The following is a 56,748-nucleotide window of genomic DNA, read 5'->3' as shown; positions in this document are numbered from 1 at the left end:
ACTCCGGGAATTCTACGGCAGATGTCATCAACCCACAACCTGAAACATTCTTCAAACCAATCGATATCCAATATGGAGAAGAAACGGCTCAAGGTATCATGAGAAGGAATAGAAACCAAGCCCGGAAGACGAGCCTTGAAATATGATTCATGTGTTTTTCCGAATGTTTCTATTTCGTTCCACGTATCAGCACCGCAGATAACAGCGACTAGGGCGATGAACACTATTTCGTTAGACTGATATATTTTATTCTTATCATCTCTTACATCAGGAATTATAGCTGAAAATGCTTGAATGGTCATATTGAGATATGGATTTAATATAGTAAAAAGCAAATGTAATGAATTATATTACACACAGACAAAAGGAGCAGGAAATATTGAAAAATACAGGGAAGGGACTACATATTTAGGAAATAATACAACCCTAATAAGATGTTATACTTATTGAGCGTCCGCCCTGGGAGATGAAAGATACAAAAAGAAAAAAGGAAAGAGACCGGGAAAGAGTGAAACGGGACGAAAAGAAAAGATAAAAGACTAATGTTAAAAGCACATTTTGCCATAATTTCTCTCCCCCCCAAAAAAACAAGGCATGTTCTACCAAAGCATATGAAAGCAGTTATAGTAACAGACAAAAACTTTCTTTCATCGTTTTCCAGGGCAAAATCAGCTAATTATGATTCTTTCGCAATTCAAGCGCAAAGGTCTTTCAAAATAAACAAGATGTACCGTCATAAGGTAGCTCTAAGACTTCTGTCATAAAGAATAAAAGAACAAATACACCAGCAAAATCAACAGAAGGGACAACAAAACCGAACTTTAAAAATATCCCCAAAGGAGCATCTGTCCATGTAAATCTTGCCTTTCATTCATTAAAAGTATCGGTTAACAGCCAAAAAAGACTCATAACCGGAAGAGATAGCAATCTTTTAGGGTTCCACAACGATTTCATTTCATCTTTTTTTCGTATTTTTGTCCCAATATGCACCTTATTATAAGGAGAGCAACGACGAATAAAGAAACAATGAGAGTAATTGACTTAATACATAGCAACGAAAAAACAGCCTTCTCTTTTGAAATACTTCCTCCTCTGAAAGGTACAGGTATTGAGAAGCTGTATCAAACCATAGATACATTACGAGAATTTGACCCCAAGTATATCAATATCACTACGCACCGCAGTGAATATGTATACAGAGATCTGGGGAATGGGCTTTATCAGCGCAATCGGCTACGAAGACGTCCGGGAACCGTAGCTGTAGCAGCTGCTATCCAGAACAAGTATAATATGACGGTAGTACCTCACATTCTGTGCAGTGGTTTTACTCAGGAAGAAACTGAATACGTACTGCTCGACCTACAATTCCTGGGAATTACCGATCTGTTGGTTCTCCGTGGAGATAAAGCAAAGCGCGAATCGGTTTTTACCCCCGAAGGAGACGGACATCATCATGCTTTAGAGTTACAGGAACAGATCAATAATTTCAATAAAGGTATCTTTGTAGACGGTTCGGAGATGAAAGTAACAAATACTCCTTTCTCTTATGGAGTGGCCTGTTATCCGGAAAAACATGAAGAAGCACCTAACATCGACATGGATATCTATTGGCTGAAAAAGAAAGTGGAGGCCGGAGCCGAATATGCTGTGACACAATTGTTCTATGACAACAAGAAATACTTTGATTTCGTAGAAAGAGTACACCAGGCAGGAATACACATCCCGATTATTCCGGGCATCAAACCTTTCAAGAAGTTATCCCAACTAAGCATGGTTCCGAAAACATTTAAGGTAGACCTTCCGGAAGAACTAACCCAGGAAGCACTGAAGTGCAAAACAGACGAGGAAGCCCGCAAAGTGGGTATCGAATGGTGTATCAACCAATGTAAAGAGCTGATGGCCGCCGGTGTACCCAGTATCCACTTTTACTCCATCGGAGCAGTGGACAGTATTAAAGAAGTAGCCAAAGCGATTTATTAAACTATGTTTTTCAGAGACGTCATCGGACAAGAGGCAGCCAAGCAGCGACTGATACAAGAAGTCAGCGAAGGACGCATACCACACGCCCAACTTTTCTGCGGGCCTGAAGGTGTGGGCAAGTTTCCATTGGCATTAGCCTATGCACGCTACCTGAGTTGCACGAACCGCAGTGAGACAGACGCTTGTGGAGTCTGTCCGTCGTGTGTGAAGTTCAATAAGCTGGTTCACCCCGATGTTCACTTCGTTTTTCCGGTAGTAAAAAACGGAAGAAGTGATGATTACATTGTGGAATGGAGAAAACTGGTACTGAATAATCCCTATTTTACGATTAACCACTGGCTAAATGAAATTAACGCAGAAAATGCACAGGCGGTGATTTACACCAAAGAAAGTGATGAGATCATGAAAAAGCTCAGCCTTAAATCCAGCGAAGGAGGATTTAAGATTACCATTCTTTGGCTTCCCGAAAAGATGCAGCAAGCTTGTGCCAACAAGTTATTAAAGCTGCTGGAAGAACCACCCCAGAAAACGATTTTCTTACTGGTATCAGAGAATCCGGAATTAATTCTCCAAACGATACTGAGCCGCACACAACGTTTCAATCTACGCAAAATAGACGAACAATGCATTGCCGACGCTTTACAAAACAAATATGGAGTGCAGCAGGCGACCAGTATTTCGATTGCCCACCTGGCTAACGGAAACTTTATCAAAGCGCTTGAAACCATTCATCTGAATGAAGAGAATCAACTGTTTTTTGAGTTATTTGTCAGCCTGATGCGCCTTTCTTACCAAAGAAAAATCCGGGAAATGAAATTGTGGAGCGAACAAGTGTCAGGCATGGGACGTGAACGTCAGAAGAACTTCCTGGAGTACTGCCAACGGATGATCCGGGAGAATTTCATCTACAACCTGCATCGGAAAGAATTGACTTATATGACATTAGATGAACAGAACTTCGCTACACGGTTTGCCCCTTTTGTAAACGAACGAAACGTGATGGGCATCATGGACGAACTGAGTGAAGCTCAAAAACATATTGAACAGAATGTAAACGCTAAAATGGTATTTTTCGACTTCTCACTGAAGATGATCGTACTGTTGAAGCAATAACTTTAAAATAAAGTATATGGAATTTAAACTGCATAATGGGAGCGGAGGCCTTTGCTGTAAGAGCTGTTCCCGACAAGATAAAAAACTAAATACCTACGATTGGCTGGCCGACATACCGGGCAATGCGGAGGAGAGTGACATGGTAGAGGTTCAGTTCAAGAACACCCGCAAGGGATACTACCGAAACAGCAACAAGATCAAATTAGAGAAGGGAGACATCGTAGCCGTAGAAGCTACACCGGGACATGACATCGGCACCGTTACCCTGACGGGACGATTAGTGCCGCTCCAGATGAAAAAGGCAAACTTTAAACAAGATGCTGAAATCAAACGTATCTACCGCAAAGCCAAAGCTGTGGATATGGAGAAATATGAAGAAGCCAAAGCCAAAGAACACGCCACAATGATTCGTGCGCGTCAGATAGCGGCCAGCCTGAATTTGGACATGAAAATTGGCGACGTAGAATATCAGGGAGACGGCAACAAAGCTATCTTCTACTACATCGCTGACGAACGCGTCGACTTTCGGCAGTTAATTAAAGTGTTGGCTGAAGCTTTCAGAGTACGTATCGAAATGAAACAGATCGGTGCGCGCCAGGAGGCAGGGCGCATCGGAGGTATCGGTCCTTGCGGACGTGAATTGTGTTGCGCCACCTGGATGACAAGTTTTGTGTCTGTATCGACCAGCGCAGCAAGGTATCAGGACATTTCACTCAATCCTCAAAAACTGGCAGGACAGTGTGCTAAGTTAAAATGTTGCCTGAACTACGAAGTAGATTGCTATGTAGAAGCGCAGAAGCGCCTGCCTTCAAGAGAGATCGAACTGGAAACTAAAGACGGAACCTATTATTTCTTCAAAGCAGATATTCTCAGCAACCAGATTTCGTATTCAACAGACAAGAATTTCGCCGCAAACTTAGTCACTATCAGCGGGAAACGGGCATTCGAAGTGATAGGACTGAACAAAAGGGGCATCAAACCGGATAGTCTATTGGAAGCTGAACGCAAACCGGAACCTAAAAAACCGATTGACCTGTTGGAACAAGAAAGTCTGACACGTTTTGACCGTGACCGTCGCCGTAACGGAAAAGATGGAAATGGAAAAGAAGAAGGTGGAAACGGAAACCGCAAAAAGAAGAAAAAGAACAATAACAACCGTCCGCAACAAGCCGCCAATGCTGAAACACAAAACCCATCGCCGACGGCTATAGAAAACAAAGAGAACAGTGGAGCTCAACCGGTACAAGGGCAACAACGCACACGAGGAGAACGCCCCAAAAACAATAACCGCAGCAACAATCAGCCGCGCAAAAATAATGAGGCTCGTGAACCGCGCAATAATGAAAATCGGGAAACACGTAAGAATGAACCCCGTGAGCAGCGCCCTCCACGCGAACCCCGCGGACCACGTAACAACGAACAACCTAAACGCACCGAGAAACCCCAGGGAAATGAAAAACCTGCTCAAGAATAGCATCTGCATGCTTCTCATGACATGGATACTGACTGCATGTGACGATAACACTGTGTATCACTCATATCAATCCACCCCTCAAGGTGGATGGAAAAAGAGTGATACACTCTTTTTCAATGTCCCTTTGAATGACTCCCTGATCAATCTGCGATTGTCTGCCGGTGTACGCAACAGCAGTAATTATCCTTATCAGAATCTGGACATCCTTATCAGTTACAATCTGGAAGATTCAACTGTATGGAAAACAGACACTCTGAAGTTTACTCTGACTGACCAGGAAGGTAAATGGAAAGGAACCGGCTGGGGAAGTCTTTACCAATCGGCTCTTCCCTTAAAAGACTGCTCCATCAAGCATCCCGGTAACTATACTTTTAAAGTTGTACACGGAATGAAAGATGAACAAATAACCGGAATCATTGATGTGGGACTGAAAATCGAGCACTTATAACCTCCTGCTACGTCCTGCATCAATACGCAGAAAAATAAAAAGCAGAATAGTAAATCCCCATAAAGACGACCCCCCATAACTAAAGAAAGGTAACGGAATACCAATCACAGGAGTCAGACCAAGCACCATTCCGACATTAATAAATAAATGGAAAAGGAAGATACTCACGACCGAATAGCCATAAACCCGTCCAAAAGTTGAGGTCTGCCGCTCCGATACCGCTATAAGACGCAGTATCAATGCCAGGAAAAGTAAGAGGACAGCAGCTGAACCAACAAATCCCTGTTCTTCGCCTACAGTACAGAAAATAAAGTCTGTATCTTGCTCAGGCACATATTTCAACTTCGTTTGCGTACCGTTCAGAAAGCCTTTGCCGGTCAATCCTCCAGAACCAATCGCTATCTTAGACTGGTTAACATTATAACCGGCACCAGCCAGATCCTCTTCCATTCCCAACACTACCTTTATACGAATCTGCTGATGAGGTTCAAGGATATTGTCGAAAACATAATCGCTTGAGTAGAGAAAACCAATAGATCCCAAAGCAAACAATGCTATCAGGAGATAAGCACGTTGTCGCTCGCTCAGAGACAAGTAAAGCAGATAGCAGATAACCACCACACAAAGTCCCCACTCTACCCAAACCAGATTAAAAGGAACAAGATACTCAGAAACAAGATAGGCAATCGACAATGCAAGCAAACTACCACCTATAATATTCCGCACAGGCTCCCATTTCTTTCTATACACCCAAACCATAGAACCTGCAAACAAAAGTATCATCATCAAAACAGCAAATTCTCCGATCGGTGTAGGTGTGTCGGCAATAAACACCTGATCAAAACGAATACCTACCACAAAATATACTACTGCACATACCCCTGAAAACAAAACAACCCCGGGCATACCTTCGCGATACAGCATCAAGAAAAAAGCAAGATAGACCAATGCCGAACCGGTTTCTTTCTGCAACACGATCAGCAACATCGGCAACAGAATAAAAGCAACCAAAGGCAAAAAGCATTTCCACTTCTTTATATTAAAAGAATAGGCATTCATAAACTTCGCCAATGCCAAAGCCGTTGCAAACTTTGCGAATTCCGCCGGCTGGAGACTGACCGGACCTAATATTAACCAGGAACGGGAGCCTTTTGTATCAGGTGCGATAAAGATAGTCACTATCAACAGAAGAATCAGACCTATATATACAAGGTATGCAAACATATCGTACATCCGTTCTTCAAGCATCAGAAGAATGAAGCCAAGCCCAAATGAACAGATAATCCACATAAATTGCTTACCGGCGCGGGTAGAAAAATCCAGAAAGTCACGATCACCATAATCATAACTGGCTCCACACACACTGAACCATCCGCCGATAATAAGGAGCAGGTAAATACCGATCGTTACCCAATCCAATGTTTTCCATAAACTAACGCTCCTCGTTTCCATACATAATCACTCTATTACTATATTCTTCTGCACGTATCTCGTTCTCGGGGGACAGCTTTCCTTTTAAATATTGTTCCATCATCAGTGCCCCGATAGGTACTCCGTAAACCGCACCAAAGCCACCGTTCTCAACATATACAGCAATGGCTATCTTGGGATTATTCATCGGAGCAAATCCCATAAAGACAGAATGGTCATGACCACGATTCTGCGCCGTACCGGTCTTACCACACACTTCAACATCCGGCAAAATGGCCCCAGCCACCCGGCAAGTTCCTCCCGTAACCGCAGCCCGCATACCGGTCACCACATCTTCATAATGTTTTCGGTCGATAGAGGTCTTTCTGGGCACCCGATAGATACTGTCAAGCTGTTCGTCCTGTATTTCTTTCACAATATGCGGAGTGATAAAATGTCCCCGATTGGCAATAGTAGCACCCAGATTGGCTATCTGCAACGGAGTTGCCAGAATCTCTCCCTGACCGATGGCAATACTGATTACCGTCAATCCATTCCAGCGTCCACGATAAGCTTTATCATAAAACTGAGCATTAGGGATCAATCCGCGCTTCTCCCCCGGCAAGTCTACTCCAAGTTTATAACCAAAACCTTGAGAAACCATGTGATCTTTCCAAACAGTAATGGCATTTTGCGAGGAGCCATACTTCCGGTCACCAAACATCCGGAACAATCCCCAACAAAAATAAGAGTTACATGAAGTAGCAATGGCCGGTATCAATGGCAGCGGTGAACCATGAGCATGGCAACCTACATGCAGGCTTCCGTAATTGAATCCATGAGCACAAGGAAAGGCCGGCGTATTGGTCTGAATAATTCCTTCCTGTAAGAAAGTCAGTGCTTGTGCTGTCTTAAACGTTGATCCCGGAGGATATACCCCCATAATCGAACGGTTTAGCAAAGGTTTCATCGGATCTCTCTGAAGCATGAGGTGATTCTTTCCACGCTGACGCCCAATCATCAGTCTCGGATCAAAATCAGGCGAGGAAACCATACAAAGTATTTCCCCCGTTTCCGGCTCAATAGCTACAATACTACCGATTTTGTTTTTCAATAAACGCTCTCCCAGCATCTGGAGATCAATGTCAATTCCGAGTTTCAGATTCTTCCCGGGTATCGGACGTTTATCATACTTCCCATCCATATAATGCCCCTGTATGCGCCCATGGGCATCACGCAGCAATACTTCCACTCCCTTTTCACCGCGCAAAAAAGATTCATACGATTTTTCAATGCCTTGCTTACCGATATAGTCGCCACGGATGTAGTAATCATCATTTTCTATGTCTTTCATTGATACCTCACCGATATCACCAAGCACATGGGCAGCAGAGTTATAACTATATTGTCGAATGGTGCGACGCTGTATATAGAATCCCCGGAATTTAAATAGTTTCTCCTGAAACACCCCACACTCTTCTGCCGAAAGCTGAGACATAAATACCTGATTAGTATAACGTGAATATCCCGGATTTCTACGGCGGTCTTTCATATCACTCATAATTCTCAGGAACTGCGCACGGGTGATATTCAGCGTCTGACACAAATCAAGTGTGTCAAGGTTCTCAACTTCCTTTGGAACCATTGTAATATCATAAGCAGGCTGATTAAACACCAACAATTTATCATTCCGATCGTACATCGCCCCACGTGACGGATACTGAATTTTATTTAAGAAAGCATTACTGTCGGCATTCTTCTTATAGTCATCCGTAGCTATCTGGAGTGAAAATAAACGCACTAAGTAGATCAGGACAATAGCCAGCGCTACTCCACCGATCACATATTTTCGTTTCTCCAGCACATAATCTTTTGCCATATCTATCTCCTCACTCCTTCAACAGCCATAATACAAGTTATAGTCAAAATGGTGCTCGACACCACCCTTAACAGCAATAACGGTATGCTGGTAAATGAGAAGAACTCAAGAGTAAGCAACATAAGATGATGTACAAAGACACTCACCACCAGATATTTGAGAAAAGAAGCAATCCCCATACTTTTCAACGAAGGTACAATGCTGTCCAAAGTATCGCGGGGAGTAAACAAACGGAGAAACAACGGACGTAGAAAAGCCAGTAACACTGTCGCCGCCGCATTCATACCCGGTGTGTTAGAAAAGATATCAATGGCAAGACCTATGCAAAAGCCCCATAACATCAATTCGTTTCGGGAAGTACCGGAATTAAACTTTAAAATAAAGTAGACATATAAAAAAGGAGTAGCCACACCGGCAATATGCACATTATTCAGGATCAGTACCTGAAGCAAGATCAGACCGACAAACCATCCTATTCTATGTATATAGTTGATAATCATTGCGCCAAACTCTTTTGTTCCAATTCTTTTTGTTCATGCTGGCCGGTCCTTGCAATCACACGCACTTCACTCACTTTACCAAAATCCGTTGCCAGCTTTACTTTCAACAAATAAGAGAGCCCGTCATTCGAATCGGCCATATCATCTACAGTACCAATCATGATCCCTTCAGGAAAAACGGTAGAATAACCACTGGTTACCACTGTATCCCCTAAGTTGAACTCTGCATGACGGGGTAAATCTTTCAAATAAGCATATCGGGAATCTCCATACTCCCATTTCAGATAACCAAAATATTCACTACCCACAATTTTACAACTAATACTGGACTTGCTGTTCAGCACCGAAATGACCCGGGAATAATGAGAAGAAGTATCGTATACGATACCAACGACTCCGTTTCCGTCGACAACTCCCATTTCCGGGCGGATCCCATCTTTCGATCCACGATTTAAAGTGATGTAATTATCTACCAGATTGAGACTGTTATTGATGACCCGCGCCTTAAAAACCTGATAATCCGTATTAGGTAAATTGCGGATACTATTTAATTCGGTAGAGTCTGATAAATGCCTTCCCAGAGCATCCTCCAGATTGTGATTCTGTTGTTCCAGTTCCATAATGCGATCCAGCAAATCTTCATTGACCGATTTTAAATGGAAATAAGAAGTAATCCCTCCGGATACTTCATACACTTTGCCGGCAACCGCATTAGCCGAACTGAAATAAACACTGTGTTGATAGTGATTAAAGCGAAATAACAAAACAAAACTGATCACCTCCAATAAAATGAAGAGGAACCAGTGATTATATTTCAAGAGAAAGTTCAGTAAATTCCGCATAAAGACATATAAGTTACAAGCTACGAACTACGAGCTACAAGTATATGCAGCTACATTTATGCACTGCCAGTAACTTATAGCTCGTAATTCGTAGTTAATTATTTATCTCATCAAGAATGAGAAACGGTCTACATTCTTCAATGCAACACCTGTACCTTTAGCCACTGCATGCAACGGATCTTCCGCAATGTGGAAAGGAATATTAATCTTATCAGTCAGACGTTTGTCCAAGCCACGAAGCAGCGCTCCACCACCGGCCAGATAGATTCCATTGTGTACAATATCAGCATACAGTTCAGGAGGCGTATTCTCCAACGCGCTCAAAATAGCCGTTTCAATTTTTGAAATTGATTTCTCAAGGCAGTGTGCTACTTCCTGATAACATACCGGCACTTCCATCGGAAGCGCAGTAATACGGTTCGGTCCGTGAACAATATAATCTTCCGGAGCATCCTCACCCAGTTCAGTCAAAGCAGCACCTACATTGATTTTAATACGCTCGGCCATACGTTCACTGACTTTAACGTTATGTTGGCGGCTCATATATTCCTGAATATCTGCTGTCAGATCGTCACCTGCAATGCGAATGGAGTTATTCGAAACAATACCTCCCAATGAAATTACGGCAATCTCGGTAGAACCACCACCTATATCGACAATCATATTTCCTTCCGGTGCCTCTACATCGATACCAATGCCAATAGCTGCGGCCATAGGTTCAAATACCAGATAAACATCACGTCCACCGGCATGTTCGGCAGAGTCACGAACAGCACGAAGTTCAACTTCCGTACTACCCGAAGGCACTCCGATCACCATACGAAGCGACGGAGAAAAAAGACGGTTGCGAGTATTTACCTGTTTGATTAATCCGCGCATCATCTGCTCGCAAGCATAGAAGTCGGCAATCACTCCGTCACGTAGCGGACGGATGGTACGAATATTCTCGTGGGTCTTTTCGTGCATCAGTTTTGCCTTTTCCCCCACAGCAATCATCTTGTCTGTCCGACGGTCAAGGGCCACCACCGAAGGCTCATCTACTACAATCTTACCACCGGTAATTATGATAGTATTGGCCGTACCGAGGTCCATTGCTATTTCTTGTGTAAAAGAGAATAATCCCATAATGAATAAATTTCTAATGCGTCGATATGCCAGTGTGCCCTAACGGGTTGTCCGGCATACAACAAGTTTTTAATTAGTGCTTAAAGTGGCGGATACCCGTTGTCACCATTGCCATGCCATGTTCGTTGCAATAGTCAAATGTCAACTGGTCTTTCACCGAACCTCCCGGCTGAATAACAGCTGTCACACCTTCTTTATCCGCAATTTCCACACAGTCGGGGAAAGGGAAGAAAGCATCCGACGCCATCACTGCACCCTGCAGGTCAAATCCAAATGACTTAGCCTTCTCGATAGCCTGCTTCAATGCATCCACACGCGAAGTCTGTCCTACACCGCTTGCCAGCAATTGTTTACCTTTTGCCAGTACGATGGCATTCGATTTACTGTTTTTCACTATCTTATTAGCAAACAACAGATCTTCGACCTCTTCGGGAGTAGGAATTTTATCAGTTACCGTTTTAAGGTCTGCCGTTGATTCAATATTCAAGTCTCTATCCTGAACCAGTACACCATTGAGCAAAGAGCGGAATTGCTTTCTCGGCAATTTGGCTTCTTTACGAACCAAAATAATACGGTTCTTTTTCTGCCCAAGAATTTCAAGTGCATCTACATCATAATCAGGAGCAATCACTACTTCAAAGAAGATTTTATTAATCTCTTCCGCAGTCTCTTTATCAATAACGGCATTCGTGATCAATACGCCGCCAAACGCAGAAACCGGATCACCGGCCAAAGCATCTTTCCATGCCTCAAGCACAGTCGGGCGGGAAGCCAGTCCGCAAGCATTGTTATGCTTCAGAATAGCAAATGTAACGTCATCAAATTCATCAATCAAGTCTACAGCAGCATTAATGTCGAGCAGATTGTTGTAAGAAATTTCTTTTCCATGAATCTGGTCGAACATTTCGTCCAGGTTTCCATAGAAATATCCTTTCTGATGCGGATTTTCACCATAACGCAGCGCCTTCTGGCTGTTTGCAGAACAACGGAAAGCAGATCCCTCCTCGGCATCAAAGTAATTGAAAATAGCCGAATCATAATGTGATGAAACTGCAAATGCCTCTTTTGCCATCCAGCGGCGTTCTTCAAGGGAAGAAGTAGCTCCATGCTCCATCAACATATCGAGCAATGGTTTATACTGGGCCTGAGAAGGAACAATAATCACATCGTTGTAATTTTTAGCAGCGGCACGAATCAAAGAGATTCCGCCTATATCAATTTTCTCGATAATAGCAGCTTCATCGGCACCTGAAGCAACCGTAGCCTCAAATGGATAAAGATCTACAATGACAAGATCTATTTCAGGAATTTCATATTTTTCAATCTGCTGGATGTCTTGTTCCAGTCCGCGACGGCAAAGAATACCTCCGAAAATCTTCGGATGCAGCGTCTTCACTCTGCCACCCAAAATCGAAGGGTACGAAGTCAAATCTTCGACAGCCTTACAGGGATAGCCCAGTGATTCGATAAACTGACGAGTTCCTCCCGTTGATAAGAACTCCACTCCTTCTTCGTGCAGTTTGGTAATGATTTCATCCAAACCTTCTTTGTGATAAACCGATACCAGTGCGGTTTTTATTCTTTTAGACTCAGACATTGATTTGCTTATTAAGTATTTGGTGCGCAAAGTTACAAAATATTGTTTATCACACGTTATAAATAAGGTGTGAATTAATAATAAAAAAGCGCTGACTCACAATTAAATGAGTCAGCGCCTTTCTTATTATCAGTTTATTTGCAACAATCTATTACCAAATAGATACCCGTTTATCCATTGGTAAGTACATCGGATCTTTTTCAGTAATATTGAAAGCCTCGTACCATGCACCAATCTGAGGTAGTGCGCCATCTACACGCCATTTGCCTAATGAGTGCGGATCAATCTTCGTAAGTTTCAGGATTTCTTCCGGACGGATATTGCCAGCCCACACATTTGCGTAAGACAGGAAGAAACGTTGTTCGGGTGTAAATCCATTTTCATTTTTCAAAGGTGCAGCCGCCGTTGCTTTTTTGAATGCCTGGTAAGACACTTGAAGTCCACCGTGATCGGCAATATTTTCACCCAAAGTAAACTCTCCGTTGGCATGAACCCCGGGAGCTACTTCAATGCTGTCGAAGAAGTTAACCATCACTGCTGCACGTGCTTCAAAGTTCTTGGCATCCTCTGCCGTCCACCAGTCTTTCAAGTTACCATCCTTATCATACTGACGGCCCTGATCATCAAATCCATGAGTCATCTCATGTCCGATAACTACACCAATCGCTCCATAATTGAAAGCATCGTCTGCATTCATATCAAAGAAAGGATATTGAAGTATTCCGGCCGGGAAACAGATTTCATTCGTCGTCGGATTGTAATATGCATTTACTGTCTGCGGAGTCATGTGCCACTCCTCTTTATCTACCGGCTTACCATATTTGGCAATCATTTCATTGTAGCCCCACTGACTGGCGCGCTCAATATTAGCCCAATACGAATCATCCTTTATCTCAAGTGAAGAGTAGTCTTTCCATTTATCCGGATATCCGATCTTTACATGGAAAGTTGCCAGTTTTTCCATGGCCTTTTCTTTAGTCTCTTCTCCCATCCAGCTCAGTTCCCTGATACGTTCGCCCAGAGATTCTTGCAGATTCTTGACCAGAGCCACCATTCTTTCTTTGGCCGCAGCAGGGAAGTACTTCTCCACATACATCTGTCCGACAGCTTCGCCCAATGAATTGTCAACTGTGCTGACAGCACGCTTCCAACGAGGTTGCATTTCTTTCTTACCCGACATGGTACGACCATAGAAGTCAAAATTCTGAGCCACGAAGTCATCACTCAGGTAATTGGCGGCCGAATTGATCAGATTCCACTGCAAGTACAGAATCTGGTCCTCAAGCGGTACTGTATCGATAATGGCATTCACTTCTTTCATTGCATCAGGCTGCCCGATATTAATCTCTTTCAAGTTATTCAGTCCGGCAGTCGAGAAAAATACATCCCATGCGAAAGAGGGATATTCTTTTTGCAATGTTTCCAAAGTCTTCTTGTTATAGTTGGCATGCGGATCGCGTAATTCTACTTGTGAACGTGCCGACCGGGCCAGGCGGGTTTCAATGTTCATTACAGCTTTCACTGCTTTTCCGGCAGTAGCCTCATCATATCCTGCCAATCGGAACATCTTACCTACATGCTGCTGATATTTATCACGGATCTCTTTTGTCTGTGCATCATTCTCCAGATAATAATCCCGTTCGCCCATACCCAGGCCTCCCTGCATGGTGTGTACCATGTTTTCATTGCTATTCATGTCATCAGCGCTGACATAAAAAATAAAATAGGGATACATACCATTCTTTTGCATTTCCACGATCAACGGATAAATCTCAGTTTTACTTTTGATAGCACCTATTTTATCCAGTTCGGGTTTAATGGGAGCAACGCCTTCCTTATTCAGCTTTACGCTGTCCATAGCAATATTATAAAGTTCACCTACTTTCTGTGCAATGCTGCCCGCTTCGTGTTTGCCCGCTGCCAAACCTTCAATCAGCCCGCGCAATTGCCGGCGATTGTTCTCGGCAAGCATATCAAACGAACCGAAACGCGAATATTCGTCTGTCAGAGGATGGTTTTTCATCCATCCGCCACAAGCGTACTGATAGAAACTGGTGCCCGGCAGGGCAGTTGTGTCAAGGTTGGCAAGGTCAATGCCGGACGTAAGTACGGCCTCTTTCTTACTGTTGCATCCTGTTGCCATACAACAGATTGCAAGGATTGGTAAATACTTAATTACTTTCATACACTTAAAAAACTATTATTTTTCATTCATCTCCTCCAGCTCCATTGAAACACGTTCCCACTCTTCCACCGTGTGGTCAAGTTGTTGTTTCAACTTCTGGTGTTGTTCGTAAAGTGACATATCCGAAGCACCATCGGGTGTAGCCATCTTCTCTTCAAGGATAGCTATAGCCGATTCTGTTTGTTCGATGGCAGCTTCACAGTCTGCCACCTGGCGCTCCAGTTTCTTTATCTTCTTATTAAATTCTTTCTGTGCTTCGTAGGACAGTTTATTTTCGGATAGCCCCTCTTCAGCTCCTTCCTCTTTCTTACCGCCTGTAGGTGAGGCAGACAAAGGATTGTTTTTCTGAAGTTCGTTCAGGTTCTCTATTTTTTTCTTTTGAAGGAAATCATAGATACCTCCCAAGTGCTCTTTCACTACACCACCACCGAACTCATATACTTTAGTCGCAAGTCCGTCCAAGAAATCACGGTCATGACTGACAATAATTACTGTACCGTCAAATTCACGTATGGCCTCTTTCAATACATCCTTCGAACGCATATCCAAATGGTTGGTAGGCTCGTCGAGTATCAGGAAGTTCACAGGTTCCAACAATAATTTTATCATTGCCAGCCGGGTGCGCTCCCCCCCCGAAAGCACTTTTACCTTCTTATCCGAGGCTTCACCACCAAACATGAAGGCTCCCAGTATATCGCGTATTTTGAGACGGATATCTCCCACTGCCACCCGGTCGATCGTATCGAAAACAGTCAGGTTCTCGTCAAGCATCTGTGCCTGATTCTGCGCAAAATAACCTATCTGTACATTATGTCCCAAGGTAAGCTTGCCTTCATAATCAATCTCGCTCATGATACATTTCACAAGGGTAGACTTACCTTCACCGTTCTTTCCCACAAAAGCAACCTTCTCGCCACGATTGATGGTCAGATTGACATCATGGAAGACAACATGCGATCCGTAAGTTTTTTTCACATCTTCGCAGATCACAGGATAGTTGCCACTACGGCTGGAGCAGACAAACTTAAGCCTCAACGCTGAGTTATCCACTTCGTCCACTTCGATCCGCTCTATCTTTTCCAGCTGCTTCATACGACTCTGAACCTGTACGGCCTTAGTTGCTTTATATCGGAAACGCTCAATGAAAGCCTCTGTATCTTCAATCTGCTTCTGCTGATTCTCGTAAGCGCGCAGCTGCTGTTCACGACGCTCCTGACGCAGAACAATAAACTCATCGTACTTCACCTTGTAATCATATATCTGTCCGCAGGTTATTTCGATGGTACGGGTAGTTACATTATTCAGGAAAGCCCGGTCGTGGCTGACCAGTACTACTGCATTGGCACGGGTAGATAAAAAATTCTCCAGCCATTGGATACTCTCAATATCCAAATGATTGGTAGGTTCATCGAGCAGCAGTACATCCGGTTTGCGGAGCAAAAGTTTTGCCAACTCGATCCGCATACGCCATCCACCGGAAAATTCACTGGTAGGACGATTAAAGTCATCCCGACTGAAGCCCAATCCTAAGAGGGTACGTTCTATCTCTGCATGAAAGTTAGTCCCTCCCATCATTAGAAAACGGTCGTTCTCGTGCGTAAAACGGTCAATAAGTTTATGATACTCTTCCGAATCATAGTCAGTGCGGTCGGCTAACTCCTGATTCATCCTCTCCAAATCGGCTTGAAGTTCGAAAATATGTTCAAATGCCAATTCCGCCTCTTCCATCACGGTATGGTTATCGGCGAGAATCATCACCTGCGGCAGATAGCCGATCGTTACATCACGCGGAATAGCTATAACACCCCGTGTCGGACTTTGCAGTCCGGCCAAGATCTTCAACATAGTTGATTTCCCGGCACCGTTTTTACCCACCAGGGCTATTCGATCTTTTTTATTAATGACATAACTAACGTCCTCAAACAATGGTGTGGCGTTAAATTCTACTGTTAATCCTTCTACTGAAATCACTTCTTTCTATAAATAAGGGAATTGAGGCAGCAAAGATACTCATTTATACAGACTGCGAAAAAAGAAACGGAATAAATATACACCCACGGAAATGGCAAATAACATAAAGCCGTATGATAAATAAAGTCGATTACATTAATAAGTTCCATTCATAGTCCAATTTCAATTGTATCTGAATAACAACCTTACCCTTTAATAAGAAAATAGCAGTTCTTTGACGGAACAGCCCACAATTTACAAACCAATTTTCCCAATCCTTCCAATTACCACTATTCTATTTCCATGATAGTATATATTCTTCCAGTTCTTGGCGAGACATATTACAGACTCTAACAAATTCATTTCTATTTTTAACCCCCTGTTCTTCACTGATATACCAAGAATTATAACTTCGTGGATGATATAAATGAAATAATGGTCCCCCACTCACCCAAGAAACTGAATATCCTAAAATCTCGACACGATGCACTCTTTCCGCATCTTCCGGTCCCCAGCCATAAAAGTTCTTATTTTCACCACCACAACTCAAATAGATAATACGATTCATTAGGACAGCCCCTCCTGTCGACGGCCTTCCCATTAAGCGTATAGCTTCTTTGGGATGCCGTGTCCAAAGAACTGTTCTACCACATCTCGCATATTCTTGTGAGGCTTTTGAAGATAATGCTTTTACAACTCCATTATAAGGTAAACACAACACACTATCTCCCTCAACCACTCTTCTCACAGCTTCCTCTATCTGCCAATACTCAACTATTATATCAGCATCCCATATTCCTACTACTGGATATTTACTTTTTTTAAACAATGAATCCCAATACAAAGTACGATGAAATACAGGATCACAATCAAAAACAAAATGATAAAAGATACGTTCCGAAGAAAGCTTTAATTGATATTTCTGCTCCGCATCAATTTCCCAAACTTCTATACGTATCCCTGTCCCATAAAGATGACTTAAAGTTAAATCTAGATTACGTGCCCTTTCAGGGCTATCAATCCTTACCAATATAAATATAACTACTTCAGAAGCGTATTTTATCATAATATTCAGCTTGCACTAAAATCGATTTTGTTTTGCTCTTATAAATACCGGCCTTATAAAACTCCTGTATCAACACTAAAGCCTCTACATAAATCCCTTTAATCTCTCTAAGAAGAATATCAAGCCAATCAATATAATAAATAAGATACTCACGTAGTTCAGAAATGATAGGAATATTTTCATCTTTATCTATTATACGTGCCAATATATAATATCCCAATCCGGTCACCCCATGTTCGACACTAATATCTGTCATTTTGGATATATGTATTTCTCCAATTACACGCCTATCAATATCTGCCAATATCTCATTTGCATTTCCTTCTGCATAACCATGCCTGATTAAATATTCAACTCCCCAACCAATCCCTAATAAGCCATTCGAAAACTCCAAAGGATATTCTATAGACAATAATTCTTCCATCAATCCATTTAATAAATAATCTGCATATTTTTCATAACAATTCTTATTAGTATAACGAGAAAAGCGATATAAAAATAGTATATTACCCATTTGTCCTTCTAAAAAGCAATAAGGAGACTCAGAAAACAATGATTTATAAAAAATCCGCATCTCTTTCAAAATACATGACATATAATAATTCGCAGAAAAAGAATAGTGATTGAAAGCCATAGCAAAAGGTATAAATTGCCTCACCTTATCAAACTTATCATTAGTCTCTTTCGATGGTAATAAACAGACTGTATAAAATAAAAACATGGCTTTTAACAACAACAATTCTCTCACTTCATACAAGTAATTACCACCAGACAAATCCAAAGCAAATCTCCACAAATTATCAACAACTATTAATAATGAATCTCTTCTACAAGAAGAATCACACAGACTTGTCAAGGAATCATCTCTGAGTCTATAATAATAAAAATCAGCAGGTGAAACAGCAACAGTTTTAGCAGTTACCAATACTAATGGAGTCCACAATTCATCTTCATGAATGATTGATAAAAAACGGAAATTATGCTTATCAAGAAAAGATTTCCGGTACAAATAACTATACACCATAACTGTATAGCTATGTTCTCGTTCTACTGTCAAGTAATACCTTCTTCCGGATATTGGTACATTTATCGGAAAAATATCGGAATTGCGTTTAAATGACCAACAAGTTACATTATCACCTTTTTGAGAGACAGTAAGAACATTACCAACGATAATATCCACATCACAAGAGTCCGCTGTCTTTAACAACAGTTCAAAAGCATCGGGTGAAAGCCAGTCATCACTATCCAAGAATGCTATATAATCTCCAGCAGCTTTTTCCAACCCAACATTACGCGCCATAGATAGCCCTGAATTATTTTGTGTAATTAATGTGAAACGACTATCCAAACGACAATAGTCACAAAGTATACTCGCAGAATTATCAGTAGATCCATCATTGATCAATATCGCCTCAAAAAAAGGCATTGTTTGTCTCAATAATGAATCTAAACACTGATGCAAATACCTCTCTGCATTATAAACGGGCACAATGGCAGTTATTCTTACTAATTTACAGTCATCTATCATACCATATTCTGCTTTTCAAAAAACATAATTGTATTTTTGAACCACCAATACGTTGCATGACTCCTAAGATATTGGCTTACTATTCTATTCTCATAAAAACCATGTTTTTCCATTCGAGATATTATATAATAATTAGACCTACAATTTACATGCCCATTTCCACATTGTCCTTCAACCGCCCAACTCAAAGCAATATATTTCCGGGCATTACGAATTAAATTCAAAAAGAAAACATCTTCTCTATCTGCCGGAATATGTTCACCTACTTCCAAACTCAATACCGCATCAAACGGTTCTTCAGTCTTCACCTCCTCTGAAAGGTCCACACATTGACAATAAGAACCGTCTTCAAAAAAAAGTGCAGACATTTCCTCAACATAAGGATTACCATCATAACCATCAGCAGCATATCCATTACGATACAATAAAGCGGTATACCATCCCGGACCACAACCAAAATCTCCGATCGAATCAATATTAAGTAATCGAAAAATATCAAGCAAAGCATTTCCTAAGCCAGCATCATAATGATGCCCATAAAATCCTGAGGTTTGCCAACATCCCGAAGGAGATATGGGCAAAGAAGGTTTAACTAAAAGATAATATTGAATTTGTTGCCATAATGTATCTGTATTCACATCATTGACCCCACATAAAAAGAAAGCTGAAGAAGTGGCTATCTTCCACCAGTCTTTTCCATCATTTTCCTCAAACAATAAAGTAATATTTCCTACTTTTGAACTATATGAAGACCTCATTATGAATGTAGGTAAGAAAATTGTCTCCGGATAAGGGAAATGAGTTATTTGGCTATATAAAGAATAGCCCAAGCTACAACTATTAATAAGAAAATCAGCATATTTCCCAGTAATTGACATCTGATATTTTCCCTCATAATACAAAGGATAATTTAGTTTAGACAGTGGTCTAACCTCCATAAATTCACGTTCTGAACATGTACAACAGAACTGATTCAACTCCTCCAAACCTTTCAAAGGAAAATCTTTCGCATCAAGTATATGTATATAATCATAAGAATTATGAGTAGAAGCCATATTCAACAAATAAAGTATAGCATCGAGTCTTCCCGTTTTTCTAGAATGAACATTAAACATACTATATACACCCAACACTTGTTCCGAATGTAAGATCTTATTTTTCTGTCTTTTTAAAGAAATATCCAAATGAATATATATAAAGAAATTATGACCAGTCACAAAAGTGATCCAGCGATTTAAGTCTTCTATTTTTAAATCGCATAAAAGCAAAAGCGCATGTTTCATATCCTTATTATCAAAAGGTAACTATCTTAATAACAATTCTGCAAGTTTGGAATTAGCCAAATAAACCAAATCTTCTATTTGATATCTTTTGGGCAATTTATATCCATTTACTAATATTGTAGGTGTCGCTGATAAGTGATTACCAATTTTCCATCTTTGATGATGCTCCAATTCACTTAAAACGTCAGCACTATTTATATCCAGATTGAATTTCTTTATATAATCTTTTGCCGTATATTTTCCTCTAGTAAACCACTCTTCATAAATCCTCCTGCCCTTTTCCTCACCATATTGCAAATATACTGCAATTAAGAACTGATTACTAATCAAGAGTTCATCATTAAAAGCAGAGAATATGTACTGTACACACATTCTATCACCAACATCCATCAATAAATTCTCTATTTTACGATGCATCTTACCGCATGGCTCGCAATGTGGATTGGTTAATACCGTAACGCATAATGATGCATCTGAATTTCCCAATATCATTTTAGAAACTGTTCTGTCAATATAGTAATGAGGTTCTTTTTTGAGCAAAGAAACAAAAACCTCTTCCACCACTTTAATACTAGCCAATTCATAGGCGGCCATACGATATTGCCTCAACTTAGTTAATACTTGTACTATTTGATTCATTAATAGAATTGAAAATAAATACATACACATAACAAGCAATAAACTTCTCCAGTTCCAAACCGGTATCGCTATCATATGGAATCCCAAATCAACAAAAAACAAACACCATAACAAACATTGCACGATCAAACACAGCACACACCATTGGCGTGCTATGTTGGATTGATACCAAACACTCCAAATAGTATAAGGTAAAGCTAAAATATTGACCCAAACCATATAAAAAATTAATTCTGGGGAAAAAAGAATACCAATTATATTAGACATGAAATAGCCAAACCCAATCTCACTCCAACTAAAAAGCCCCATAAAATTAGCGGCATCGGACTCCAAAACAGTATTACAATCTTTTTGATGAAATAGAGTACATATCTTATCTCCATACAGACTTTGGGCATGCAGTTGTTTCTGCAATAACAAATAAGAAACTCCCATACCCATAAAATTTATAATCAAATACATCCAAGAGTACGTAGTCCCTACCCAAAGAGAAGGCATACACAAAAACAACAATATGAACAAAAGCACACTTATCGCTCCCTTCTTTATTTTAGAAACCAACTCCTGCCATTTATGCTGTTTGTAATCAGGCTCTATTGATTTAGATGATGTTTCTGTCAATAATACAATTCCATCCCATATTTCACAAAACGCTTCTAGCGAAGATTGTATCCATCTTCTTTGCCAATAATATTCTATTTTCTCCCTTGTTAAATTCTTTACTACAACGATATCGTGTCCCGCATAAGCTATAAACGGAGCATCTAATAATTCTATATCATCTTTTGATATTTGAACTCCCTTATTCTCGACATGATACATAGTGAGAATTTGGGAGAAGCCATATAAATTATATTTATAAGGATGTCCCTCAATTAATTCACTCAAATATTTTTTTGTGTATTTAACATGAAGTTCATCAAATAAAATACTTAATATGTTTCTATTCATTGCATTTACTATTATCCAACAAAGACTTATAATTCATACACATTTTTTCAAAAGAATATTCTTCTTCATATTTTTTCCGATAAGCAACGCCTATTCTTTTTCGGACTTTTTCATCGCCCAACAAAAAAGTCAATCGATTAGACAACTGGTTTACCAATGGCTCTTTGTCCTTGATATAAAGCTTACATTCATCCAAAATCATTTCATTTAAGCCTGTTGAATCAGTCCCAATAATAGGTAAACCAAACATCATCATCTCAATAGCAACATAACTACATTGCTCATGAAAAGAAGGTATAACCCCTATATCCGCAACCTGATAATAGCTATACAAGCGCTCTTTACTGATTTTACCAACATAAGTTATTTTAGCGGATATATCAGAACCCTGATTGATATAATACTCAAAATTTCCATCCCCAACTACAAGAAGACGTATATCAGACTCTAATGGTAAAACACCCTCAATAGCCTTAATAAGAATATCTAATCCTTTAACAAAATCCAAACGTCCTACAAAAAGAATTATCTTTTCTCCATGGTTTAAAAAGAGTTTCTTTTTAGAACATCTTTCCTTTTCAAAAGCGTCAACCAAACCATTATGTATTAAGACTATTTTCTTTACAGTAATATGATACAAGTTTTGAAGTAACCTTTGAGTATAATAGCATAAGCAGATAACCTTATCTGATAAATTTAAAATTCGTTTTTCTTCCTGATAACAACGTGCCAAAGAATGTTCTATTCCTGTTCTTCTTTCGCTTTTTTTATCAAAATTTGCTGAAATTTTTCTTCGTCTCCTTGAAGGGCAAAACACCACTTGAAATAATGTATAACTAAATATATCGATGCAGACGGATACAACTCTTTCAATAAGGAAAAGACATTACTATTAAGCCAAAAATTAAGCAGAAACATGTTTTTTTCATTTTCATCAATATAAGAGGCTAAAATATAAATAATCGCTTCATCATAGCGTTCTAACTGTTCCAACGTAGCAGACGGTTGGATTGGAATTCGTATATATCTGATTTTGTCTATTTCTAGTATACGAATAGACTTTTCTGTTGACATGGAATTAACACAAGTTATACGTATTTGATCAAGGTCATCCAGACTCTTTATCAACTGCTCCAAGTAGCTTCCTACCCCATATTGCAATCCACGAGAAAGATTATTAAAAATATAAAGATGTTTCATTCTAATAACATTTTAAGACCAGTGCTCCAACTTATACTCTCATTCTCCAGATTTTTTTTTATCATACTTAAAATCTTCAAAAGACACTCTTTATATGGCATATTCAATTCACAATTAATATACGAACATACAATTTCCGTCCTATTCTCAACAGGAATCATTAAACAGGCTGAACGTAACCTCTCCAAGTATTCTGGTCCAAAAGGTATATAGTCCTTATTAGTCCTTTTAGAACACAATCGAGACATTACATAATAAACAACTCCTTCCAAACCATTTTCTAATGAATAATCTGTAATATAAACCGGATCATACTGCATGGTTAAGTGGTCAATATCGGATAAAACTATATCCGAATTACCTTCTACATAATGCTGTGTTATCAAATATTCAATAACCCATCCTATACCACAAAGCCCATTCGAAAAATGAAATTTCAGATCTGTTGTTATGTTTTCACAAATCTCATTAAGTAACTTTTCTGCATATCTTTCATAAAGACGACTTCTTGTATATGCAGAATAATGAAAGAAAAAAATAAGACTACCTGTTTTACCAGAAAATAATCCAATGTCAGATCTAAAAACATCTTGCAATATCTGATAATTGGCAAGATTTGACAAGTCAAAACACAATTCAGCCTTCATAAAAAACACAAATAGTTACAAAACAAATTTATTGATCACCGATCATATTCATCTAAAACGACACAAATACAACTTCTGGGCTGTCCATCTACATATCCCAGATTAACACAAGTACGTTCTAGAGTTCTCATTCCTATACCATCATAGTAGGAATAGGAAGGACACGTTCCACCACAAGACTGAGAGCCGCCCCCAGTATTACAAGAATCAGCATCTATAGGATAACTATAACCTCCAAAAATATTCTTCATTTCGTCATCACTTAATGCTTTAATATATTTTTGTTTGCCTTTGGCATTAATTTTCTGAAGTATCACCATATCATTCTATTTATTACTTAGAGTTTGAATTAAATTTATCAACTTTCCATTCGATGTGATTCCTTGAACAACAAGAGTCAATTGACTTTGTCCCGGATCACTGAATTTCAAATGAGAGACAGCATTATTTAGCTGGAGAACAGGAGACCAATATATTGTTTTGTAACTATTTTCACTATTACTTATTGCACCGTGAACAACCGGATAAAAAGGCGAATAAAACTCACGTTTCAGCTGATACCCCATGGGACGAATCATCCTAAAATTGGATGCTTTCTTGCCAACAGTGCCTAAACCTGATTTTGTACTAATCAGAATAGCGCCATTCGATGCTTTAGATCCAATGTATGCCATCTGAGCAGCATCTTTTATCAACTCAACCGATTCTACTATAGATACAGGGATACCGACAAGTTCAGAATAAGAAGTTTCCAGTCCATCTACCATCAATAGAGCTGGAAAAGGAGTAGAACTCATCCCTAAACGTATACGTGTTATATAAAAAAATTCTCCCGTATTCGAATCAACCGCCTGCCCTACCCCTGGAGTATTTATCAATAGTTCCTTGACCGATGAATAAGGCGAAAGAGTCATTTCGTCCACATGGTAGGTCTTGTTCCAATCGGAATGGACCATTGAAGACTCGATGGAATACCGTTTCTTTTTCTCGATTCTTTTGGTGGAGATCACAACTTCGTCTAAATATTGCTCCATGGAAAAAGGATCGGTAGAAGAGTGCCGGAACACATCCTTGCCGGTTGGGGAAGAATCCTCGCCGGATTGTTCGGCAACAACCGGCGCATCCATCTCTGCACGAAACCAATCCGCATAAACGGGAAGAGAAGAATGCACAGGGGGAACGGAATCACGGTCGACTAACAGCGCCACGCTTGTGCCCCCTTTCTCCTTGCGGGCCTGAAGAATAAGATGCGTGCCCTGAGGGAAAGAAAGATCGTCGAAACGGAAACGGCCCGAAGCATCGCTCGTCGTCTGACGCATAATCTTTTTATCGAAAGAGAATAAAGTGACAACCGCATCAGCGATACACTTCTTTTGGGAATATTCGGAAACCACCTTGCCACTGATGCACCGGCTGCTCTCTACCGGAAAGAAACCCCGATCCGGAACAAGGCTGTATTTCACCCAACCCTGAGTCAGCATCAGCAAGTCCAGCAGATATGAGGTGCGGGAGTCATCTCTGGAAAAATAGAAAGAGGGAGCCTCAACATAGCCCTGAAGGTCAGAACTCAGAAGAAAAGAAGAAAGGATATTTACCGTGGTATCCTGAAGAGCATAACGGTCGTCGGTGACCGAAACAGAAAGTGTACCGCCCAACGGCTCACCCGAGGAATCGCGAAGGCCCAAACTGACATCCCAAAACGAACGTCCCTTCTCTTCTTTCAAGCGAGCCGAGAAATCAACGTCGGCACGCACGGAAGGATTCCAATTGAAAGCGGTACGGCCGCTTAAGGGAACGCCCGAGCCGTCCAACAAAACAAAACGGAGCACACCCGGAGGCAGCGGAGAGCGGGGAAGACGCAAAAGCCCGGAACCGGAGAAAGACGCATGCAAAAGAATACTATCCCGATATTCGACGCGAAGGGAATAACCGGAAAACGGGGAAACGCCCGAATTTAAACGTACCAGAAAATCGTCCTTACGGACATCGACACGGAGGCCCACCGCAGAAGCCGGATCAACTTCCGGAAGGGCGAAGCGAAGCTCCATCCCCTCGCGATTGCGGCAGACTGCCGTATAACGGTCGCCCGAAACAGGCTCGAGGTTGAAGAAGCCCATACCCCGATGGACGGAACGCAACGCAGTGACGGTATCTCCACGCTGATTGACCACAAAGCCCTGAACATCCGTTCCCAAACCGTCGGGACTCAACGCCTTGAAAGCGACGCGGCTGACGCAGCCCGAAGGGAGACGTCCTCCCTCGGGAAAGAAAGAGACGTGGTAGGAGGCCGCCATGCGAGTCACGCTCTCCTTGCGGTAGTCCTGAAAGGGACGCCCGCCGACAATGATCTGACGGTAGAAGTAACGGGGATCGGGCAAAGAGGAAAGATAACGGGTATAGAAACGAAGCGTGTAATTGCCCGAGCGCAACGTGTCGCCCAAAGAGAGGTAACCGGAAAAAACACCGTGATCATCCTTCACCATCTCACGGGAGATGACCTGGCTGTCGGCCAGCAATTCAGCATAAACGTAGCGGCTGTAAGCCGTTGCCTCCGGGCGGGTATCCAGCAGGTAGGCACGGAAACGGACCGTATCACCACGCTCGTAATTGGCACGATCCGTATGGACGTAAAGTTTCTCGTGAGACCCGATATGACAGGATTGGGCAGATGACCCAACGAAGCCATACAGAAGGAAGAATATGAAAGTAAGGAGTTTGTTCATATCTATATATCAAGGTTAAAACGTCTATCGAAAGATAAACAGATAAATTAGGAAAAAGAACAAAACAGATAAAAAGATTCATTAACTTTTAACTATTTAACAGTTATGGGGCGTTGAGAGCAATCTGGTGTATACTCCCCGGCTTTACAAGGTAATTCCACTTCGGCATATTCTTGTGGTGAACGACTTGTAATCTTAGTCGTTGTTCATAGCCATTGTGAAGTTGTCATGTTTTCACAAATCTCATTGAGCAATTTTCTGCATAGTTCATACGTAAATAATGCTTCGGTAAATTTTTACCGAGATTTTAAAAGTTAAACATGAACCGACTAAAACTGGCTCAATACACATATAAGAGATCATTGAAACATTGTCCAAAACGGATGGTCAAGCAATAAGAATTGTAGATGAAAAAGTAGATAAACAACTGATAACAAAGAAGAAAAAGTATTACATAAGTCGTTGATATTTAGAAAATTGGAAGTCTTCGAAATCTTCTGATTATGACTAAAGAAACACTCCTTATGCAATACCAATCTGAGTGCCTGTCGGCTCTCAAATAAGTCGTAAATATAAGCAAACCTTTTGAAAAGGCCTTCATGGATACTATGAAATTATTCATGGCTATACCGGATCGTATAAATTTCCTTCAATTGGGTAGGTATGGTTGCTTTTCGGAGCAGACATACCGTAACCTTTTTGAGAATGATAGTATGGGTAAAAACCTCGTTGATTGGTATAGCAGTTATCTTATCAGTAAAAAAGACAAGATACGGAGAATATCCAGAACGGTGGTTGCGGACGTATTCTTTTCCAAGGAAACTTTCATAACGCCTATGTGTGAGAATAACTTCCATGTCATTAGCCGCTTGAGGAATGATGCAATCCTCTACTATCCAACATTGGAAAAGAAAACAGGAAAACGAGGTCATCCTAAATGGTTTGACGGCAAGATTGACTTTGCCAATCTGGATCTGACCCGATGTAAGGAATACGAAGTGAATAAAGGAAAACTGTATGAATTGAGGGTATATGCAAAAGCTCTCAAAAGGTACGTTTCCTTATCCTTCTGGTATCCGATGGACGGAAGGACAGACAAGTGGCAGCTTTATTTCTCTACAGACGATTCTATGGATGGACGCGAAGTGCTGGATTATTACAGAACAAGATTCCAACTGGAATTTTGCTTTAGAGATGGCAAGCAGCATGCTGGAATCACCAATTATCAGTCAACAGACTTCAGAAAGCTGGATTTTCACTTCAATGCATCGTTCGCTGCTGTCAACTTGACCAAAGCGGCATGTAAAAGGCTCGGAACAACATATTCCATATCATCTTGCAAGTCAGTAATACACAATGCTTATATGCTTGAACAATTTATTTGCGTGTTTGGGATTAACCCAGACATACAAGTTATTGACAAAATTTTCAAAGGACTCATTTTATTTACAGCCAAAGCTGCTTAAGCTTGGATAAATTTTAACAAACTATTATAAGAAAGAACATAAGGCTCTACCCATCTTTCCAGAAAACAGGCCAATATCCGACGTAAAAGTATCTTGCAATATTTGATGATTAGCAAGAGTTAATAATTGAGAATTTAATTCGTCTTTCATAGCAATTACAAATGGTTAAAAACAATATATAAATCACCTCCCATCATATTCATCCAGAACAACACAAATACAATTCATTGGCTGTTCATTGGGAAAGAAAGAAGAAGTTATACATGTGCGGTCTAATAAAATTGGATGATTTAGATCATGCCAAGATGGATTTTCATATAATACTGCTGGAGGGCATTCACCACTACAGCTACTACCTTGATTTGTAACACAAGAACCACCAACAAAAGGATAGCTATATCCTCCAAAAATATTTTTCATTTCATCATCACTTAAAATCCTTACATTCTGTTCTTGCTTGTTTTTTGCATTATTTTTTTTTATATAACCATGTTATTGTTCATTTTTTAATATCCTAATAAAATTAACTAATTCGCCACTTGATGTAATTCCCTGTATCACAATCGTTAAAGAGATTAGGGGAGCACCAAATTCCAAATGAGAAGCCGCTTTATCAAGCAGAAGATCCGGTGACCAATATATTGTTTTGCAACCATTTGCTCTTTTATTATTAGCAAATGAATAAAAAGGTGAATAGAATTCACGTTTCACCTGATATCCCTTAGGCTGGACCACTCTAAAATTAGATACCCTGTTAACCGAAGTCCAATCTGATTTTGTACTTATCATAATGACTCCATTCAATGCTTTTCCACCCAAAAGGGACATTTGAGCAACATCTTTAATTAATTCTACAGATTCAACCAAAGATACTGGCATTCCGACCAATTCAGAATATGTAGCCTGAAATCCATCTATCATTAATAAGGCCTGTCCTCCAAGCCTCGATATATAAAAGAACTCTTCTCCTGAATTCGAATCGACTGCCCACCCTACTCCGGGAGTATTAATCAACAAATCTTTAGTAGATGAATAAGGCGAAAGAGTCATTTCGTCCACATGATAAGTCTTATTCCAATCGGAGTGAGCCATTAAAGATTCGATTGCATACCGTTTCTTTTTCTCAATCTTTTTAGTGGAAACAACAACTTCGTCTAAATATTGCTCCATGGAAAAAGGGGCGGTAGAAGGTCGTTGAAACACATTCGCACTGGTCGGAGAAGGATCATTGTCGGATTGTTCGGAAACAACCGGTTCATCCATCTCTGCACGAAACCAATCCGCATAAACGGGAAGAGAAGAATGTACAGAAGGAACGGAATCCCGATCGACCAACAGCGCCACATCTGTACCTCCCTTTTTCTTACGCGCCTGAAGAATGAAATGCGTACCCCGGGGGAAGGAAAGACTGTCGAAACGGAAACAGCCCGAAGCATCACTCGTCGTCTGACGCATAATCTTTTTATCGAAAGAGAATAAAGTGACAACCGCATCAGCGATACACTTCTTTTCCGAATATTCGGAAACCACCTTGCCACTGACACACTGACTACCCTCCACCGGAAAAGAACCCCGATCCGGAACAAGGCTGTATTTCACCCAGCCCTGAGTCAGCATCAACAAGTCCAACAGATACGAGGTACGGGAGTCATCACCGGAAAAATAGAAAGAGGGAGCCTCAACATAGCCCTGAAGGTCAGAACTCAGAAGAAAAGAAGAAAGGATATTTACCGTGGTATCCTGAAGAGCATAGCGGTCGTCGGTGACCGAAACAGAAAGGGTACCGCCCAACGGCTCACCCGAGGAATCACGAAGCCCCAAGCTGACATCCCAAAACGAACGTCCCTTCTCTTCTTTCAAGCGAGCCGAGAAATCAACGTCGGCACGCACGGAAGGACTCTGATTGAAAGCGGTACGACCACTTATAGGAACGCCCGAACCATCCAACAAAACAAAACGGAGTACACCCGGAGGCAGCGGAGAACGGGGAAGCCGCAAAGGCCTGGAACCGGAGAAAGCCGCATGCAAAAGAATACTATCCCGATATTCCACACGAAGGGAATGACCCGGAGACAGGGAAACACCTGAATTCAAACGCACCAGAAAGTCATCCTTACGGACATCGACACGGAGGCTGACGGCAGAAGGATCCGCCGGAGGTAATGGAAAGCGAAGCTCCATCCCCTCACGATTACGGCACACCGCCGTATAGCTGTCACCCGAAACAGGTTCAAGATTGAAGAAGCCCATCCCCCGATGGACGGAACGCAACGTGGTGACGGTATCTCCACGCTGATTGACCACAAAGCCCTGCACATCTGTTCCCAAACCATCGGGACTCAAAGCCTTGAAAGCGACACGGCTGACACAACCCGAAGGGAGACGTCCCCCTTCCGGAAAGAAAGAGACATGGTAGGAAGCCGCCATACGAGTCACGCTCTCCTTGCGGTAATCCTGAAAGGGACGCCCGCCGACAATGATCTGACGATAGAAGTAACGGGGAGCGGGCAAAGAAGAAAGATGACGGGTATAGAAACGAAGCGTATAATTGCCGGAACGAAGTGTATCGCCCAAAGAGAGGTAACCGGAAAAGACACCGTGATCATCCTTGACCATCTCACGGGAGATGACCTGACTGTCAGCCAGCAGTTCGGCATAAACGTAGCGGCTGTAAGCCGTTGCCTCGCGGCGAGTATCCATCAGATAAGCACGGAAACGGACCGTATCACTACGCTCATAATTGGCACGGTCCGTATGGACATAAAGTTTCTCGTGAGGACAGATATGATCAGACTGGGCAGATAGCCAAACAACACTATGCAAAAGAAAGAAAATTAAAATAAAGATTTTTTTCATAAGCTGTTAGAGTTAAGTCCTGGCAACGAGTCAAATATAAGCAAATATTTTAGAATAAGCACAAAATCAAACAAAACATCTCACACAAGTCACAAAAACAATTTATACCATAATTAAGATGCCTTTATAAGACACATAAGATATAAAAAAACTTTCCAATTCAGAAAACAGAAATCATCGGTCATATTCATCCAGTACGGCACAAATACAGCCTTTATGTTGACCATCAGGATGTCCTAAAAAGACACAAGTGCGCTCTAAAGTTCTTATTCCTATACCATCAAAATAGGAATGAGGAGGACAGATACCACTACAATCCTGAATACCATCACTCGAACTACAAGAGTCAGAATCCACAGGAAAGCTATAGCCTCCAAAAAGATTCTTCATTTCATCATCACTCAACGCTTTAATGTGTCTTTGCTTGCCTTTGGCATTAATTTTCTTAAGTATTACCATATTATTCTATTCTTTACTTAAAGTTTGAATTAAGTTTATCAACTTACCATTCGACGCAACCCCCTGAACAACAAGAGTCAGTTGACTCTGTTCCGGATTACTGAATTTCAAATGAGAGACAGCATTATTTAGCTGGAGAACAGGAGACCAATATATTGTTTTGTAACTATTTTCACTATTACTTATTGCACCGTGAACAACCGGATAAGAAGGCGAATAAAACTCACGTTTCAACTGATACCCCATGGGACGAATCATCCTAAAATTGGATGCTTTCTTACTAACAGTGCCTAAACCTGATTTTGTACTGATCAGAATAGCACCATTCGATGCTTTAGATCCAATATATGCCATTTGGGCAGCATCTTTTACCAACTCGACGGATTCGACTATAGATACAGGGATACCGACAAGTTCAGAATAAGAAGTTTCTAATCCATCTACCATCAATAGAGCTGGGAAAGGAGTAGAACTCATCCCTGTGCGTATACGTGTTATATAAAAAATTCTCCCATATTCGAATCAACTGCCTGCCCTACCCCGGGAGTATTAATCAACAAATCTTTAGTGGATGAATAGGGCGAAAGAGTCATTTCGTCCACATGATAAGTCTTATTCCAATCGGAGTGAGCCATTGAAGACTCGATTGCATACCGTTTCTTTTTCTCAATCCTTTTGGTGGAAACAACAACTTCGTCTATATATTGCTCCATGAAAAAAGAGTCGGTAGAAGACCGCTGAAACACATCCTCGCTTGCCGGAGAAGGATCATCACCGGATTGCTCAGCTACAATCGGCTCGTCCATCTCCGCACGAAACCAATCCGCATAAACGGGAAGAGAAGAATGCACAGGCGGAATGGAATCCCGGTCGACTAACAGCGCCACACCCGTACCCCCTTTTTCCTTACGCGCCTGAAGAATGAAATGCGTACCTTGAGGAAAAGAGAGGCTGCCGAAACGGAAACAGCCCGAAGCGTCACTCCTCGTCTGAAGCATAACCGTTTTATCGAAAGAGAATAAGGTGACAACCGCATCAGGGATGCACTTCTTCTCGGAATATTCGGAAACCACCTTGCCACTAATGCACTGACTACTCTCTACCAAAAAGGTACTGCGGGACGGAACAAGGCTGTATCTCACCCAACCCTGAGTCAGCATCAACAAGTCCAACAGATACGAGGTACGGGAATCATCACTGGAAAAGTAGAAAGAGGAATCCTCAACATAGCCGCGAAGGTCCGAACTCAGAAGAAAAGAGGAAAAAATATTGACCGTGGTATCTTGAAGAGCATAACGGTCGTCGGTAACTGAAACAGAGAGTGTACCGCTCAACGGCTCACCGAAAGTATCACGAAGACCCAAAGTAATATCCCAAAATGAACGTCCCTTATCCTCTTTTAGGCAAGCGGAGAAATCAACATCAGCACGCACGGAAGGGTTCCAATTGAAAGCGGTACGGCCGCTTAAGGGGACACCCGAACCATCCAACAAAACAAAACGGAGTACACCCGGAGGCAGCGGAGAGCGAGGTACACGCAAAGGGGTGGAACCGGAAAAAGCCGCATGTAAAAGAACACTATCCCGATATTCGACACGAAGGGAATAACTCGAAGACACGACAGTACCTGAATTCAGACGCACCCAAAAGTCATCCTTACGAATATCGACACGGAGGGCTACCGCAGAAGCCGGTTCAACCTTCGGAAGGGCGAAACGTAACTCTTTACCCTCACGATTACGACATACCGCTGTATAACTATCATCGGGAATCGGTTCAAGATTGAAAAAGCCCATACCCCGATGAACCGAACTCAGTGTAGTGACGGTATCTCCACGCTGATTGAGCACAAAGCCTTGAACATCTGTCCCCAAACCGTCAGAACTCAAAGCCTTGAAAGCGACACGACTGACACAACCTGAGGGAAGATGTCCGCCTTCGGGAAAAAAAGAGACATGATAGGAAGCCGCCATACGAGTCACACTCTCCTTGCGGTAATCCTGAAAGGGACGCCCGCCGACAATGATCTGACGATAGAAGTAACGGGGATGGGGCAAGGAAGAAAGATGACGGGTATAGAAACGAAGCGTATAATTGCCGGAACGAAGCGTATCGCCCAAAGAGAGGTAACCGGAAAAGACACCGTGATCATCCTTGACCATCTCACGGGAGATGACCTGACTGTCAACCAGCAGTTCGGCATAAACGTAGCGGCTGTAAGCCGTTGCCTCGCGGCGAGTATCCATCAGGTAAGCACGGAAACGGACCGTATCGCCGCGCTCATAATTGGCACGGTCCGTATGAACATAAAGTTTCTCATGAGGCCAGATAGAATCGGACTGGGCAGACAGCCGAATAAAAGAGAAAAGAAGGGCAATCAGAATAAGGAGTTCTTTCATATATAATCAAGATTAAGTATCAAGGGATATTTCAAATATAAACACATATTTTGAAAAAACAACGAAAAGAGTGTAAATATGTGGCACATCTTGAATATTCATCCTTTTTCATTCGTTCCGGAGCTTCATACACTTTATTTCCTTATAAAGAATTGACACCCATTTGCAAACATAGACACCAAAAAGACACTGAATCGCAGAATTCACTTACAAGCCCTTTTCATATTCGGGTGAAAGCAGAAGAAACAGAGCACAGTAAAAAGCTTTTTCTACAGGAAATCCGGGCTTTTGGCACAGAAGAGGTGTGATCTGGCTTGATATTAAAAAGGGACATCTTCACAAAGACGTCCCTTTCAAAATCTACATTATAGAAATAAGCAAATTAGCTTTAGAACAGTTTGTTAGGATATTCGCCTGCATCTACCAATGCCTGAATCTTATCTACTACACCCTGACGGTCGGCAGCATAAGTCACGCCGAACCATTTGCTTGTAGTATCCAGAACCTTTACGCGGGCAGTGCCTTCGTTCACCAACTTGTTTACCATCAACGGAATGAAATATTCTGATTTCAGGTTTCCTTCGTTTTCTTTCAGGAATTCTTTGAAGTACTCTTCCGAATAAGCAAAATAGTCGGGAGTGAATCCCCACATATTCATTGAAACCGGAGTGTTATCACCGATTGTCTGCATTTCACCGTTTTCGTCCTTAAATGATACTTTACCGTCGATACGTTCGATGGCAGTACGCTCTACCACAGTAGTCAGATAACCTTCCGGATTTGTCTCGCAAACGCCACGGGCTACAGATCCGCTTTCTGAAAGCGTATTTCCTACACGGTAACCTACCATGCAGTAGTCGTTCTTTTTACCGTCCATCTTAGACAGTTCGGCACCCAATACAGCAAAGCTATCACGTCCGTAGAAGTCATCGGCATTGATAACGGCAAATGGTTCCTTGATAACATCTTTACCCATCAGGACAGCATGGTTAGTACCCCAGGGTTTTACACGGTCGGCAGGACAAGTGAAGCCTTCGGGCAGGTTATCCAATGCCTGGAACACAAGTTCCACCGGAATATGATTTTCGTATTTGCTCAGAATCTTATCACGGAAATCCTGCTCAAAATCTTTACGGATAACGAATACAACTTTACCAAATCCACCACGAATAGCATCGTAGATAGAGTAATCCATAATAGTTTCGCCGTTAGGACCCAGTCCGTCCAATTGTTTCAATCCTCCGTAACGACTGCCCATGCCGGCAGCAAGCACAAATAATGTTGGTTTCATAACTGTGAATATTAAAAGGTTAGTGATGTGTCTCATCAGATATCGTTGCAAAAGTACAAAATAGAATGAAGAATGAAGAACGAAGTATGAAGAATTTTCTTACTCCGTTCATCGCCATCGACTATTTTAGAACGGATAACCTACAGCAAAGTGTACCCCCAGCCCTTTCCAGAAAGAACCGGTCACATTGTAATATCCCTTCTTTCCCGTATCGTATGGGTCATGCAAAGGTACGCCACAATCCAGACGTAAAATAAGGAAATCGAGATCATAGCGCAAACCGGTACCCGTTCCCAAAGCAATCTGTTTACCGAAAGTCTTCCAGCGCAATTGCTTCTCCGGCGCCTCATCATCTTTACGCAACATCCAGACGTTACCTGCATCCAAAAAGACAGCACCATGCAAGTCACCATAAATGCGGAAACGATATTCTACATTAGCCTCCATACGGATGTCTCCGGTCTGGTCCAGATAAAGCCCCTTGGATGTTTTCGTGGGACGAAATCCACCCGGACCAATGCTCCGTGCAGTAAAAGCACGTACACTATTGGCACCTCCGATATAGAACTGCTCGCTGTAAGGGGCCGTATTAGTATTGCCATAAGCCCAGATAATTCCTCCTGCAACACGACTGGCTATGGACTGATTCTTGTCGATCTTCCAAGTATAACGGAAATCACTGTTCACCTTTAAAAATTGAGCAAAAGGAACACCAAACAACTTTTTGTCTTTCTGGCTAAACTTCCGTCCGAAAATACGGTAAATGCCGGAAGTGATATTTCCGGCAGAAGTAAACGTAGTCTGCCACCAAATAGGATTACGCACCCCGCGCAAAGCTGCGTTATCAAACGTATAAGTATATTCCATGGCCGGAATAAACTGATTCTGTAAACTGCGGTACAATGCCTTATTTTGTTCGGCTATCTCTTCAAAAGCTTTTGTTGTATGTTGCAGCACATTGAAAGTCACCCGGAGGGGTGTCAGGCTGTGACGGCTGGTACGAGTCGGCTGAAAATCATAAGTGGCATTCCCCCCGAACGCCAATAGTTTATAATATTTGGCACGGTTCAGCTGGTCGATATACAAACGGAAAGTAGTTGTTGCCGGGAAGTCATATTCACGTCCTCCGAAAGAAGGAAATACCACCCGGGGGAAAGTCAAAGCCGTAGACACTCCCATCTCCCAGCTATTCATCAATGAACTTCCTTTATTCTGCCCGGTCTGCCATTCATAAGAACCTTTCAATTTTACATTCCACGTTTCTCCCCCACCGAATACATTGTAACGAGTCAGCCCGAAAGATGCCCCCGGCCCGGTCTGGTTGTTACTCTTGGTCGTCAGGTTAAATTCCAGTTCGGCATCATACGGTTTATCAAATGTAGCCTGTAAACGTACGTTCAGTGTGTCACATGTTGCCGTAGAGTCCTGAGGTATATATTGCAGATCGAGATAACGAAAAATACTCAATTGTGAAAGACGTTCCTGAATACGTGTCTGCCGGTATTGGCTATACAAGCGGCTATGGGCGGAGTTACGTAAAGAATCATTGCGGACATATGCCTGATAATTCAGCCAACGGTAAAGCATATTCGGACGCACCTGCATTTTCTTATAATAATGAATGTCAAGTCCACGGTATTCAAGTGTGCTGTTAGGCACTTCTCCACCCTTTCCATACAGATAAACCGATGTCTTCCCTACATAGTATGGGCGTTGGGCTGCTTCCGGAAGCCCGGGTACAGGTATCAGCCGGAGACTGACATGTCCGGGATTCAACAGAGTATCCGCCTGATATTTCATGTAATCCGGACGAAAATAGAAATATCCCCGGTTACGCAGCAAAGCGCTGATACGGCTACGTTCTTCGTCAAGATCACTGACATTGAACTGTTCGCCCGGTGTCAACAGCGAACCTCGTCGCCCTCTCTCCATGATTCTCAACGTACGCGGATTGAAACGAGTGTAATAAACCGTATCAATATAATAAGGGTCTTTCATGTCAACCGTATAACGTATGCTTGCTTTCAGGCTGTCTTTCTTGTCCGGCAGAGTCTGATAACGGACCGTACCATTAAAGTATCCATAATCGTGCAGCAAATTAGTACCCACCTTGGCACGTATCTCCGGATTAACAGTAGAAATGAATACGGGAGGATTGGCGGCAAATCGATTAAAGAGCCAGCGCCCGAATCCTTTCTTATAATGAACCAGACTGTTGTAAGCCCACATTTTAAAAGGGATAGGAATGAATCCCAACACCTTTGTACTGGGAGCCTTTTCGAGCGCAGCATCCAGTTCTGTCAGGGCATCGTCCGTCAAAGGTGCCTGCGGACGGTTTTCAATAATAGTTTTCGATCCGGTATAAAGCACTTCTCCTTCGGGCAAATGTTTGGTCGTAGAACAAGCTCCCAAAAGCAGCATTACCAAACCGGCTTGTATGGTGCCAAGAAATATATGAAATATCTTTTTACGTATCATCCTATTTTAATCTCTTTTATTAATCAATTACTGATGTGCTTCACCGGTTGATGAAGCCTTCTGTGTATCAGGAGACGTCTTCTTCTTTTTACGGAAAATAAACAACTCACTTAATCTGTCGATACGCTTACGCAGTACCAGACCGATACCGGTCTCCGTAATTTCTCCTTCAAGCACACTTTCATAATTCTTATTATGGAAAAGACGGATGTAACGGGTTCCGGATGTATCGAGACGATATTCCAAAGAAATATTATCGATAAACGATTCAACATCATTTGTAGCTTGTGCACCGGTAGATACCTTGCCGCCAAGCACTATCTGGAAACGATCGTTGAAGAAACGCTGTGAATAACGGAAACTATAGTCGGTACGCTTTCCGCCTGCATCGGCAGCATCATGGTCTTCTACCCCCATCGAAAAACTGGCATTCTTCAAATTACCCGCCAATGCGTTGATCTGACTGGAAAGTATACTGTTTAGTGCCGATCCCATATTCAGTCCGCCACCTCCGGAACTTCCGGAATTTGCAAGATAGAGTCCGGTAGCTAGCATGGCAATGGCTTGCTTCCCACGTTCGTCAGCACTCATAGAAGCCAACTGATTCTGCACTTCTGCATCATCGGGTGCATCAATTTCAAAAGCCAGCGAAAGGTTATCCAAACGATTCTTCACGACAATCGACACGTCAAAGTTAACCATACGCGACTGTCCGCTTTCGCTGCCTACCGAAGCACGAAGGCGCTCGGTGGCTTTCAGGTTTAGCATCGGGTCCATCGGGTTTCCCGTCCATTCTACATAGCTGCCATTGTTTATATTGAATTCTTTCAACGGAATCACAGGAAGGGCATATTTCATCATTCCCCCCGTAAGGGTATATCGTCCTGAAAGAGATAAGTCTCCTTGTGGAGTATATTGCATGCTCAGATTACCTCCTCCCTGCAATTCGACCCGGCTGCTGCGGTCAGCACTCAAATCCGCTTTCAACCGGACTCCGGGATCAATCTGCACAGTCATAATCATATCGAGTCCGCCAAGTGACACGACAGGAGCTTCTTCTTTCTGTACGGTGGTCGTATCACTGAAAGAAGTAAAAGTAACCAAGTCCCCCAACCGGTCTTGCACAGTGAGCGGCGAATCCATCAAGACATAGGTGACATCCGTATTGCCCAGCAGGTTCATATTGCCACGCATCACCAACGCATCCACCGGACCACGCAAAGTTGCATTAAAGTCCACAAACACTTTTCCATATACCAGACTCTCTTTAGTACGGGGAGCGTTGAGCAGCATGTAGTTTTCCGCCAACATCGACAGATTCACTTTAGGACTGCTCAAATCGCGAAAATCGACTGTACCATCAATCGTGAAAGGATTCTTACTGGTGGTAAAAATAGCAAATTTGTCGAACATCAAACGACTGTTCTTAATCTGTACGGGACGGTTGTCGAACGTAAACCTTGCTCCCGCCTGACGGGCGAAGACCGACACGCTGTCCAGAATCAGGTCACCATTGACCAATGGCTGATCCGTATCTCCGGTTATGTGCAGTCCACCATCCATATCACCCGAAAGGTTAACAACCTGATCCGGTACAAAAGCATTGGCTATCTTTAGCGGGAAATGCTCCATTGTGGCATTTACCTCGATACTGTCCTTACCGGTTACCGAGGGATGAAGCGAACCGTCGGCCATCAGAATTTCCTCACCCTCATGGGTCAGATAAGTACTGATGTAATGTTTCCCTCTTTCACCCGGAAGCCACGTTACCCCAAGTGCAACGTCTCCGATACGTTGGCGCTCATAAGTCAGTTCATCGATAGTGGCCTCGGCAGATACCTGCAAAGAAGTAGCTGTCTGCACATAATTGGCCTCAGCCGAGAAGAGACCGGACAAATCAGGAAGGTAAGGAAGTACCTTACTGATCTCAGCCAACCGGATGCGTTGCAACTCCACGTCAATATTCTGCAATGACACGGTGTCACTCTGGTTTGATTTCATTCGGAATCCCATATCTTCATCATCTACCATATCGACATTGGCATACAGACGCATGTTTTTATGAAGATATATCCAGTTGTGCCGGTCTACGAAGTGGAACTTCCGAAAAGCGATAATGGGGTTCTCCGGTATCAGCGTGAAAGCAAGTCCCTCCCCTTTTCCACTTCCCTCAACCAATGGACGGACATTCACACCGAAAAGTACACCGGTTTCTCCTTTATCATTTTCATAGCGCAACGTGAGTTCTGCATCATCGTTGCGTATTTCTCCGGCAATACTCGATTTAAATACAATCTGCGGATTCTTGGGTCCGTTGATGACTCCTCCATGCAAACTCATGCGAGTCGTATCTTGTTTGACAGTAAAGTAAATCGTATCCAATTGCAGGGTATCCATCTTCAATGCGTGAATAGCAGCTTTTCCGTTGATACCCCAATCGGGAGCGGTGCCAAACTTCACACCCATATCATGAAAAGCAATATCTTTTGTTGCCAGATAATATGCCAGAGGATTTTCTTTACCGGCAGACATCGAAAAAATGGCAGTAGGCAACGCCTTACGCAATTCTCCATGATCAAGCTCTTTTTTATCAATCTGCTCAATCAGCACATCGGCAAAGTGAGTAGATTGTTCAATCAACTTGTCCAGACTGGAACGTGCCGAAAGGTTAAGTTTCATATCACCAGCCGTAAGATGGGTGAAAATACGGTCACGACGGGCCTCTGCTGTAAAATTAAAAGCTAAAGGATGCTTCAAGGGTTTGGGAGCAATACCCAGTTCGTACAAGTCGAGTTGGGTAACATCCAAATCAGCCTTTCCGTCCATGTAGGGTTTGGCAAGATGATATTCGGCATTGGCGTTCATCTTCAACAACCGGTTGTCACTAACCACATGGGCTGTGGCAAGTGCATTCTTAACATCACCGGTCACTTCAATTCCCGAAATACGGTAACGTCCGTAATGGAGTGACTCCAACGAGGCTTTCAGTGAAGCAACTGTACGATAAGAAGTAAAGTCCGTTCCCCTGCCTACTGCTGCTACCGATGTAGTCAGTTCATAAATCGAATCTTTAGGCAGGAAATGATGGAGTTGCAAGGCTTCCACCTTCAGATCGGCCCGATAAGCCTCGGTACTTCCATTGTAAGCCGCATCTACATTCAGTGATCCCTCACCCTCTTTCAGCAAGAGTTGCGCCATATATTGCGGACCTTTCATCCGGGCTTTTGCGACAAGCGACATCTGATTGGGAATGACAAGAGAACTGTCCGCCCTTGTTCCACCCAGAGTTGTCAGGAAATTAAGATTCTGGGTCTGCATTCTCAGGTCGATAACAGCCGACCGCTCCACGCTATCAGTCAGGTTCAGCAACTCCCCACCTCCCGAAAGTGAGAAAGCTCCGGGTAGCTCAGCGCTGAAACGAGTGATCTGCATCTCTTTCAGATTGCCCTCCGTACCGGCACGTATCACCAAAGGGCGGAAAGGATAGGCCTCCTTGAAGCTATCAGGCAACCCACCGGCAAGAAGCAGAACATCCTGCTTCCCGATCATCGCATTAAAGCGTGCGGTCAGCCGTCCGGTCGTAGGAATATTCACCAACTCCCAATAGGTCTGTGCCGTAAAATTTATTTCAGAATGGGGTGTCAACAGTTTCAAGTCCGGCACCCGGATGACAGTATCATTGGCAAACACACGCCCGGTAAGTGAAGTGACACTTAACCCGGACCGGTCGTTCATCGAAAACTCACGGATGACAGCATTCATATTACGCCCGCGATAATACATCGAATCGAGCCCGATACGTATATCACGCAAAGCAATATGTGACGGATCAAAGCCTTCGGCTGGTTCCATCGAACCCACATCATAATTCACAGAAGTACCCGACAACAAAAAGCTGCGAAGCCCGTAACGCAGATTCTTCAAATCGGCTTCGGCTTCATTGATTTGTGCGTCTCCCACATGGGCTGCCAAACGCATACTGTCTGCCGGTAACTGCATGCTGAAGGAAACATTCTTTAATTTCAAATGGCGTAAATCAACTTTCCAACGAACCTCACTCTGAGCAGTATCTTTCGGTGTAGCAGTAGTATCATTCAGAAGTAACTGAACATGGGTATCGGATAATTCGGCCCGATTAATAACAGCTACTTCATTGGGTAAATCCACCCCATGGCTTTCGAGTTTAAAGCTGCCTAAGACACCTTTCAGACGCATACCATCTATCAGGTCAGCAGAGTTAACAGTCACCTGACGAAGAGTGATATCATCCACTTCTACTTTTCCACGAAAAAGCGGAAGTGCCTGCACATGCACATTGAAACTTTCAAGTGATAATAATGTATCGGGAGTCTGAATGACCTCAACCCCTCTTACCAGCAAATTTAAAGGAAACCGCAAATCGATACGCCGGACATTAATCTGCATACCGGTCGCTTTGGAAGCATAAGCAGCAGCCTCCTTTCTCAGAAAATTCTGTACGGGAGGAATATAGAGTAATACCATCAGTATCACAAAGAGTATGACAGGAGTAAGCAAAATCCAGCTTACCCATTTGATCCATTTTCGTTTCATGAAGCTTGTATCTCAATGTAAAAAGTGATACAAAGAAAACAAAATTATCCGGAAAAAGATTAAAGTGACGATGATTTTATATATGAGTAGACTCACAACAATCACCGGGACTGATCCTCTGACGCATACCGGCGCGCTTCTGTCAGCACGATATCTACTTGCTGAAGGGCTTCTTTTGCTTTTCGTACAATTTCGTCCGAAATAGCTTCTCCACGGCGCTGCTCCAACCACGAAAGTAAGGGAAGTACTCCTGAAGCCCCAAGTAAAGTAAACAGAGGTAGCAGCTTATGTGCCATCCCTGCTATCCCATCCACATCCATGGTCCGGACAGATTCTTCCATCCGACTCCGGTTTTTCTCCGTTTCTTCAATAAAAGTTTGAATAATAGCTGAAGCTGCTTCCGAGTCATCCTCGGAAAAAGCCGTCAACGCCCGAAAATCAAGAGAGGTCTCCGTCGGCCTGATTGGCGAATTTTCAAGGACTTCACCCGTTATCATCGCTAACAATTCCTTCACCGTAAAAGGTTTGTGCAGACATCCCGCAAACCCATATTCCCGGAAATCCTGTTCGCCCATCTCACTACGTGCAGTAACAGCAATAACCGGGATAGCACGTGCCTGAGGAATATTGGATGCACGCAATAACTTCAGCAAATCGAACCCGTTAATGGCAGGCATCTGAACGTCAGTCAGCAATACGTCAAATGAAGAAGTACGAAGTTGTTCTATCAACTCGTCCGGCTGCTGACAGCAAGTAGCTCGAATATTCTGCTGCTCAAGCATAGCCGCGGTCAGTGCCAATTGAATCCGGTCATCATCAATCAATAAAACATGATTTAGCTTTTGGGAGGATATTTCTTCTCTATCACCAGCCTGGTCTGGAGCTGAGGTTGAAACAACTGCCTCCTCCTGCTTCTCCCCGACAACAGGCCCTACCGGATACAGTGGCAAAATGACAATAAAACGGCTTCCTTCCCCCAGCGTACTTTGCACGCTAATCGAGCCTTCAAGTAACGTCACAAGTTTGTGAACGATAGAAAGTCCCAACCCAAATCCTTCCTCCCCCTGTGCTCCGGGTAATCGGGTAAACTCCTGAAAAATCTTCTCACGATCGCCGGGCGCCATTCCTTTACCCGTATCCGCAACCTCAATGCGGACACTGGATGAATGGTAGGTGACATTCAATGCGATATTGCCCTTTACTGTAAATTTCACAGCATTCGAAAGCAAATTATTCACAATTTGCCGGATGCGTAAAGGATCGCTGATAAAACGTCCATCCAACTCAGAATCTATACTGTAGTCCAAAGCTAAGTGTTTGGCATCGGTCAGTGGTTTGAAACTTACACGAATCTCTTCGAACAGTTGTGCCGGATTGAATGTAACCCGGTTGACTTCTGCTTTATTCAGATCCAACCGATGGAAATCAAGCAAATCACTTACCAGTTTAAGCAAATGTTGCGAAGAACTTTTCATATTGTCCAGGTAGAATCGTTGCCTTTCGTCCGTTGTCAACCCTGAAAGCAAATCCGTATATCCGATAATAGAACCCAGAGGAGCTTTAAAGTCATGAGTAATGGCAAGCATTAACTTTTCGCGGGCCTCAAGTAACGCTTCTGCACGTTTATTGGCCTCTTCCAATTCTCTACGGTAACGATTGCTACGGGTAATATCCCGCCAGATCATAATCAAGAAACAAGCAGACAACAATACAGCAGCAACGGCAATTCCTCCGATAGTTCGAGTGGATCTATTGCGAAGCTCTTGCTGTTCGGACGCATTATCCACAGCACGCCGGGTGACTACCTGTTCATAAGTTGTAATCATACTGTCTATGCGAGTGGTCAGTTCCCTGTTCATCCGACGGAGGCGGGCATTATAATTAGGGCGTACTGCCGGCTTTGCCTTCCGCTTGGTTACCGTACGTATACGCTGATGTAACGAGTCAATCGGGTTATAAGATTCAAGAATAGTGTCCGTGGCAAACTCTACTGCTGTATTGACCAATACAGCAGTATCTTCCTTTGAAGGCACAAAAACCTCACCAAGCCTCCTAAAAAAACCCTTCTTTTTTCGCTTGGTAATAACAGAATCGCGTTTGGTAATGATACGGTGCTGCACACGCTGCTGGGTGATCACCGTATCCTGCTCGGCAATAATGGAATCCAACTCAACCGGAGTAATCATGCTTTCATTCGCTTCATTGATGATCTGAAGCATCCGGATGGTATTTTCATCCTTTTCTTTCAACAGAAGAAGTAAACTGTCCGTCTGTAAACTTTGTACATCATCCGTATCAGACAATTTCTCCATCTCCCTATGTACGAACAACAGAGAGAACAATAACACGACCAGCAACAAAGTATACCCCGCCGCGATCTTTACTTTTGTGAAACGGGAAGGAATAGCCATAACTTATCTTGTTTTATACCTGAAACGTAACCATAACATGATTGCCGCACTACTTAGTCCGAAAGGGAAAGCCATCCAGACTCCGAACAATCCCCACCCCATGACAAAACCAAAGAAATACCCGGCCGGGAGAGAAATAATAAAATAGGCAATGAAAGCAATCAGCATCATAGGCTTTACATCCGAAATGCCACGCAGTGCATTGGCAAAGTTGATTTGCATTCCGTCTCCAAACTGATAAGCCAGAAAAGGCACCATCAGAACGACTACCATCGCTGACACTTCCGTATTGTCAGTAAACCATCCTCCCACCTGATATCGGAAAAAGAAAACAATGGATAACAATACGATTCCCATAGCCAATATGATATGTGCACCGGCATAAGCCGTACGTCGCACATTAACGATATCGTTTTGACCTTTGAAATTGCTGACCCGTACAGCCACTGCCGCTCCCATCCCATAGAACATCATAAAAGTAAACTGTGAGATAGTGAGCATCACCTGATGGGAAGCCAGAGCAATAGTGCCCAACCATCCTACCATCACCGTACTCAAACTAAATGAAGCAGTCTCCATCCCCATCTGAAAAGCGACAGGCCACCCCAAAGCATTTAACTGCCGAAACAACGCGCGTGACCATCCTAAACGGATAAATCCCAGTTTATAACGCAAAAAACGACGGCTACCAAAAAAGACCAATACAAAAACCAACACCATGACAATGCGCGAAAACAATGTGCTGATCCCGGCTCCTAATAGTCCCAACTCAGGAAATCCCAGTTTACCATTAATCAGTATATAATTTCCTACAATATTCAGCACATTACCACCCAGAAGTATCCACATAGCTGTCTTGGTATCGGTTATTCCGTCAGTAAACTGTTTGAATCCGTTAAATAACAGCACAAAAATTAATGAAGCAAGCAATATCAGATAGTAGGGTTTGATCAGAGAGAGCAATTCTTCCGGCTGCCCTAACCTTTCCACATTCAGATAAAGAATCGCCATAATTCCGGTTAGCAAAATGCCCACCAAAAGATTGGCAAGCAAACTACAACGCAAAGCTTGTCCTGCAGCAGCAAATTTACGCACACCATAAAAACCGCCAACAATGGGTGTAAGCCCATACGAGAATCCGGTGCTGAAGATGATAGCCAACGTAAACATATTATTGACGAAGGAAGCCGCCCCCAGTTCATTGGTACTGTGATGCCCAATCATCAAGGTATCGGCAAAACCAAGTACAATCACTCCCACCTGCCCGATGACAATAGGAAGGCCAAGAAAAAATAGTGCTTTATAATGATTCTTATATATAAGTCTCATTCCTGCTCTCCCTTGCTACTCTTATAGTAAAGTACCACTCCATTTTCTTCACGGAATGCGGTTTGTGCCACTGCTTTCAGACGGTCGGCAGTTACAGCACGATAACGTTCTACTTCCTTCTCCATATCTTCTGCTTGTCCGTTCAACTCAAACCATGCAAGATTCGTCGCTACATTCAGATAATTGATATTTCCAAATATCTGGGTAGACTCAAATTTATTCTTCACTTTCTCAAGTTCATGTTCCTGTACCAAAGCAGTTTGCAACTCGTTCAACTCTTCACGTACGGCTGCCTCGGCCTCTTCCAATGATACACCGGCAGCCGGTTTACCACTGATATGAAACAAACCGGCATCAATCGTTCCTGATATATAGGCATCAATACTCGAAAACAATTGTTTTTCTTGTACAAGATGCTGATTCAGGCGACTGGAACGTCCGTTACTTAAAATATCCGATAAAATATCAAATGCATAATAATCGGCATCCAAACGGTCACACATGTGATAAGCCATAAAAAGCGAATCAAGCGGTACATTTCGCTCGACTACTTGGCGGCGCTCTCCTGTCTGGACAGGCTCCTTGGGCAACTGTCGTAAAGGAACCTCCCGACGGGGAATGGGGCCGAACCACTTTTCCGTAAGACTTACGGCCTCTTCAAATGATATATTTCCGGTGACAGCAAGCACAGCATTATTGGGCGCATAAAAACGAAAAAAGAAATCTTTGACCTCTTCCAATGTTGCATTGGCTATGTGGGACAATTCTTTACCAATGGTAGGCCACTGATAGGGATGAACCCGATATGCCAAAGGGCGCAACAAATGCCCGACATCACCATATGGCTGATTGAGACAGCGTTGCTTGAACTCTTCCATTACCACTCCACGTTGCACTTCCAGGCTGCGCTCACTAAAATCAAGACTCAGCATCCTATCAGATTCAAGCCAAAATCCAGTTTCTACATTCTGCCGGGGTACAGTGAGATAATAGTTGGTAATATCATTATTGGTCCAGGCATTATTTTCTCCTCCCGCTAATTGAAGCGGTGCATCATAATCGGGTATATTCACCGAGCCCCCAAACATCAGATGCTCAAAAAGGTGAGCAAACCCGGTATGTTCCGGGTTTTCATCCCTGGCTCCCACATTATAAAGAACGTTGAGTGCAACCATCTGCGTGCTGGCATCCTGTGAGTGAACCAGCCTCAAGCCATTGCTCAGAATATGCCTGTTGATCTGCAGCATATTTATTCGATAACAGAAACGTTGATAATCTTCACATCTTCTTCCGGACGGTCACTGCGGTCCGTTTTTACCTGCTGAATTTTATCAACAACATCCATACCTTCTATAACTTCTCCAAAAACCGTATATTCACCATCCAAATGCGGAGTACCTCCGACGGTAGTATAAGCTTTTATCTGCTCAGGAGTAAAATGAAAATCCGGTTGTTTGGCAGCTTCAGCCTCAGCCTGTATAAACAAAGTATCTTGTAAAGCGAAAAGTCCATCCTGATCGTTAGCCTTACGCATTTTATAGATTTCCTTCATATGTTTCTGTGCCAAAGCATTAAAAGCCTCAGTCACTTTATTCTGATTCTTCTGCTGTTCCATATTCAGAAGAGTCGAATCACTGAACACTTTTCCGGTAACAATATAGAACTGACAGCCGGATGACTCCTTATTAGGATTTACCTCATCGCCCTGACGAGCAGCAGACAAGGCACCTTTCTTATGGAAATATTTAGGATATACAAACTCTGCCGGAACTGTATAGCCGACATCACCCGAACCTAACATCTTACCCTTCGGAGCATTTTTCGATTCCGGATCACCGGCTTGCACCATAAAGTCTTTTATTACGCGATGAAACAGCGTCCCATTATATGTTCCGTCTTCAGCCAATTTAATAAAATTATCTCTGTGTTTTGGAGTCTCATTATACAATTTCACTTTGATATCTCCTAAAGAGGTCTCAATTTTCAATACAGTTTCTTTTTCCATGTTTCCATTTTTCTTTTGTCCCGGTTTACAAGCTACTGCACCGCAAACCAGTATAATTAATAATATCCAAAAATTCTTTCTCATAACGCTTTTATTTAATTTAAGTCTGCAAATATACGACTTTACCTCAAAACCTCTTACCTTTGTAGCTCACAAAAAGAGGCAAAAGCTAACATCATGAGATCCATACTGATAGTTGAAGATGATATTACGTTCGGAATGATGCTAAAAACCTGGTTAGGCAAAAAAGGGTTTAATGTATCATCGGTAAGTAACATTGCACGTGCGCAAAAGCACATCGATGCACAACCGACAGATCTGATTCTTTCCGACTTACGACTTCCCGACCACGATGGCATCCATCTATTGAAATGGATGGGTGAGAAAGAACTTCATATCCCATTGATTATCATGACAGGATATGCAGACATCCAATCAGCAGTACAAGCCATGAAATTGGGCGCGCAAGATTATATTGCCAAACCGGTTAATCCTGAAGAGCTACTCAAAAAAATAACTGAAGCCCTTCAAGTTAAAGAATCCCCTCTTCCACAGGTAGCCCCACATGGTAAAAGTCCCAAAACCAAACAGGAATCCCATTCCTATCTGGAGGGAGAAAGCGATGCAGCCAAACAACTTTATAATTATGTCAGCCTGGTAGCTCCCACTAACATGTCAGTCCTGATCAACGGTGCCAGCGGAACCGGTAAGGAATATGTAGCTCACCGTATTCATCGGTTAAGCAAACGTTGCGACAAACCGTTTATCGCTATCGATTGTGGCTCCATCCCCAAGGAATTGGCTGCTTCTGAGTTTTTCGGACACATCAAAGGCTCTTTTACCGGAGCACTCTCTGACAAAACCGGTGCATTTGTAGCAGCAAACGGAGGTACCATTTTTCTTGATGAAATAGGTAACCTCAGCTACGAAATACAAATTCAACTTCTTCGTGCATTACAGGAACGTAAAATACGTCCTGTTGGTTCAAATACAGAAATAACAGTCGATATCCGTCTGGTATCTGCAACCAATGAGAATTTGGAACAAGCTATCGAAAAAGGAACATTCCGTGAAGATCTATATCATCGGATTAATGAATTCACTTTGCGAATGCCTACGCTGAAAGAACGTGGAGAAGATATCCTTCTTTTTGCCAACTTCTTCCTCGACCAAGCTAATAAAGAACTTGACAAGCAACTTATCGGCTTCGATGCCAACGCTTCAAAAGCACTTCTTGAATATCACTGGCCCGGCAACCTGAGACAGATGAAGAATATAATCAAACGTGCCACACTGCTCGCACAAGGTAGTTTTATTGGTCTCACAGAACTGGGAAATGAGATACAGGAGACGCAACCCTCAACTCCCAAAATGGCATTGCGGGATGAAGATACCGAAAAAGAGCATATAATGGAGGCGTTGCGACAGACAGGCAACAATAAAAGTCGCGCCGCGCAATTACTTGACATTGACCGCAAAACATTATATAATAAATTGAAACTATACGGAATCGATCTTTAACGAACAGCAAGGTGTGGAATATTTCCACACCCCATTCCACACTTTCCACAGTGTTCTACACTATCCTTCATCTTTATCTTTCTTTTAGCATACTGCAAATCAACCGGTTACATCAGGCCTTCCTTTCTGGCACAGCATTTGGGAAATACTCTGTACAAGTGTTTAACCAAATGAAAATAAAACTAAGGAGTTAGTTTTATAGTAGTAGCAATGTTTATGTTTGTTTGTGATGGTTTTTAACCTAGACCTTAACATGAAATTAAAAAAACAGACAATCAAAACTTTTAAAAAGCAATAATTATGAAAAAGTTAGTTTTAGTAGTAGCTATGTTTATGTTTGCTTGTGGATCATTCTTTGCCATGGCACAGGATCCGGTGAAAAAAGATCAAAAGAAAGAGGTCAAAGACACTGTGAAAACCGAGCCTAAAAAAGAAGTAGCTGATACAACTGCTACAACGTTCGCAGCACCAGGAGCATTTGCACAGTTTGCCGAATAATAGTAAGCACACTACAACAAAAAAGCCATTCCTACTTCGTCTATTCAGGGAATGGCTTTTTTGCTATATATCTATTTCAAACCCATGCCACAAATTACTATCCGGCACAGGAGCATCGAGTTCTATCAATTCTTTGGATACCGGATGAACAAAACGTACATACCTGGCATGCAGACAGATACTACCATCCGGATTGGAACGTGGAGAGCCATACTTCAAATCACCTTTAATAGGGCATCCCATCTTTGCCAGTTGGCAACGGATCTGATGATGACGTCCGGTCTTAAGGTCAACCTCAAGCAGGAAGTAATTATCCGAACGGCCGATAAGCTTATAGCTCAGAATTGCTTTCTTACTATTGGGAACCTCCTTATCATAAGCATAGCTCTTATTCTGTTTTTCGTTACGTACCAGATAATGTATCAGTTCACCTTCAGGTTGCTTCGGGCAATTTTTCACAACAGCCCAATAGGTCTTTCTGACCTCACTGTTCTTGAACATCTCATTCAGCCGGGATAAGGCCTTACTGGTTTTCGCAAAAATAACAAGACCGCTCACGGGGCGGTCCAGCCGATGGGTTACACCGATAAAGACATTTCCGGGCTTCTGATATTTATCTTTCAGATATTGCTTAACTGTTTCTGAAAGAGGAGTATCCCCCGTTTTGTCTCCCTGAACGATTTCGGAAGCGGTCTTGTTAACTACTATAATATGATTGTCTTCGTATACAACGGTCATACCGAATATTACATATTCATACCACCATCAACCTGGATCACCTGTCCTGATACATAAGAAGACATATCAGAAGCAAGGAAAGTAGCCACATTGGCCACATCTTCAGGAGTACCGCCACGGCGCAATGGAATTTTCTTAGCCCATTCAGTTTTCACTTCTTCTGAAAGGCCAGCTGTCATATCAGTGATTATAAATCCGGGAGCAATGGCATTGGCACGAATACCACGAGAGCCAAGCTCCTGTGCGATAGATTTAGCCAAACCAATCATACCGGCTTTTGAAGCTGAATAGTTAGACTGTCCCGCATTACCATGAACTCCTACCACTGACGCCATGTTAATAATGCTTCCTGCTTTCTGACGCATCATAATCGGTGTACAAGCATGGACAAAGTTGAAAGCAGACTTCAGGTTTACGTTGATAACCATATCCCACTGCTGTTCACTCATACGCATCATCAATCCGTCACGAGTAATGCCTGCATTGTTAACCAGAATATCAATACGTCCAAAATCTTTATGAATCTCTTCTACCACCTTTGCAGTATCTTCAAAATTGGCAGCATTCGAAGCATATCCTTTAGCTTTTACACCCATTGCCTCGATTTCTCTCGCTGTGTTCTGTGCATTTTCGTCGATAACAAGATCTGTAAATGCGATATTTGCTCCTTCAGAAGCGAACTTCAAAGCAATAGCTTTACCAATACCACGAGCCGCACCGGTCACAATGGCTGTTTTTCCATCTAATAATCCCATACTAAATTTAAATTATTGATTAATTTTTGTTCTATGTAGTGCACCAAACACGATGTTGGCAACATATCTTTTTCGGGTTTCCATATCCAGGTTCGCCCCGATATGTCCTCGAATATATGGCACCTCGATGCCTTTTACGCAGTAATGTACCAACGCAGCGGTCATTTCCACATCGTCTATATGGAACACCCCTTTGTCTTGTCCTTCCTTCAGCACACTTTTGAAAAGTTGCATTTCTTTTGCATCAAACCTTTTGCGGACTTTCTCCACCCGCCAAATATCTCTGAAGAAGTTGGCACGGAGTGTTCCGTTACGATAAACCACCTCTTTTACTGCATCCAGTCGCGTGTAGATCATCTCTATAATTTTTTTATCAGGAGAGATATCTTTATCTGCCACACGCTTCATCATATCCGACAGAATATCCAGTTCAGACTCTACAACAGCCAAATAGATTTCATCCTTACTTTTAAAATAGGTATAGAGCGTACGCCTACCCTTTTTAGAAGCAAGAGCGATATCATTCATTGTAGTATTCTCCACGCCCATCTTGGCGAAAAGCTGACGGGCAACGTCTACTAACTTGGCTTTTGTTTTTGATACGGTCATAGGTTAATTGCACATTGCTGAATTATTTGTGCAAAAGTAATTCTTTTCTTTCGTCCACACAAGAAAATAAATAAATTATTAACAATTGTACCTGAAAGCACTATGAAAAAAAGTAAAACAGGTCATCGCTGATTTCCAGCAACATAGCATAAAAACAACATTTTTATCGAAAAATAAATATCGAAATATTTGGTAGTTCAAATAAAAGCCGTACCTTTGCACTCACAAAACAGAAACATCGCGGAGTGGAGCAGTTGGTAGCTCGTTGGGCTCATAACCCAAAGGTCGTCTGTTCGAGTCAGGCCTCCGCAACTAAATAAAAGGTAAATGACTGTAAAATAGTTATTTGCCTTTCTTTTTTAAAGATAGGTCGGACAAATGTCGGACTAAAAAAATAATAGAGAATTAACCGCTTACATTCTTCTCAATCGAAAGAATGTAAAAAAAATGTGCCCTAAAACAAGAAAAGGAGCTTCCTTACACGAAGTTATCAACTACACGTTACCCAAGTTACACACAGGAAAAAATTGGTATGTCGATTTTCTATGCTACGACCCGGTAGCAGGTAAAATGCGACGCAAAAAGTACATGCTTGATTCTATAAAATCACAATCAGCACGCAAAAAACAAGCTGCCGAAATTATAACCAACTGTACCAATCGTCTCCGATCAGGATGGAATCCATGGGCTGAAGCATCAAACTCACGCCAATATGCCGAGTTCTATAAAGTATGCGAACTCTACCGTAAATACCTTAATAAATTGACCAGCACTTCAGCACTGAAAGCAAAAACAAACATTGACTATCAATCGCGACTAAACATGTTAATGGATTACAATTCCAGCTTAGCCATACCTATTATATATATCTACCAATTCAATCAAGCATACATTAGTGACTTCCTCGATTACATATTATTGGATCGAGATGCATCCCCCCGGACCCGTAACAACTACCGAGTATGGGCTTCAGCATTTTGCAGTTGGCTAATTGAGAAACAATATTTAGAAAATAATCCGGTGGAAAAGATTAAGAGTTTAGCAGAAGAAATAAAATTCCGATCAGCCTTAAGCAAAGAGGACCTGCTTCGAATGAAGGATTACCTTGAAGAAACAAACAAATTCTATTTACTCGCATGTAGAATGGAGTATTACACTTTTATACGCCCCGATGAACTAACAAACATTCGCCTACAGGATATCAATATCAAAGAGCAGCGAGTATTCATTGCATCATCGATATCAAAGAACCGTAGAGATGGAATGGTAGGACTTAACGACGAACTAATAAAACTGATGATTGAGCTTGGTACATTTGATAATCCTTCCCACTATTTTTTGTTTGGTCGAGATTTTAAACCAGCGGAGAAGAAAGCAGATGCCAGAATTTTCCGAGAATACTTTGCCAAGATACGAGCCCTTTTAAGCTTTCCGAAGAATTATCAATTTTATTCATTAAAGGATTCTGGAATCCGCGACCTGGCCAACGCTGAAGGAATTGTTATTGCAAGAGATCAAGCACGACATTCAGACATATCGACTACCAACCAATATCTGAAAGGTAATAACTTAGCTGTGCATGAGGAAACCAAGCATTTCAATGGTTCCATCTAAAATCTACATGGAAATATTGTACATGCTATTATTTATAAACTACTGTCCTACCGTCCTACATAACAAGCAAGATCGTTTTTCAACTTTTTTTCGATCTAATTGTTATATTAGTATAAATCTTAAATACGCATTACCAACTATACGGTATGAGTATAAACCAATTATCCATTCCTCTTTCATACCGTACATTCCGCCCAGCCTGAGAAGGTTGGGCGGAATTACATTTACCCTACCAATTCTTCATACAGTACCTCCATAAGATCGGCACTTTTCATTGATCCGGGAAAGATCATATTCTTACCGTTATAGGGCATACACAGGTCAAGATTATAGCTCTCAGCGGTATTGACATTCAGAATTTCATCGAACTCTTTCTGAGTGAATTTCTTTTCTTCCATCTCCACCTCTTCATCCAACTTCTCAGATTTGAAGTTAGTGACCTCTTCCATATACTTGTTGAAAATTGGCATGAAAGCTTCATGCTTGTCGTATTCCTCTTGGGTGAGAGCAGATTTTAGCATTTCAGGAGTAAGGTTACGAATGTCCTTATCTCCACGAGCCTTGTTTTCCAGTTCGTCGATTTCCTGAAGTTGTTTATCATAACCTTCCGGCTTCAGTCCTTCACGGGCTTCTTTTACATCCTCTTCAAACTGTTTGCGAAATTTGCCGTAATAAATACGGGTCATCATCACTTTAGATTTGAGCTCTGCCGGCAGTTCCTTATCTTTATAAGCAAGAAGAACGGCTTTCAGGATAGATGCCTTCTTAATTGCATCACTGAGTTTCACTTTCACGATTTTCTTTTCTGTTTTTGTTTCTTGATTTTCCATTGATTCTGTTTTAATGTTATTCTACGATAGTGTTAAATATCATACCGGATACGGCCTGTTCAACAGCTTTCTCAAATTCGATGCCGGCTGTCAGAGCCTGGTCCCGTTCCGGTTCATTCTCCTCAGATGGATTGACCATATCGTTCAGTCCACGGGTAACCGTAAAGGAATACTTGAAAGGTGCCATAGCGTTCGAATCTGTTTTTTGTACGGAAGCGTCAATGCGCTTGATCCGTTTACTGTCGTTATAGACTTCGACCGTTCCGGATACTTTAAATCCGTTGATCTCTTTCTCCACTTTCATTGAAGTGGTTACATTGCTGATTTTTGTTTCTTGATTTTCCATTATTCTAATTTATTTGGCTCTAAAGAAGATAGAGCCGGATTGATAATTGTCTCCTAAGTATCTCGCTGTATAGTTTACATAGTTATTTTGAGAAGTCTGTACACGAGTAAATGATTGAGAGTTGAATGTATACGACTCTCCCTGTGACAGCATTTCTCCAATCGGAGCAGGAGATAAAGACTCACCCATACCACCGAGGAAAGCACCAATCGGATCAGACTCAAGGAATACTGAGAATCGGGCTTTCTCCCATGCTCCTTTAATAGACGTAAATGTACATTCCAAATGATATTCATTCGCAAAGTCATTAACGACCTTATAATCAAATTTAAAGCTGTTCGGTACAGGCTTGGCAAGGGTCTTGACCATGTAAGCTGTCTCTAAAGGACCCTGATTCATTGAAAACAGAGTCACATTTATACTACTGTAAGACTGCTCTGAAGCTTCAGCGTAGGAAGCAACCATATAAACATCCACTTTACCGTCCGGCCAATTCGGAACATCCAGTACCACTGCATATTCTTGTTGCTGCATCTCCATAACGGACCTGTTCAGTGTACGGAATCGAAGTTCTCCGTTTGCCTGATGCCTTACCACCACACCCATATAAGCCCTGCTGATATCAGCTATACTATTAATTGATATCTCAGCATTCTGCCTTAGCAGGATGGAGCATCTGAATTGCGAATTGGGATACAGGCCGGGGTCCGGATGCATCGAAAACAGGTGTGGGGCTTTAGGATTATAGCCTGCATAATCTGAAATTCTCAACGGACTGCCGCTACCGCCGGGAAAATCCCATGACCAAGGAGACATGGGGGAACCCACAGCCGGAAGAGAGCCGGTCGGAGGAAGGATGATACCGAAATTCCCATTATCAGCTTTCCACCACGCATCGGCATCCGTTACAAACTGTTTGTTGAATTTAACGGGCTTCTTCAAAGAGAAGATGTTCACATTCGCCCGAACCCCAAAATAATCGCTTGAGTTATCCCCGACGCTGCCACCGTTTGCGTTCAGGGTATCACGAACATCAAGATTCGTGAAACGGTCAGGAATAACATTATAAACAGCCATCCTCACCTCCTTTCCGAAGGAAAGTAACACTGCCAGACAAAGCGATATCGCCAGTTTCACCGTTATAGACATAATCACCTTCAATTAGTTTTTCATACTCAAAATCCTCTTTCTTTTGTTGTAAGAAGATTTTACCCCCCCCCCATTTTGTAACCATATTTTACAATAAGGTTACCTTCAATAAATAGTTTTACTCTTTCCATATCATTCAAATCTAAAATAGCATGTAAAATGATAATAATCATTAGCAGGAAGGGCCGGAACATCCGGCATAGAGACCGGTGTTCTGAAGTTGACGGACTCACCTGCCATCCAGTCGTTTCCTAAGCGTGTCGGTGTAGTGGAAGATGTTATGCTTTGTGCTTTCTCGGCAACAGTAACACCGTCACTTGCACGGGTCGCAACGACTTTTACCGACTTTAAATAGTAATTATTGTCCAGTCTGCTTATTAAGCGGCCCTCTTGAAAGAGACTTCCGGAGTTGATAATCGCCGTACCGATTAAAGATATCTTTCTCGCTTCGATAATGCTGAGTCCAAGGATGCCGAACGAGTAAACATCGGCATGCGGGGTGACGATATCAACGGTCGATTCATCAAAGCCGTCCTCTGCATTCAAGCTGTAATAGGATTGTGTCGTTTCACCCTGCCAGGATGGAACCTGCGATGTACAGATGAATACCTTTATCCTGACTCCCGTCTTATCTGATTTCAAGAGCTCGCAATCGGATATGTTCAGAGTTACCCCTCCATTGAAGATTGTAACCGAAAGCGTTTTAATAAGCGTCCGGGCTCCGTATGTGACAGCACATCCCAAATATGAATTAGATGGGAATATATCGGCCGGGACAACATTGTATGTTGAATCAAGTGATTTCAGCATCAACTTCACAACAGTGGCACTGCCGGAGGCAAGGATAAGTCCGGAGGGAAGCATGGTAGTGAATGGTAC

The 56,748-nt window shown here is 42.3% G+C and carries 42 protein-coding genes, 1 tRNA gene and 3 pseudogenes (1 of these 46 cut by a window edge); 10 read left to right on the top strand and 36 right to left on the bottom strand.

What is annotated here, in order from left to right:
* On the bottom strand, positions 1-302 hold a 302-nt coding region (locus KO473_RS21530), incomplete at its 3' end, for a transposase family protein (RefSeq protein ID WP_216035099.1).
* A 724-nt stretch (positions 303-1,026) separates the two neighbouring features.
* On the opposite strand from KO473_RS21530, the gene metF reads away from it, so the two are divergent.
* From metF to gldH, 4 genes are read left to right on the top strand one after another with little or no spacing between them, the layout of a single operon-like run.
* Positions 1,027-1,980, top strand: a complete 954-nt coding sequence (metF, locus tag KO473_RS21525) for a methylenetetrahydrofolate reductase [NAD(P)H] (protein WP_216035179.1) — start codon at positions 1,027-1,029, stop codon at positions 1,978-1,980.
* 3 nt (positions 1,981-1,983) lie between these two features.
* Positions 1,984-3,093 carry a DNA polymerase III subunit delta' gene (locus KO473_RS21520; RefSeq protein ID WP_005783087.1) on the top strand — a complete coding sequence of 370 codons (1,110 nt, stop codon included), beginning with the start codon at positions 1,984-1,986 and terminating at the stop codon, positions 3,091-3,093.
* A 16-nt stretch (positions 3,094-3,109) separates the two neighbouring features.
* The gene (gene ricT, locus KO473_RS21515) at positions 3,110-4,567 is read left to right on the top strand and encodes a regulatory iron-sulfur-containing complex subunit RicT (RefSeq protein ID WP_032541051.1); all 1,458 of its coding nucleotides are present in this window, start codon (positions 3,110-3,112) and stop codon (positions 4,565-4,567) included.
* Entirely contained in the window at positions 4,545-5,015 is a 471-nt protein-coding gene (gene gldH / locus KO473_RS21510) for a gliding motility lipoprotein GldH (protein WP_005783084.1), read from the top strand. Before ricT ends, gldH begins: the two co-directional genes overlap by 23 nt.
* Here the strand turns inward: gldH and rodA are convergent.
* From rodA to KO473_RS21425, 17 genes are all read right to left on the bottom strand, one after another.
* Positions 5,010-6,467, bottom strand: a complete 1,458-nt coding sequence (rodA, locus tag KO473_RS21505) for a rod shape-determining protein RodA (protein ID WP_005810928.1) — start codon at positions 6,465-6,467, stop codon at positions 5,010-5,012. The genes gldH and rodA overlap by 6 nt on opposite strands.
* The gene (gene mrdA / locus KO473_RS21500; RefSeq protein WP_005810930.1) at positions 6,448-8,304 is read right to left on the bottom strand and encodes a penicillin-binding protein 2; all 1,857 of its coding nucleotides are present in this window, start codon (positions 8,302-8,304) and stop codon (positions 6,448-6,450) included. The genes rodA and mrdA overlap by 20 nt, the downstream gene beginning before the upstream one ends.
* Positions 8,305-8,306: 2 nt before the next feature.
* Positions 8,307-8,804: a rod shape-determining protein MreD gene (mreD, locus tag KO473_RS21495; protein ID WP_005783076.1), complete on the bottom strand. Its 498-nt coding sequence runs from the start codon at positions 8,802-8,804 to the stop codon at positions 8,307-8,309.
* The gene (gene mreC, locus KO473_RS21490) at positions 8,801-9,646 is read right to left on the bottom strand and encodes a rod shape-determining protein MreC (protein ID WP_005783073.1); all 846 of its coding nucleotides are present in this window, start codon (positions 9,644-9,646) and stop codon (positions 8,801-8,803) included. Before mreC ends, mreD begins: the two co-directional genes overlap by 4 nt.
* 102 nt (positions 9,647-9,748) lie before the next feature.
* A complete protein-coding gene (locus KO473_RS21485) occupies positions 9,749-10,771 on the bottom strand; it encodes a rod shape-determining protein (RefSeq protein WP_005792050.1) in 1,023 nt (340 codons plus the stop codon).
* Between the two features lie 73 nt (positions 10,772-10,844).
* A complete protein-coding gene (purH, locus tag KO473_RS21480; RefSeq protein ID WP_122130913.1) occupies positions 10,845-12,368 on the bottom strand; it encodes a bifunctional phosphoribosylaminoimidazolecarboxamide formyltransferase/IMP cyclohydrolase in 1,524 nt (507 codons plus the stop codon).
* Between the two features lie 151 nt (positions 12,369-12,519).
* On the bottom strand, positions 12,520-14,553 hold the full coding sequence (locus tag KO473_RS21475; protein ID WP_005822052.1) for a M13 family metallopeptidase: 2,034 nt from the start codon (positions 14,551-14,553) through the stop codon (positions 12,520-12,522).
* 15 nt (positions 14,554-14,568) lie between these two features.
* Positions 14,569-16,524 carry an ABC-F family ATP-binding cassette domain-containing protein gene (locus KO473_RS21470; RefSeq protein WP_005822053.1) on the bottom strand — a complete coding sequence of 652 codons (1,956 nt, stop codon included), beginning with the start codon at positions 16,522-16,524 and terminating at the stop codon, positions 14,569-14,571.
* Positions 16,525-16,798: 274 nt separating this feature from the next.
* Positions 16,799-17,569, bottom strand: a complete 771-nt coding sequence (locus tag KO473_RS21465) for a galactosyltransferase-related protein (RefSeq protein ID WP_005822054.1) — start codon at positions 17,567-17,569, stop codon at positions 16,799-16,801.
* A complete protein-coding gene (locus KO473_RS21460; protein ID WP_005822055.1) occupies positions 17,550-19,100 on the bottom strand; it encodes a glycosyltransferase in 1,551 nt (516 codons plus the stop codon). Before KO473_RS21460 ends, KO473_RS21465 begins: the two co-directional genes overlap by 20 nt.
* The gene (locus KO473_RS21455) at positions 19,097-20,383 is read right to left on the bottom strand and encodes a bifunctional 2-polyprenyl-6-hydroxyphenol methylase/3-demethylubiquinol 3-O-methyltransferase UbiG (protein WP_032571452.1); all 1,287 of its coding nucleotides are present in this window, start codon (positions 20,381-20,383) and stop codon (positions 19,097-19,099) included. Before KO473_RS21455 ends, KO473_RS21460 begins: the two co-directional genes overlap by 4 nt.
* A 21-nt stretch (positions 20,384-20,404) precedes the next feature.
* Complete coding sequence (locus tag KO473_RS21450) at positions 20,405-21,973, bottom strand: vitamin K epoxide reductase family protein (protein WP_005822059.1); 1,569 nt, start codon at positions 21,971-21,973, stop codon at positions 20,405-20,407.
* A complete protein-coding gene (locus tag KO473_RS21445; RefSeq protein ID WP_330166116.1) occupies positions 21,966-22,790 on the bottom strand; it encodes a glycosyltransferase in 825 nt (274 codons plus the stop codon). The genes KO473_RS21450 and KO473_RS21445 overlap by 8 nt, the downstream gene beginning before the upstream one ends.
* Positions 22,715-23,173: a hypothetical protein gene (locus KO473_RS21440; RefSeq protein ID WP_005822061.1), complete on the bottom strand. Its 459-nt coding sequence runs from the start codon at positions 23,171-23,173 to the stop codon at positions 22,715-22,717. Before KO473_RS21440 ends, KO473_RS21445 begins: the two co-directional genes overlap by 76 nt.
* The gene (locus KO473_RS21435) at positions 23,170-23,820 is read right to left on the bottom strand and encodes a lanthionine synthetase LanC family protein (RefSeq protein ID WP_005822062.1); all 651 of its coding nucleotides are present in this window, start codon (positions 23,818-23,820) and stop codon (positions 23,170-23,172) included. The genes KO473_RS21440 and KO473_RS21435 overlap by 4 nt, the downstream gene beginning before the upstream one ends.
* A gap of 35 nt (positions 23,821-23,855) precedes the next feature.
* The gene (locus KO473_RS21430; RefSeq protein ID WP_005822063.1) at positions 23,856-24,140 is read right to left on the bottom strand and encodes a hypothetical protein; all 285 of its coding nucleotides are present in this window, start codon (positions 24,138-24,140) and stop codon (positions 23,856-23,858) included.
* A 6-nt stretch (positions 24,141-24,146) separates the two neighbouring features.
* Positions 24,147-26,543 (bottom strand): TonB-dependent receptor plug domain-containing protein, encoded by a 2,397-nt coding sequence (locus tag KO473_RS21425; protein ID WP_122130908.1) that lies wholly within the window; start codon positions 26,541-26,543, stop codon positions 24,147-24,149.
* A gap of 572 nt (positions 26,544-27,115) precedes the next feature.
* Here KO473_RS21425 and KO473_RS21420 point away from each other — a divergent pair.
* Positions 27,116-28,009, top strand: coding sequence for a transposase (locus tag KO473_RS21420; protein WP_309544301.1), 894 nt, complete (start codon positions 27,116-27,118; stop codon positions 28,007-28,009).
* A gap of 183 nt (positions 28,010-28,192) precedes the next feature.
* Here the strand turns inward: KO473_RS21420 and KO473_RS21415 are convergent, their stop codons facing one another.
* The 11 genes and pseudogenes from KO473_RS21415 to KO473_RS21365 all read right to left on the bottom strand — a co-directional run bounded on the left by KO473_RS21415 (position 28,193) and on the right by KO473_RS21365 (position 47,893).
* Entirely contained in the window at positions 28,193-28,429 is a 237-nt protein-coding gene (locus KO473_RS21415) for a hypothetical protein (RefSeq protein WP_005822068.1), read from the bottom strand.
* A 72-nt stretch (positions 28,430-28,501) separates the two neighbouring features.
* Positions 28,502-30,865 carry a TonB-dependent receptor plug domain-containing protein gene (locus KO473_RS21410; protein ID WP_005822070.1) on the bottom strand — a complete coding sequence of 788 codons (2,364 nt, stop codon included), beginning with the start codon at positions 30,863-30,865 and terminating at the stop codon, positions 28,502-28,504.
* A 174-nt stretch (positions 30,866-31,039) separates the two neighbouring features.
* On the bottom strand, positions 31,040-31,324 hold the full coding sequence (locus tag KO473_RS21405; RefSeq protein WP_005783045.1) for a hypothetical protein: 285 nt from the start codon (positions 31,322-31,324) through the stop codon (positions 31,040-31,042).
* Between the two features lie 6 nt (positions 31,325-31,330).
* Positions 31,331-33,723, bottom strand: a pseudogene (locus tag KO473_RS21400) (TonB-dependent receptor plug domain-containing protein).
* 388 nt (positions 33,724-34,111) lie between these two features.
* Positions 34,112-35,014 carry a hypothetical protein gene (locus KO473_RS21395; RefSeq protein ID WP_005783042.1) on the bottom strand — a complete coding sequence of 301 codons (903 nt, stop codon included), beginning with the start codon at positions 35,012-35,014 and terminating at the stop codon, positions 34,112-34,114.
* Between the two features lie 126 nt (positions 35,015-35,140).
* Positions 35,141-37,492, bottom strand: coding sequence for an outer membrane protein assembly factor (locus KO473_RS21390; RefSeq protein ID WP_005810951.1), 2,352 nt, complete (start codon positions 37,490-37,492; stop codon positions 35,141-35,143).
* 27 nt (positions 37,493-37,519) lie between these two features.
* Positions 37,520-42,064 carry a translocation/assembly module TamB domain-containing protein gene (locus KO473_RS21385; RefSeq protein WP_005822074.1) on the bottom strand — a complete coding sequence of 1,515 codons (4,545 nt, stop codon included), beginning with the start codon at positions 42,062-42,064 and terminating at the stop codon, positions 37,520-37,522.
* A 101-nt stretch (positions 42,065-42,165) separates the two neighbouring features.
* Entirely contained in the window at positions 42,166-44,475 is a 2,310-nt protein-coding gene (locus tag KO473_RS21380) for an ATP-binding protein (RefSeq protein ID WP_005783036.1), read from the bottom strand.
* A gap of 3 nt (positions 44,476-44,478) precedes the next feature.
* A complete protein-coding gene (locus KO473_RS21375) occupies positions 44,479-45,804 on the bottom strand; it encodes an MATE family efflux transporter (protein WP_005783035.1) in 1,326 nt (441 codons plus the stop codon).
* A complete protein-coding gene (locus tag KO473_RS21370; protein WP_005783034.1) occupies positions 45,801-47,048 on the bottom strand; it encodes a pitrilysin family protein in 1,248 nt (415 codons plus the stop codon). Before KO473_RS21370 ends, KO473_RS21375 begins: the two co-directional genes overlap by 4 nt.
* Positions 47,049-47,053: 5 nt before the next feature.
* On the bottom strand, positions 47,054-47,893 hold the full coding sequence (locus KO473_RS21365) for a peptidylprolyl isomerase (RefSeq protein WP_005783032.1): 840 nt from the start codon (positions 47,891-47,893) through the stop codon (positions 47,054-47,056).
* 90 nt (positions 47,894-47,983) lie between these two features.
* On the opposite strand from KO473_RS21365, the pseudogene KO473_RS23860 reads away from it, so the two are divergent.
* From KO473_RS23860 to KO473_RS21355, 3 genes and pseudogenes are all read left to right on the top strand, one after another.
* Positions 47,984-48,355, top strand: a pseudogene (locus KO473_RS23860) (response regulator); the annotation flags it as partial.
* Between the two features lie 54 nt (positions 48,356-48,409).
* Positions 48,410-49,330, top strand: a pseudogene (locus tag KO473_RS21360) (sigma-54 interaction domain-containing protein); the annotation flags it as partial.
* Positions 49,331-49,630: 300 nt separating this feature from the next.
* Entirely contained in the window at positions 49,631-49,828 is a 198-nt protein-coding gene (locus KO473_RS21355; RefSeq protein WP_005783028.1) for a hypothetical protein, read from the top strand.
* Between the two features lie 63 nt (positions 49,829-49,891).
* Here the strand turns inward: KO473_RS21355 and KO473_RS21350 are convergent, their stop codons facing one another.
* From KO473_RS21350 to KO473_RS21340, 3 genes are read right to left on the bottom strand one after another with little or no spacing between them, the layout of a single operon-like run.
* Complete coding sequence (locus KO473_RS21350; RefSeq protein WP_005783026.1) at positions 49,892-50,566, bottom strand: RluA family pseudouridine synthase; 675 nt, start codon at positions 50,564-50,566, stop codon at positions 49,892-49,894.
* Between the two features lie 8 nt (positions 50,567-50,574).
* Positions 50,575-51,321 (bottom strand): 3-oxoacyl-[acyl-carrier-protein] reductase, encoded by a 747-nt coding sequence (gene fabG, locus KO473_RS21345; protein WP_005783025.1) that lies wholly within the window; start codon positions 51,319-51,321, stop codon positions 50,575-50,577.
* 12 nt (positions 51,322-51,333) lie between these two features.
* Positions 51,334-51,930 carry a TetR/AcrR family transcriptional regulator gene (locus KO473_RS21340; RefSeq protein WP_005783024.1) on the bottom strand — a complete coding sequence of 199 codons (597 nt, stop codon included), beginning with the start codon at positions 51,928-51,930 and terminating at the stop codon, positions 51,334-51,336.
* A 239-nt stretch (positions 51,931-52,169) separates the two neighbouring features.
* On the opposite strand from KO473_RS21340, the gene KO473_RS21335 reads away from it, so the two are divergent.
* A tRNA-Met gene (locus KO473_RS21335) sits at positions 52,170-52,242 on the top strand.
* A gap of 135 nt (positions 52,243-52,377) precedes the next feature.
* On the top strand, positions 52,378-53,544 hold the full coding sequence (locus KO473_RS21330; protein WP_216035178.1) for a site-specific integrase: 1,167 nt from the start codon (positions 52,378-52,380) through the stop codon (positions 53,542-53,544).
* 224 nt (positions 53,545-53,768) lie between these two features.
* Here the strand turns inward: KO473_RS21330 and KO473_RS21325 are convergent, their stop codons facing one another.
* The 4 genes from KO473_RS21325 to KO473_RS21310 form a co-directional block, all read right to left on the bottom strand.
* Entirely contained in the window at positions 53,769-54,374 is a 606-nt protein-coding gene (locus KO473_RS21325) for a hypothetical protein (RefSeq protein WP_032543747.1), read from the bottom strand.
* A 16-nt stretch (positions 54,375-54,390) separates the two neighbouring features.
* Positions 54,391-54,720, bottom strand: a complete 330-nt coding sequence (locus tag KO473_RS21320; RefSeq protein WP_005810966.1) for a hypothetical protein — start codon at positions 54,718-54,720, stop codon at positions 54,391-54,393.
* 9 nt (positions 54,721-54,729) lie between these two features.
* The gene (locus tag KO473_RS21315) at positions 54,730-55,869 is read right to left on the bottom strand and encodes a hypothetical protein (RefSeq protein ID WP_252733295.1); all 1,140 of its coding nucleotides are present in this window, start codon (positions 55,867-55,869) and stop codon (positions 54,730-54,732) included.
* 132 nt (positions 55,870-56,001) lie between these two features.
* A protein-coding gene (locus KO473_RS21310; protein WP_032543749.1) for a hypothetical protein crosses the window boundary here: on the bottom strand, positions 56,002-56,748 show its 3' portion. Its footprint extends 339 nt past the window's final position; only the last 747 of its 1,086 coding nucleotides appear in the window; the start codon falls outside the window, past its right edge; its stop codon occupies positions 56,002-56,004.

Source organism: Bacteroides sp. HF-4919, assembly GCF_018860125.1.
Note: the sequence above shows the minus strand (reverse complement) of the source record. Positions and strands in the feature narration are given on the sequence as shown.

Coding starts and splice junctions, on each gene's coding strand:
- KO473_RS21455 (WP_032571452.1), bottom strand. CDS start 20,383: ATGAAACATGCGCTTTTGCTTTTATGCGATTTAAAAATAGAAGACTTA.
- KO473_RS21375 (WP_005783035.1), bottom strand. CDS start 45,804: ATGAGACTTATATATAAGAATCATTATAAAGCACTATTTTTTCTTGGC.
- KO473_RS21355 (WP_005783028.1), top strand. CDS start 49,631: ATGAAAAAGTTAGTTTTAGTAGTAGCTATGTTTATGTTTGCTTGTGGA.
- KO473_RS21425 (WP_122130908.1), bottom strand. CDS start 26,543: ATGAACAAACTCCTTACTTTCATATTCTTCCTTCTGTATGGCTTCGTT.
- KO473_RS21450 (WP_005822059.1), bottom strand. CDS start 21,973: ATGAATAGAAACATATTAAGTATTTTATTTGATGAACTTCATGTTAAA.
- fabG (WP_005783025.1), bottom strand. CDS start 51,321: ATGGGATTATTAGATGGAAAAACAGCCATTGTGACCGGTGCGGCTCGT.
- gldH (WP_005783084.1), top strand. CDS start 4,545: ATGAAAAACCTGCTCAAGAATAGCATCTGCATGCTTCTCATGACATGG.
- KO473_RS21435 (WP_005822062.1), bottom strand. CDS start 23,820: ATGAAGGCTGAATTGTGTTTTGACTTGTCAAATCTTGCCAATTATCAG.
- purH (WP_122130913.1), bottom strand. CDS start 12,368: ATGTCTGAGTCTAAAAGAATAAAAACCGCACTGGTATCGGTTTATCAC.
- mreD (WP_005783076.1), bottom strand. CDS start 8,804: ATGATTATCAACTATATACATAGAATAGGATGGTTTGTCGGTCTGATC.
- KO473_RS21430 (WP_005822063.1), bottom strand. CDS start 24,140: ATGGTGATACTTCAGAAAATTAATGCCAAAGGCAAACAAAAATATATT.
- KO473_RS21350 (WP_005783026.1), bottom strand. CDS start 50,566: ATGACCGTTGTATACGAAGACAATCATATTATAGTAGTTAACAAGACC.
- rodA (WP_005810928.1), bottom strand. CDS start 6,467: ATGGAAACGAGGAGCGTTAGTTTATGGAAAACATTGGATTGGGTAACG.
- KO473_RS21385 (WP_005822074.1), bottom strand. CDS start 42,064: ATGAAACGAAAATGGATCAAATGGGTAAGCTGGATTTTGCTTACTCCT.
- KO473_RS21365 (WP_005783032.1), bottom strand. CDS start 47,893: ATGAGAAAGAATTTTTGGATATTATTAATTATACTGGTTTGCGGTGCA.
- KO473_RS21395 (WP_005783042.1), bottom strand. CDS start 35,014: ATGAAACCAACATTATTTGTGCTTGCTGCCGGCATGGGCAGTCGTTAC.
- KO473_RS21485 (WP_005792050.1), bottom strand. CDS start 10,771: ATGGGATTATTCTCTTTTACACAAGAAATAGCAATGGACCTCGGTACG.
- KO473_RS21520 (WP_005783087.1), top strand. CDS start 1,984: ATGTTTTTCAGAGACGTCATCGGACAAGAGGCAGCCAAGCAGCGACTG.
- KO473_RS21465 (WP_005822054.1), bottom strand. CDS start 17,569: ATGATAAAATACGCTTCTGAAGTAGTTATATTTATATTGGTAAGGATT.
- KO473_RS21405 (WP_005783045.1), bottom strand. CDS start 31,324: ATGGTAATACTTAAGAAAATTAATGCCAAAGGCAAGCAAAGACACATT.
- KO473_RS21410 (WP_005822070.1), bottom strand. CDS start 30,865: ATGAAAAAAATCTTTATTTTAATTTTCTTTCTTTTGCATAGTGTTGTT.
- KO473_RS21460 (WP_005822055.1), bottom strand. CDS start 19,100: ATGATAGATGACTGTAAATTAGTAAGAATAACTGCCATTGTGCCCGTT.
- KO473_RS21315 (WP_252733295.1), bottom strand. CDS start 55,869: ATGTCTATAACGGTGAAACTGGCGATATCGCTTTGTCTGGCAGTGTTA.
- KO473_RS21475 (WP_005822052.1), bottom strand. CDS start 14,553: ATGAAAGTAATTAAGTATTTACCAATCCTTGCAATCTGTTGTATGGCA.
- KO473_RS21340 (WP_005783024.1), bottom strand. CDS start 51,930: ATGACCGTATCAAAAACAAAAGCCAAGTTAGTAGACGTTGCCCGTCAG.
- KO473_RS21330 (WP_216035178.1), top strand. CDS start 52,378: ATGTGCCCTAAAACAAGAAAAGGAGCTTCCTTACACGAAGTTATCAAC.
- KO473_RS21380 (WP_005783036.1), bottom strand. CDS start 44,475: ATGGCTATTCCTTCCCGTTTCACAAAAGTAAAGATCGCGGCGGGGTAT.
- mreC (WP_005783073.1), bottom strand. CDS start 9,646: ATGCGGAATTTACTGAACTTTCTCTTGAAATATAATCACTGGTTCCTC.
- KO473_RS21415 (WP_005822068.1), bottom strand. CDS start 28,429: ATGAAAAATATTTTTGGAGGATATAGCTATCCTTTTGTTGGTGGTTCT.
- KO473_RS21325 (WP_032543747.1), bottom strand. CDS start 54,374: ATGGAAAATCAAGAAACAAAAACAGAAAAGAAAATCGTGAAAGTGAAA.
- ricT (WP_032541051.1), top strand. CDS start 3,110: ATGGAATTTAAACTGCATAATGGGAGCGGAGGCCTTTGCTGTAAGAGC.
- metF (WP_216035179.1), top strand. CDS start 1,027: ATGAGAGTAATTGACTTAATACATAGCAACGAAAAAACAGCCTTCTCT.
- mrdA (WP_005810930.1), bottom strand. CDS start 8,304: ATGGCAAAAGATTATGTGCTGGAGAAACGAAAATATGTGATCGGTGGA.
- KO473_RS21320 (WP_005810966.1), bottom strand. CDS start 54,720: ATGGAAAATCAAGAAACAAAAATCAGCAATGTAACCACTTCAATGAAA.
- KO473_RS21390 (WP_005810951.1), bottom strand. CDS start 37,492: ATGATACGTAAAAAGATATTTCATATATTTCTTGGCACCATACAAGCC.
- KO473_RS21440 (WP_005822061.1), bottom strand. CDS start 23,173: ATGAAACATCTTTATATTTTTAATAATCTTTCTCGTGGATTGCAATAT.